The sequence below is a fragment of the Bradyrhizobium sp. CB3481 genome (genome assembly GCF_029714305.1).
Taxonomy (GTDB): Bacteria; Pseudomonadota; Alphaproteobacteria; order Rhizobiales; family Xanthobacteraceae; genus Bradyrhizobium.
Genome location: NZ_CP121647.1, coordinates 3,339,807 through 3,395,480 on the forward strand (window position 1 = coordinate 3,339,807; position 55,674 = coordinate 3,395,480).

Genomic DNA, 55,674 nt, shown 5'->3' on the forward strand with positions numbered 1-55,674 from the left:
CCGAATCGCCGTCCTCTATCAGGACGACGGCATGGGCAAGGAATACCTGAAGGGCCTGAAGGACGGCCTTAGCGGCAAGATTCCGGTCGTGGCCGAGGCGCCCTACAAGGTCACCGACGCCAACATCGACCCGCAGATCGCCAAGCTGAAGGCCTCGAATGCCGACGTCTTCATCCAGTTCACCACGCCCAAATTTGCGACGATGGCAATCCGGCGAAGCGTCGAGCTCGGCTGGCGGCCGAACCAGTTCGTTGCGTCGGTGTCCAATTCCTATTCGGCGGTGATCCAGCCGGCGGGCGCGCAAAACGCGGAAGGCCTGATGTCGGCGGCCTACCGGCTCGAGGGCGAAGACTCGGCCGCGGCCGGCGACGCCGTGTTCCGCGAATGGACCGCCTTCATGCAGCGCTATGTGCCGAGCGTCAGCAAGGTCAACGGCCAGGCCGTTCTCGGCTACCTGGTCGGCCGATCGGTGGTCGAGGTGCTGAAGAACTGCGGCGACGACTTGTCGCGCGAGAACATCATGAAGCAGGCCCGCGGGCTCAAGGGCATCCAGCTTCCGATGATGGTGCAGGGCATCCTGATCAACACCAGCCCATCCGACCATGCCCCGATCGAGCAAATGCGGATGATGCGCTTCACCAACGGCCAGTGGCAGCACTTCGGGCCGGTGCGCAGCGGCATTGATCCGGGCGCGGTCAGCGATTCCTTCAAGACCATCTTCAAGTACGGCACTGCCACCAAGCGCGACCTGGCCAACCAGCTCAACGCCAATACCGTGAGCTTGATGACCGGCTCGTTCGGCTCGACCTATGCGCAGGTCGGCGCCGATCTCGCTTCCGTGCTCGACAATGGCACGGCGCTGCGCATCCTTCCGGTGATGGGCCGGGGCTCGGTGCAGGCGGTCTCGGACATCCTGCTGCTGCGCGGCGTCGACGCTGGCATCGTCCGCAAGGACACGCTGGCCTATCTCGACCGCAAGGATTTTGCCAAGGACATCCGTAACCAGTTCGTCTATGTGGCGAAGATGTTCAATGAGGAGATGCACGTCCTTGCGCCGAGGAGCATCACCAACATGCGCGACCTCGACGGCAAGACCGTGGTGGTCGATCTGCCCGACAGCTCGACCTTCGTCACCGCGATCAACGTGTTCGAGCGTCTCAACATCAGGCCGCATCTGATCTATCAGGAGCCGCGCCTGGCGTTGGACATGCTGCGCAAGGGCGAGGTCGACGCGATCGTGGCGATCGAAGGCAAGCCGCTGCAGTGGCTGAACCAGGTCACCGATCGCAACCTGCATCTGGTTCCGGTCGACTACGCCAAGAACCTGCAGGAAGAGTACCTGCCTTCCAAGCTGTCCTCGCAGGACTATCCGGGCCTCGTGCCTGAGGGCGGCTTTGTCGAGACGATCTCGGCCGAAGCGGTGCTGGCCTCTTACAACTGGGCCCCGAACAGCGACCGTTACCGTCGCCTGGCGCTGCTGGTCGACACCATGTTCGACAAGGTCGCGCAGTTGCAGCGGCCGCCGTTCCATCCGAAGTGGAAGGAAATGGCGCTGCGCGCGACGGTATCCGGCTGGACCCGCTTCAAGGCGGCGCAGGAATGGCTCGACCGCAACATGCCGCTGGCGTCAGGCGCTACCGTCTCGTCGGCATCCGCCGCTGTGCCGCCACCGCCGCCGTCGGCTGCGCCGGCTGCCACCGCGTTCTCTCCGCAGGACCGCGATCCGCTCTATCGCGAATTCCTTGAGTGGCGCGCCAACCGCTCCAAGGCCGGAGCGCCTCGCTAATTGCGGGTAACTAGGTTGCAACGACAAGACGGCCCGCTTCGGCGGGCCGTCGCTTTTTTGGGGGAGGCTGGCGGTCACTGCCTGGAACGCTGCGACCATCGGCTCTCCAGCCTGCGGGTTTCATTCGGCCGGTGAGGCGGCAAAGGCGGCGAATGGATGGCGTTATGCCGACAACGCAGGGCTCAGCCGTATAAAATAGTGTATCGGCAAGCAGCATAGCGCCGGACATGGTCCCGCGCCGCCATACCAAAAGCTTTTCGGAGGAAATTCATGTCGGCTCTGCCACTTTCGGGCATCAAGATTCTCGACCTGACGCGGGTGCTCGCGGGCCCGCTGTCGGCGCAGATGCTCGCCGATCTCGGCGCCGAGGTGATCAAGATCGAGCGCCCCGGCGGCGGTGACGATGCCCGCGCCTTCGGCCCGCCCTACCTGAAAGACCCTGAGGGCAAGGCCAACAACAACAACTCGTTCTACCTCTGCGCCAACCGCAACAAGAAATCCGTCACCGTCAACATCGCGACGGCGGAAGGCCAGGACATCGTCCGCGAGCTCGCCAAGAACTGCGACGTGATGATGGAGAATTACAAGGTCGGCGATCTCAAGCGCTACCGGCTCGATTATGAATCGATCAAGGCGATCAACCCCGGCATCATCTATTGCTCGGTGACCGGCTTCGGCCAGACCGGCCCTTACGCGCCGCGCGCCGGCTATGACGCAATCCTGCAGGCGATGGGCGGCTTAATGAGCGTCACCGGCCATATCGACGGCGAGCCCGGCGCCGGACCGATGAAGGTCGGCCCCTCGATCGTCGATTACATGACCGGCATGAATTCCTCGATCGGCATTCTCGCCGCGCTCTACCACCGCAAGGCCAATGGCGGGGAGGGGCAGCATGTCGACGTCTGCCTGATGGATACAGTGATCGCTTCACTGTCGCATTGGCTGCAGATCTACCTCGTCAACGGCCAGACCCCGCCGCGCCGCGGCACCTGGGGCAATGGCGGCATGCCTGCCGGGGTGTTCCGTTGCACCGATGGCGAGCTGATGCTGGTGGTCGGCAATGACGGCCAGTTCCAGCGCACTTGCGCCGTGCTGGGCGCGCCCGAGCTCGCGACCGATCCGCGCTTCCTCAAGAACAACGACCGCGTCGTGCACGGCAAGGAGATCATGGCGATCTTCGCTGGGCTGTTCCTGAAAAAGCCCGTGGCGTATTGGCTGGAAGAGCTGGAGAAGGCCGGTGTGCCCTCCGGTCCGATCAACAATTTCGAGCAGGTCTTCAACGACCCGCACGTCCAAGCGCGCGGCATGCGAGTCAAGGCCAATCACCCCTTCGAGCCCGATCTGTCGCTGATCCGCAACGCCATCACCTTCTCCGGCACCCCGGTGAAGGAATATCGCGCGCCGCCGCTGCTCGGGGCCGATACGAAAGACGTGCTGGCGACGATCGGCTACGACGCCGCGAAGGTGGAGGCGTTGAAGGAGAAGAAGATCGTCTGATCTTCTCTCCGTCAGCGCAGGCCCTGCTGATTTATCAGGATCCTGTGGATCTGGATGAACTCCGGCAGCTCGATCAGGAATTCCGGATCGCGGTCCAGATGATGCACCTTGGTCGGTTCGCCCTTGGTGAAGGCGGTCATCGATTGAAGGTCGCTCCAGTAGGAGATTGTCGTGAACCAGCTCTCCTGGTCACGGTCCTCCCGGAACAGCTGCACACCCAGCGCCGTCTTCTCCAGTGGCGGAATTCCTTCCGCTCGGATGTAGGCTTCATAAGCGTCGGCGATTTCTGGCTGCGTGCGGCCGCGCCAAATGCGGGCGATGGTCGGCTGGGTCGGCATCGGCTTCTCCGTCCTGAGCTTGGTCCGCCATAACGGCCGAGCCGTCTGGCACGTTCCCGGTCGAAGGAGCCAGGATGCAAGAAGGCCGCCCCAACCGGCGGCCTCCTTAAATCATCGTCCGCACCGGTTAGCGCTTCTGCTGCGCATCCGCGACGGCGCCCCGCATCTGCGTCGCCACCGTCAGGTCACCGATCTTCTTTCCCATATCCCGTCCGGCTTCGGTGGAGAAGCGGTAGTGGAAACCGGCAAAGATGCGGGCGCTGGAAACCTCGTTGCTATAGTCCTGCAGCCGCGTCCATTTGCGCGTGACGCCGGCCGCGGTCGGGCTGGTCAGCGTGATCTCGCCGACCTCGTCGCCCACGATATTCTGCAAAACCGTGGCAACGGTGCTGGAGATGATGCAATGGGCGCAGGGGTATTCCGGGTGCATTGGCGTTGTGCCGAGCGGCTGCCATGAGGCCTCGCGCGGGGTCGCCGGGTTCGACGTGAGGTCAGCATTCCGGATGGCCGTGATGGGACGCCAGAGATTGTAGGCATATTTGGCATCGAACACCGCGATGAAGGCGTCGGCGGTGGCGATCGAGGTCAGTGCGTAGAGGCGGGCACAGTCGACCAGGTCCATCTTCCTGTTGGTAGCGATCTGGCGGACGATCGCATTATAGGTCCGGGGTCCCGTGAACAACCAGAAGCGGGCGATCGTCGTCTGCTCAGGCGAGCGCTTGGCGCTGACGCTGCTGCCGATCTCGCGGATTTCGTTCAGATCTCGCGTCCAGGTTTCCGACGTCAGCGCGGGAGGCGGCGGGGCGCGAAACTGCGACGCGCTGGCCATCACGAACGGCCTGACCTTCGGGCTCGTGGACTCGATCGGTATCGTGGTCGGCACATAGACACCGGCCGTGGTGGCGGGGCGATAATCTTCCGGTGTCTTGCTACCGTCATTTTCCCGCAACGCGATCACTCCGGCGGCGGCCTGTTTGCCGAGTTCGATACCTTTCGATCTCGCCTCATTGTCGGCGATCCCGGCAAGCGAGGCCGCAAGCGCAGCATCGAGATCCGTCTTCTTGTCGGGATGCTGCGCCAGCAGCACGTCATGGGCCGCTGCCGCGGCCGCCGCTTCCCTTGACGTGGCCTTATCGGCGGTGAGGTTGAGCTTATAAGGTGCGTAGCGCCGCTCGATGGCATTGACCGCTTCGAACATCGCGATGTGCAGCATCGCCTGTCCACGGCTATTCGGCGCGTTCAGCAGTTGCTTTTCGGCGGCGAGGGCGTCGGCCTTGGCGTTCCAGTCCATGATGACGTCGCCGCGGGCGACGGTGGCAAACAGCGTGGCGGCGAGCACGCTGCCGACCAGAAGGGCCTGGGGAAATCCTGATCCTGGCTTCATGGGAACTCTCCTGCATGTCGCCCGCGGAAAGTCGGGCTTCTCGGAAAAGTCCCACATTCACGGGCACGGCAGCCGTGAAGATCGGGTGAAATTGTGCTGAAATGCGCTGGACTGCCCGTGAACCCGGGCCTGCCAGCGCATCACAAACATGGCCGATATCAAGAGCTATCGCTTTGGTCCATTCCTGGTCGATCGCCGATCGGCCTGCTTGCGCCGCGAGGGCATCGCCGTCCCGCTGCGGCCAAAATCCTTCGATGTGCTGGTGTATCTCGCGCAGCACCCCGGCCGGCTCGTTGCGAAGGCGGAGTTGATCGACAACGTCTGGCAGAACGTCAACGTCACGTCGAACTCGGTGGTTCAGTGCATCAAGGAGGTCCGCCAGGCGCTGCAGGACGACAGCCAGGCGATCATCGAAACCGTCTCGAAGCGCGGTTATCTGTTTGCGCCACCGGTTATCGCCGTCGACAGCGACGGCGAACATGCTTCGAGCGCAAGCACTACGGCGATCGACACCGATGCAAGCCGCGCGCTGCCGTTACCCGATCGTCCCTCGATCGCGGTGCTGCCGTTCGACAACATGAGCGGCGATCCGGACCAGGAGCACTTCGCCGACGGCATATCGGAAGATCTGATCACCGGGCTGTCGCGCGTCCGCTGGCTATTCGTCATCGCCCGCAACTCGACCTTCGTTTACAAGGGCCGCGCCGTCGATATCAGGGACATCGCGGCGAAGCTCGGCGTCCGCTATGTGCTTGAAGGCAGCGTGCGCCGGGCCGGCCAGCGGCTCCGCGTCAGTGCGCAGCTGATTGATGCGATAACGGGCGGCCATCATTGGGCCGAGCAATACGACCGCGAGCTCGGCGACATCTTCGCGATACAGGACGAGATCACCAGCAGCGTGATCGCCTCGATCCAGCCGCGCCTGCTCGCAGCAGAGGGTGTTCGCGCGTTGTCACGCTCGCCGGGCGATCTTGGCGCATGGGAGCTGGTGGCGCGCGCACAAACCCATGTCTGGCGGCTGACCCGATCGGACAATGAAGCCGCGATCGAAGCGCTCAATCGCGCTGTCGAAGCCTATCCGGACTACGCGCCCGCGCGGAGCCTGCTTGGCTTCTGCCTGGTGTTCTCGGCGCATAATGGCTGGATCGATCGCGACCAGGGCTTGCAGGCCGCCCGTCCGCATATCGTCCGCGCGATTGCGCTCGACGATTGCGACCCCTGGGCGCAGATCGCGCTCGGCTATTGGTCGATGATGGCGTGGCGCACCGAGGAATCGCTCGCCGCGTTCCGGCGGGCCGTCGTCCTCAATCCGAGTTCGGCAGCCGCGCATTGCTATCTCAGTCACGGGCTCGCCTTTTCGGGAAGGTGCGATGAAGCGATTGCGCACGGCAGGGAAGCGATCCGGCTGAGCCCGCTAGACCCGGACACGGCCATGTTTCTCGGCGGCATTACCGTCGCCAATTATCTCGCCGGCCGATATGCCGAGGCCTTTGAGACATCGGAACAGCTGTTGCGGCTGCGCCCGGGCTTTCATGGCGCGCAACGCCTGCGCTGCGCGAGCCTGGCCCAGATGGGGAGGGTGGAGGAGGCCCGGCAATCGCTCGCGGCCCTGCGCCTTGAGCAGCCCCAGCTCTCGATCGACTGGATCAAATCCAGCGTGCCCTATCAGACGCCTGAACTGATGGAACACTTCCTCGCGGGAATGCGCAGGGCCGGGCTGACATGAGGCCGGCGACAAAGTGCGTAGGGTGGGCAAAGAGCGCCAGCGACATGCTCACCATCCACCACCGAGCGTGCTGCTTGAGGGTGGCACGCTTTCCGCCTTCGCTCTCTGAGCTAGGTGAGACAAGGCGCTTTGCCGACCTCTACGATTTTCAATCCTCATGGTGAGCAGGCGCGTCAGCGCCGTCTCGAACCATGTGGCCACAGTCGGGCCTGCATCCTTCGAGACGCGGCGAAGACGCCGCTCCTCAGGATGAGGTCGAACATTTTGCCCGACGGGCAAATAATTTCCGATTTTCGGAAATGGCGTCAAGCTGCAAATTTCCGAGAATCAGAAATATTTCGCTTCCGTTTTCACCCAAATCAGCGGCATAACTGCGCCCGTCTCACCGCGGGATGAGGGGCGTTGGCCATCGTCACTGACGCGCGGGGAGATGCGATGGACGCCGATGCCGTAACTGACGAGTCTGGCTGAGGCGTACGGTGAAGTCGTGTGGTTCTGGCGCCGTGGTGCTGGCGTTAAGCCCGAAGGTAGCGAAAGCCGCTCGCGGGCGACGGAGGCAAAAGAGCCGTTCTCCGGGAAGAGCACGAAGTAAACCGTAAAGCCATTGCGCAGGGAAGGCCGGGATGCTCCCGCCGAACCTGTATGCTCGTGTGCATGCTTTTTGCTATGCGCAACCGCACACGAGACCGCGGGTGCGGCGCGCGCCCGGTCTTCCCTGCGCCCTCACAATGAAGAGGGCGGGAAAGTTTCAGCAAGCCTCGGGCAATCCATGTCGCGAGATTGCCGCCTTATACCCAGTTGTCGTCACCCGCGCAGGCGGGTGATCCAGTATTCCAGAGACACCGATGATAGAACCGAGAAGCCGCGGCGTACTGGATCCCCCGCCTGCGCGGGGGACGACGGCTGTGTGCGCCGCTAGCAGCGTTCGCAATGACGGCTCAGAGGTCCTGCCGTGTCAGCCGTCCTTGCGGCATCGCCGACCGAGCAGGCGCCTTCTTCGCCGTAGCTTCGCCACCCGTCAGCGCCATCACCGAGACCGCGACCACGCGGTCGACGATGGCATCCACGTCATTGAGGTCGCATTGGCCTTCCGACAGCCGGATCAGCCGCTCCTTTTCCCGGATGGTGTGATGCGACATCGCGAGCGCAAAGTGCAGGCCCCAGTAGAGATCGGCGTCATCACGGCCCGGCATCGCCCGGCGCATCGCGGCGATGAATTTCCGCAAGTGATCGACCTCGCGGTTCTTGATGCGACGGATCGGCGGCACCGATTCAATCGAGGCACGGATCATGAAGCGCGCGGCAGTCGAGCCCTCGCGGTCCGGGCCGAGGCAGCCGCGCAGGGTGGGGCCGACCAGCGCGTGCAAAATGGCGTCGATCGGGGCGCGGCCGCCGCCCTTTTCCTCCGCCAGTTTCAACTCGTTGAGCCGCTCGCGGTTGGTGGCAAGGCTGCGGGTGACGAAGAGTTCGGCGATCAGTTCGTCCTTGGAACCGAAATGATAGTTCACCGCGGCCAGGTTGACGTTCGCCTCCGCGACGATGTCGCGCAGCGTCACGTCGCCGAAGCCGCGATCGGCATAAAGCTTTTCCGCGGCGGCAAGGATGGCAGACCGGGTCCGATCGCTGGACATACCTGGCTCCCATTCGGGGAGTTGCAATTCAAACAGTTGTATGAAACTATCGTTTGAAGGACCGGAAATGTCAAGAACGTCTGCAAACGTTTCGCATCTCCGGCAGGCCGACATTGTCAGCGGCATCTGCAAAATGGCTTGCGGGCCATCGGCGGCGGGCGGACAGTTGCGGCGCAACGGTTTCAGAACGAGGACGAGGAGCGCCCCATGAATTTCGACATGTCAGAGAAGCAGAAGGAATGGCTGAACCGCGTGCGCGCGTTCATGAACGCGCATGTTCGTCCCGCGGTGCCGATCTACAAGCAGCAGGACGCCGAGGGCGAGCGCTGGAAGGTGATTCCGGTCCTGGAAGAGCTGAAGAAGAAGGCGCGCGCCGAAGGCCTCTGGAACATGTTCATGCCGCCGAACGCGCATGAGGACGACGAATTCCGCGGTGCGGGATTGACCAACCTGGAATACGCGCCGCTCTCCGAGGAGATGGGTCGCATCTCCTGGGCTTCCGAGGTGTTCAACTGCTCGGCGCCCGATACCGGCAACATGGAAGTGTTCATGCGCTATGGCACCAAGGAGCAGAAGCGCAAATGGCTGCGTCCCCTGATGGACGGCGAAATCCGTTCCGCCTTCCTGATGACCGAGCCCGCGGTTGCCTCCTCTGATGCCACCAACATCGAAACCCGCATCGAGAGCGACGGCGACCATTACGTCATCAATGGCCGCAAATGGTGGTCATCCGGCGTCGGCGATCCCCGCTGCAAGGTCGCGATCCTGATGGGCAAGACCGATCCGAAAGCCGCAAAGCACCAGCAGCAGTCGCAGATCCTGGTGCCGCTCGACACGCCCGGCATCAAGGTCGAAAAAATGCTGCCGGTGTTCGGCTTCGACGATGCGCCGCACGGCCATGCCCAGGTGCTGCTTGAGAACGTTCGCATTCCCAAGGCCAACATCCTGCTCGGCGAGGGCCGTGGTTTCGAGATCGCGCAGGGCCGTCTCGGCCCGGGCCGCATCCATCACTGCATGCGCACCATCGGCAAGGCCGAGGAGGCGCTGGAGAAGATGGTGCGGCGGCTTTCCTCGCGCACCGCGTTCGGCAAGAAGATCATCGAACATTCGGTCTGGGAGCAGCGCATCGCGGAAGCCCGTATCGATATCGAGATGAACCGCTTGCTGTGCCTCAAGGCCGCCGACATGATGGACAAGGTCGGCAACAAGACCGCGCAGCTCGAGATCGCCATGATCAAGGTGGCGGCGCCGAACATGGCGCTCAAGATCATCGATAACGCTATACAGGCGTTCGGCGGCGGCGGCGTCTCCGACGACGCTGGCCTGGCGGTCGAGTACGCCCATGTGCGCACGCTGCGGCTCGCGGACGGTCCTGACGAGGTGCATAACCGCGCCATTGCCAGACTTGAACTTCGGAAGTATGCAAACGCTACGAACCATTAATAAGGGGAGGGCGGACGCAACGCTCTCTCAGCCGTCATTCCGGGATGGTCCGAAGGACCAGACCCGGAATCTCGAGATTCCGGGTTCGATGCTTCGCATCGCCCCGGAATGACGGACAATAAAGTAAGGGAGCGTCATCGTGGCGGACGGCGTCAGGAAAGACGAAGAGTTCTCAGGGACAAAGGAAGTCGAGGAGCGCCATCGCATCAACGAGGCGAACCTCGATGGCTGGATGCGCGAGCATGTCGAAGGCTATCAGGGGCCGTTGAAAGTCCTGCAGTTCAAGGGCGGCCAGTCCAACCCGACCTACAAGCTGGAAACGTCGTCGCGATCCTACGTGATGCGCCGAAAGCCGTTCGGCAAATTGCTGCCGTCGGCGCATGCGGTCGACCGCGAATTCCGTGTCATCGCGGCGCTCGGCAAGCAGGGCTTTCCGGTCGCGAAGGCTTATGCGCTGTGCACCGATGATGCCGTGATCGGCGCGGCCTTCTACATCATGTCGATGGAAGAGGGCCGGGTGTTCTGGGATCCGACGCTGCCGAGCCAGACCCCGGATAACAGGCGAAAGATCTTCACCAGCAAGATCGAAACGCTGGCAAAACTCCACGTCTTCAATCCGGAAGCGATCGGGCTTGGCGACTTCGGCAAGCCCGGCAATTATTTCGCGCGTCAGATCGACCGCTGGACCAAGCAGTACCGCGCCTCCGAGACGCAGCACATTCCGGAATTCGAGAAGGTCGCCGAATGGCTGCCGCGGACGGTGCCGGGGCAGGCGCGGATTTCAATCGTCCACGGCGACTATCGCCTCGACAACATGATTTTCCACGTGACGGAACCGCGCGTGCAGGCGGTGCTGGACTGGGAACTGTCGACGCTCGGCGATCCCATGGCCGACTTCACCTATCTCTTGATGCAGTGGACCATGCCGGGCCTCGCTGGCGCCGATCTCAAGGCGCTCAACATCCCGAGCGTGGAAGAAGCCGCGCAGATCTACTGCGACGTCACCGGCATGGAAGTGCCCGATCTGAACTGGTACTTCGCCTACAACATGTTCCGCCTCGCCGGCATCACGCAGGGTATCGCGGGACGGATCCGCGACGGCACCGCGGCCAATGCCAAGGCGCTGGAGTCGGCGGCGCGCACCGTGCCGCTGTCGAAATCTTCCTGGGAATACGCTCAGAAGGCCGGCGCGACTTAACCCTACTGCGTCATAGCAAAACCTCATCCTGAGGAGCCCGCGAGAAGCGGGCGTCTCGAAGGATGTAGGCCACAGACGGGGCCTCATGGTTCGAGACGCGCGTTCCGCGCTCCTCACCATGAGGGAATCCACTTGGCTCTGTCCCCAAATATTCGCGGCAGCCTGCTTATGGCGGTGTCCATGGCCGCGTTCACCGCGAACGACTCCATCACCAAAGTGGTGTCGTCCGAGATGAACTTCGGCCAGGTGATCCTGGTGCGCGGGCTGTTCGCGATGGTGCTGGTCGCGGCCTTCGCATGGTATCAGGACGCGTTGCGCCCGCTGCGGACGCTGATGATCAAGCCGGTGGTGCTGCGCGTCATCGGCGAGATCGGCGGCACGCTCGCGTTCATGGTCGCGCTGGTGCATCTACCGCTCGCCAACACTTCGGCGATCCTCCAGGCGCTGCCACTTGCGATCACGCTCGGCGCCGCGGTGATTTTCGGCGAGCCGGTCGGCTGGCGGCGCTGGTCGGCGATCGCGGCCGGCTTCATCGGCGTGCTGGTCATCGTGCGGCCGGGGCTTGCCGGCTTCAGCCAGTACTCGCTGTTCGCATTGGTGTCGGTTGCCTTCTGCACGCTGCGTGACCTCGCGACGCGGCGGATCCCCGCGAAGATCCCGTCGCTGTTCATCACCTTGCTGACGACGGTGACGGTAACGAGCGCCGGCGGCGTCATCCTCGTTCCGCTCGGTGGCTGGAGCCCGCCGTCGGCCACCGCGCTCGGCCTGCAGGCGTTAGCCGCGGTGCTGCTCTTGATCGGCTATCAATGCATCATCTCGGCACTGCGCACCGGCGACATCTCGGCGGTGGCGCCGTTCCGCTATTCCGCGCTGCTATGGGCGATGTCGCTCGGTTATCTCGTGTTCGGTGACGTGCCCGACGCGATGATGGTGACGGGCGCCGCGACCATCGTCGCCTCCGGCCTCTACGCCTTCTACCGCGAGCGCATCCGCCACCGCGCGCTGGCGGCGGAATCCTCCGGCTCGCCGCCGGAGGGGGTGTGATCGTGATGGCGTCCGTCATTGCGAGCGAAGCGAAGCAATCCATCGCGCCGCATATGCGGAGAGATGGATTGCTTCGTCGCTTCGCTCCTCGCAATGACGAACTAAACCGGCTTGCCCGTATACGGCATCGACGCAGTAAGGCCGCCGTCGACCGGGATCGCCTGGCCGTTGACGTAGGACGCCTCATCGCTCGCAAGGAACAAACCCATCGCCGCGAGCTCGTGCGGCTGGCCGGCGCGCTTCAAGGGATTGAGCTGGCCGATCTTGTCTTGGGTGCCGCGCTCCTTGGCGCGGTCGAACACCGGCTTGGTCATGCCGGTCTCGATCAGGCCGGGGCAAACCGCGTTGATGCGCACGCCGGTGCCAGACAGCGAGTAGGCGGTTGTCTGCACCAGGCTGATGACGCCGGCCTTGCTGGCGCCATAGGGGTGACCGCTGGCGCCGGCCTTGAGCCCCGCGACCGAGGCGGTGCAGACGATCGAGCCGGACTTCTGCTTGATCATGTGCGGCATCGAATGCTTGATCGCCAGAAACGGCCCGATCAGATTGACGCGCAGCACTTCCTGCCAGTGTTCGACGGTCTGCTCGGCGAGCGGCACCAGCCCGCCGCTGACGCCGGCATTGGCCCAGATCGCATCGAGCCGGCCATAGTTCGCCACCGCCTTGTCGATGAACGCCTTCACGTCCGCTTCCGAGCCGGCATCGGCCATGACGGCCTCGACGGTGCCGCCGGCATCACTGACCAGCTTGGCGGTCTCCTTCACGCCGTCAGTCTTGTCGACGATGATGAGCTTCGCGCCTTCTTTGGAGAACAGCACCGACGCAGCGCGCCCGATGCCGCTTCCAGCACCGGTAATGACGACGGATTTGCCTTCGAGGCGGCCCATGAGTCTCTCCCTGCAGTGTTATGCGCGTCGGCGTCTGCCGCCTTGCGGAATTCAAACAGAATTTCAAACGTCAAGTCACTTGAGGCGATGAGTGCTCTGACGTACAGCGTCAACGAACAGTATTGAAGGGACGTTGCGATGTCCAATGCAGACAGACCGCGGATGACGACGACGCGATGGTGGTGGGTTCGCCACGCGCCGGTGCGCGAAGACAATGGCTGCATCTACGGGCAGAAGGATCTCGGCTGCGACTGTAGCGATCGCATTGTGTTCGAGGCGGTCGGAAAAATCCTGCCGCGTGGCGCGGTCTGGTATGCAAGCAACCTGAAGCGCACGCACCAGACCGCAGCAGCGATCTGGGCCTCGGGCTTTCCGAAGCCGTCGGATATGCCGCATGTGAACGCGTTCGCCGAGCAGCATCTTGGCGAACTGCAGGGCATGAATCGCGCGGCATTTTACGCGAGCCTGCCGGCCGGCCGCCATTGGCTTACCGGTGTTGACGAAGCCGCACCCGGCGGCGAGAGTTTCATGGATCTCTATAACCGCGCCTGCGCCGCCATCGAGCGCATCAACGCCGAGCACGCGGGAAGGGACATCATCGCCGTCGCGCACGGCGGCACGATCCGGGCGGCCATCGGTCTTGCGCTCGGCGGCCAGCCGGAGAAAGGCCTCGCCTTCGATATCGACAATTGCTCGGTCACGCGGCTCGATCATCTCTCGAGCGCCACTTACACCGGCTGGTGGCTGCCGATGGTGAACCAGCAGCCCTGGATCGCCGACGCCTCGCACAACGCGATGCATCAGCCGGCAGGCCCGGAGGTCGCGCCGCCGGAAACGAAGCTCGCTTGAGCCTTGAGTTGTCGCGGGCCGTAAAGGCTGCTTAGTTCGAATTCAAGACCAATCCGGCATCGCGCCGGATCAACATCGGGGAGAGAGACATGAGCTTGTTCGACATGACCGGGAAAGTCGCCGTCATCACCGGCTCCACGCGCGGCATCGGTCGCGCCATTGCCGAACGCATGGCCGAGCACGGCGCCAAGGTCGTAATCTCCTCGCGCAAGCAGGACGTCTGCGATCAGGTCGCCAAGGAGGTCAACGAAAAGTTCGGCAAGGGCACGGCGGTTGCGATCGCCGCCAACATCTCGAACAAGGAAAACCTGCAGAACCTCGTCGACCAATCCAATCGCGCCTTCGGCAAGATCGACGTGCTGGTCTGCAACGCCGCGTCCAATCCCTATTATGGTTCGCTCGCCGGCATCTCCGACGATCAATTCCGAAAAATTCTCGACAACAACATTGTTGCCAACAACTGGCTGATCAACATGGTGGTGCCGCAGATGATCGAGTGCAAGGACGGCTCGATCATCATCGTCTCCTCGATCGGCGGCCTGAAAGGCTCGACCGTGCTCGGCGCCTACGCGATTTCGAAGGCGGCCGACATGCAGCTCGCGCGCAACCTCGCCTGCGAATACGGTAAGCATAACATCCGCGTGAACTGCATCGCGCCGGGCCTGATCAAGACCGATTTCGCCAAGGCGCTGTGGGACAATCCGGAGACGCTGAAGGCATCCACCGCGCGCTCGCCACTGCTGCGCATCGGCGTGCCCGACGAGATCGCGGGCGCTGCAGTGCTGATGGGATCGAAGGCCGGCGACTTCATGACGGGGCAGACCATCGTGATCGACGGCGGCGCGACGATCAGTTGAGGTGAGCGGACACGCCTGCCACGGATTCGGTGTCATCGTCCGCGAAGGCGGACGATCCAGTAAACGCAACCGTCTCGGTTCTCATGACCGTCGCTGCGTACTGGATGCCCCGCCTTCGCGGGGCATGACAGTGGAGGATGCGCCGCGTAGACCTCACTCCACCGCCGCGTACACCAGATCCCGCAGCAGGTTGCGGATATATTCGCGCTGGCCGGGGCCCTGCATCATGAACACCGTGAACAGGTCCTCCGCCGGATCGATGAAGAAGAACGTGCCGGCCATGCCGCTCCAGAAGAACTGACTGAGCGAGCCTGGGAAGGGCGCGACGCCGCGCTGGGTGCGAACGGCGAAGCCGAGGCCGAACCCGTGGCCGGCCGGCATCAGCGGCGAGTCCACCTTCACATTGGGCGCGAGATGATCCGACGCCATCAGCTCCAGCGTCTTGCGGCCGATGATCCTGTTGCCGTCGAGCGTGCCGCCGCTCAGCAGCATCTGGCAGAACCGCGCATAGTCCATCGTGGTCGAGACCAGCCCGCCGCCACCGGATTCCATCGCCGGCTTCTCGAGCATGTTGAAGAGCTGCACCTTGTCGCCGTTCCATGGATCGTTCGCGAACGGTTCGGCAAGACGGGCCGCGTTGGCTTCCGGGGTATGGAACGCGGTCTCGGCCATCTGCAGCGGCGCCAGGATGCGTTCGGTGAGGAACGCGCCGAGCGACTTGCCGGAGACGACCTCGATGATCCGGCCGAGCACGTCGGTCGAGCGGCTGTAGTTCCATTCCGCGCCCGGCTGGCAGATCAGCGGCATGCCGGCGATCATGGTGGCGTGCTCGGCATTGGTGATCTTGCGGCTGCGCAGCCGCGACTGCTGGTAGAGCTGCTGGACCAGGCCGTTGCCGGTGTGATCGTAGGTCAGGCCGGAAGTGTGCCGCAACAGGTCCTGCACGGTCATCTGCCGCTTCGCCGGTACGAGATCGAGCTTGCCATTATTCTCGACGCCGACCTGCTGGTCGGCAAACTCCGGAATGAATTTGGCGACGGGATCGCCGAGGATGAAATGGCCGTCCTCAACCAGCATCATGATGCCGATCGAGACGATCGGTTTGGTCATCGAGAAGATGCGGAAGATGCTGTCATGCGCCATCGGCGCGGAGGCGGCCGGGCTCTGGCGGCCGATGGCATCGAACCAGCCGATCTGGCCGCGCCGCGCCACCATGACCGTGGCACCGGGCAGGGTTCCCTTGTCGACCTCGCGCTTGAAGGCGTCGGACATCCGTTGCAGGCGGGCGGTCGAGAGGCCGATCGTTTCGGGCTTGGCATCGGGGAGAGCAGGGGTCCGGGGGGCGGATGCTTGCCGAGCGGCAGTCTGCGCGTTCATGGTCTCTCCCGTGGCGCTTGTTGTTGTAAGGAGAGCAAAGTCTGGCGCATAAGCCCCGCTTTGGATAGGCGGAAAGCCGCTTCGCCCTTGCATTCGGGGTATGCCCTATGCTTGAAACGGCGCGCGAACCGGCGCACGTCGCCGGTCCCTGCAGGAGTGTAGCTCAATTGGTAGAGCACCGGTCTCCAAAACCGGGGGTCGCAGGTTCGAGCCCTGCCACTCCTGCCAGCTAAATCAAGCACTTAAGCCAGGTTTCATCCACGCGCGGCGAGATTCTGCCAGCGGCAAATCGCGCGCCTAACGGGCACCGACAACTGCCTTTTCAGCCGGCCGGGCAGGCTCGCCCGCAGGCGCCCTGGACTCGCCGAGGGGTGGCTGCCTGTGCGCAGGAGATTGGGCGTGGTGGGCCTTTTCGACCCGCTTCGACCATGACCGGTAATAGGCAACGCCCGTCATGATCGCGATTCCGGCGGTTCCGACCAGGAGTTGAGCGACGATCCCGTCGGACGTCATCTTCAGGAAGAAGTAGCCGATGAATGCCAGGTAGATGCCGACGGCAAACACTTCGAGGGATTGCTGGCCGCATTTGATCATCGGCTTCCAGATGGCAGCCTGAAGTCCCTTCGCATCGATGGCTATCAATCGCGTGCCGAGCACGATCACGATGGCGAGGTGGAGGAAGCGATAGGGCGCCAGATTGGTCTTGTCGTTCGGGTTGAAGGTTTCGAACAGCGCGGGCGGGAACAGTTTCTGCAGGTCCGGTATCAATCCGGCCAGCGTCATGACGGCTGCAAAGACCAGATAGGCGACCCCGATCACCGGGACCAGCCTCGAGCGCACCAGGAAGTGCACCGTCTTGGCCCCGCCCAGCGCCAGCCATGCGCCGAGCACGAACAGAAGCTGCCATGCGAACGGGTTAAAATACCAAACCCCCGCTGGATAGGACGGCAGGTTCCAGCCGAATTGCCTTGCAGCGAAATATAGTAGCACCGATCCGAGCATCACCCAGTCGCGGTGGCGGAGCATCAACCAGAGCACCGGCGGAAAGGCGCCCATCAGGACGACGTAGAGCGGCAGCACGTCGAGGTTCAATGGCTTGTATCGGAGCAGCAGCCCCTGCGTGATGGCTTCGACCGGGGCGTTCAGCAAAGGGGCAACGTTGAAGCGATCAATGAGGTCGGGCGCGTTGAAGCTGTTGGCGAGGAGATGGACGGAAGCCAGGTAGAATACGAACAGCAGCATATGCGCGGTGTAGATCTGCCACACGCGCCGCAATAGCCGGGTCGTCCCGAAGACGAAGCCGCCTTCGAGCATCCGCCTGCCGAAAACGAGCGCCGAAGTGTAACCGGAGATGAATACGAACAGGTCGGCGCCGTCGCTGAAGCCGTAATTTCGGAACGAGAACCAGGCCAGTACGCTGGTAGAAACATGGCCAAGAAACATCAGCCAGTTGGCGAGGCCGCGGAACAGGTCCAGCCGCAAATCCCGCGTCGATGGTGGAAGTGCAAGCTCGACCCGCATTTTCAGTCCACGTCCGAGAGCTCCGAGTTCGAAACACCTCAGCAAATGCTCAAGGTGCAATCTTAGGCGCGCCGTCGAAACGGGTGCTTGAGCCAAGTCAAACTGACGGGCGGGGGCTTGGCGCCCTCTCACAGGCAGCCCATCAATGCCCTGCATCGCTGACACGCTCTCAAAACGATGCTCCCAATCGCGGCGCCGGCCGGCGTCGCCCGCGAGTTTTTGGCGCGGTCAGGAAACCTTCCACGAACTTCGTTCGTTGCATTTTCGCGTGAGGCCTGCCGCGCCAGTTGAGGAGGTGGGAAGGCCAATGGGCGTGCTTTGGCGGATCGTGAAAGCCGCTGTCTCGGGCTATGTGGCAAACGATGCCCTCAGCCGTGGCGCTTCCATCGCCTTCTATGCCGCCACGTCGCTGGCGCCTGTGCTTCTGATCGTCGTTGCGATCGCCGGCCTGGCGTTTGGGCAAGACGCGGCCCGCGCCGCTATCAGTGAAGAGCTCGGCCGATTGCTGGGGCCGTCCGGCGGCGACTTCATCAAATCCATCCTTGCCCGATCGAGCGATCCGACGTCCGGCGCGACCGCGACCATTGTTGGCGTCGTCACGGTGCTGATAACGGCATCCGGCGTCTTCGGCGAGATGCGCACGGCGTTGAACTTAACGTTCAAGGCGAAGCCAGCTGCCGAGCCGATCTTCTCGCTGATCCGCAGCCGGGCCGCCAGCCTTGGTCTCGTGGCTGCGCTCGGCTTCATGCTGATCGTCTCATTGGCGGCGAGCACCGCGCTGTCGGCGCTGGAACAATGGTCTGCCGGCAAGGCGGTGCTCAGTGCGGTGAACACGTTCGTGTCGCTGGCCATCTTCACCCTGCTGTTCGCAGCAATCTACAGGGTGATGCCCGATACGACGATCTCCTGGCGTCACCTGCTGCTGGGCGCATTTGTCACAGCCGTGCTGTTCACCGTCGGTAAATCGCTGATCGGCTGGTACCTGGGTCAAGCGGCGCCCAGCTCGACCTACGGCGCGGCCGGCGCGTTAATCGTCCTGATGTTCTGGGTCTACTACTCCGCACAGATATTCCTGTTCGGTGCAGAACTGACCAAAGCGATCTTTGATGCACGCCATCCGGCGGCGCACGAGGAGGGCGAGGAACAATTCGATATCGCCTGAGTTCGCTTGAAAACGACACGAACCAAGAGGGCGGTGACGATATGACACGATCCGTAGAGGAGCTTCGACGGGATTCCGAGCAGAGCCGCGCAGAGCTTGCGGCAACCGTCGACCGGCTGAGAGAGCAGATCGCGGATACGGCGGAAGACATCCGCTACAAGGTCTCTCCAGAGCACATCAAGGCCGAGGTGAGTGGCTTCATCAGTCATAAGACGCATAGCTGGCTGGATGCGCTGAAGCAGCAGGCCATGGACAACCCGATGCAGGCCGTTGCTGCCGGCACGGCGGTTGCCGTCCCGGTGCTGCGTCTCGCCCGCGGTTTCCCGCTGCCGCTCCTGATGATCGGCGCCGGCCTTGCACTGAGCTCAAAGACCGTTCGCGACCGCGCCGCGGAGGCTGCGGAGCCCGCCCTTGAGAAGGTTAGGGAGGTCTTCGAGGAGACCACCGAACACGCGCAATCGCTCGGCGAGGGGATGAAGAAGGTGATGTCGCACGCCGAGCGTCAGGCCGCCGGCATGGCCGACGAGACTCAATCAACCGCGGACGGAATGGCAGATACGGCGAGCGGAATGGCTGGTGATTTGAGGGATCGCGCGACGCAAGCCGCCGACGCCGTTGCCAGTAAGGTCCGGTCCGGCATGGACGCCGCTTCAGAGATGGCGAAGGAGCGAATGGAGCAGGTTCGCTCGACGGCGACGGCAGCTCCTGAGACGGCCAGCAAGGTGATCCGCGACAACGCAGCCTTGATCGGCGGCCTCGGCGTCGCGATCGGCGCGATCATTGCCGCGTCCCTTCCCAGTACAAGGGCTGAGGCACAGGTCATCGGAAAGGCGAGCGACAACGTCAAGCGTGCTGCGGGCACGGCGGCACAATCCGGTTTCGAAGCTGCCAAAGAAGCCGCGCTTTCTGCTGCCGAGGCTGCGGCCAAAAGCGTTTCCGACGCAGACCTCGGCGGGCACGCCAGCCGTATCACCGAAGGCGTGACTGAAAGACTCAAAGAGGTGGCCGACGATGTCGTGACGACGGCCTTCGATCCTTCCCAAACCCAGAACGAACACAATTAAAGAGGCCGTCATGAGCGATATGGATATTAACACCCGCAACAAGAATTTTACCCAGAACGACCAGGACACCGGCGCGCCGCAGAATCTCAAGGATCAGGTGGCCGATGCGGGCGCCGAGATGAAGCAGCGTGCAGGCGATGCGCTGAGGTCGTCGACCGATACGGCCCGCGAGAAATTCAAGGAAGCAGCGGACGCCGCCAAGGGCGCGGTGGCCGGAGCTGCGGACGGCTTGCAGGATCAGGCGCGCGAACAGCAGCGCTCGGGCGCCGACTTTGTCGGCAAGCTTGCTGGCGACATCAGGGAGGCCGCCCGCGCATTCGAAAACGACGTGCCGTTCGCCGCCCGCGGCATCAATTCGGCCGCCGACTATGTCGACGAAGCCGCGGACAAGATCCGCAACGGGAGCTTCCGGGACATCGTCGATGGCGCGACGGATTTTGCGAAGCGACAGCCGGCGGCGTTTCTGGGTCTGTCGGTGCTGGCCGGTTTCGCGGCGGTGCGCTTCCTGAAGGCATCGGGTGGCGTGAGCTCATCAGATCAGGGCGCGTCGTCTTCGTACACGCCTTCATCGTACAACCCATCCTCATCCTACAGCTCGGGATCCTACAAGAGTGAGGCGTCATGAGCACGAAAACCGATCTTCGGACAATCTCGCATCTCTTCGGCGATGCGCTGTCGCAATTTTCAAAGCTGTTCCAGAATGAGATCGATCTCGCCAAGGCCGAGCTCGGCGAGAAGGTCCAGCAAATCGGTAGCGCCGCCGGCCTTATCGCCGCCGGCGCGGTGCTGGTCATTCCCGCGATCGTCATGGCGCTGTTCGCACTGTCGGCAGCCTTGATCGCCGGCGGATGGTCGCAGCCGGTTGCTTATCTGATCTCCGCGATCGTCGCCGCGGTGCTCGCAGGCATCCTGTTTGCGGTCGGTATGAGCCGGCTCGACGCACGTCATCTGGCGCCGCGAGAGACGCTGCGCCAGCTCGAAAAGGACAGGGAGACGGTGAAGGGAATGGTGCGATGAAGGGCTCACAGGAAAGTTTCATCGATGGTCTGTCCACGGCCGTTCGGGAAAACCCGCTCGCGGCGGCTCTGATTGGCGGTGGCGCGCTGTGGCTGCTGATCGGCAGCGACCGGCTGAAGAACGCCGCCGGCTCGGTGAAGTCGGCGGCTGCGCCGCTCGCCGATCTCGGGGCGCGAACCGGAAGATCGGCTGCATCAAGCTGGGAGGACACTTACGGCTCGATGCGGGATCATGCCTCCCGGATGCAGGATGACGCCTCGCGCGGCCTCAACGAGACGATGCGCCGTGCCCGAACCACCGCTTCCGGGACGATGTCGGGCGCAGCCGAAACGATGAGCGAGCGTTTCGACGACGGCGTGGCCGGCGCACGGGAGATGTTCGATCGGCTGGGCCGGGCGCTGCCGCGGAAGGAGACCTTCATGCAGGCGCAATCCTCGCTTTCCGACCTCCTGGAACGGCAACCACTGGTGCTCGGGGCGGTCGGCCTTGCGATCGGCGCCACCGTGGCGGGCGCGATGGCGAGGTCCCGTATCGAGGACGAGTGGGCCGGGAACCTGAGCGACGATCTGAAGGCGGACCTGAATAAGCGGGCCGGGGCTGTCACGCAAAGTGTCCGGGAGGGTGCCGATACACTCAAAGCGGAGCTTGCGGATGCCGGCGCCGAGTATGCTGACCGGGTCAAACAGGCCGGCCAGGACGCCCTGGATGCTGCCCGGGAAAAGGTCAGCCAGGACAACGGGCCCGCCCCAGTCGTTTAAATAGATAGCCCGGTCAAATACTTGGCCGGGTTATCTACTTCAGAGCCTAGCTGAAGAACGCGGAAAGCACCGCAATGTCCGAATGGGCGGGGATCTCGCCGCGCAGATCGGCATCGATCACGCGCCGGCACGCATCGATTGTGATGGTGTCGCCGAGATCGTTCGCCGCATCGAGAACGGTCCAGGCGGTCTCGCCCGAAAATCTCTCTTGGTCCTGCCCTAACAGCGCCATAGCCATTCCCTCGTTACCCCTCTTATCGATCATGAGGATAATGGACAGGCTTTAAGATCAGGATCGCGCTGTCATGAGGATTTGACGGGAGCCGTTACCCGCGATTAACCAGTGGCTTTCCCCGATCCGGGCCAAATTGGCAGGAAATGGGCCCGCTGCACCCCGTACCTTGACCTTTTGCCCTTCTGCCAGTAGATACCCGCTACCTGCTGCCGGCCCGTTCGACGGATATCCGGCGCGGCTCTGAATTCCCCCGAACAATCGAGCCCGCTTTGCGGCTCATCCTTCGAGAGAGGGCTGGGCGTAATAGGGCTGTTCGGATTCGCGTTAAATCACAATCGTCTCACGAAGGATGCGGTAACTAACGATGGCTTTCAGCCCGTTCAAATTCCTGCAGGAAGTGCGCTCGGAGACCGCCAAGGTCACCTGGCCGACCCGCCGCGAGACGACGATCACCACGATCATGGTGTTCGTGATGGTTGCCTTGGCTTCGATCTTCTTCTTCACCTCGGATTTGATCATCCGCTACGTCGTCACTTTCCTGCTGGGCGTCCACTGATGAGCACCGGAACCCTTACGATGGACAAGCGCTGGTATATCGTTCACGCCTATTCGAATTTTGAGAAGAAGGTGGCGGAATCGATCCGCGAGCAGGCGAAGCAGCGCGGCCTGGAGGAACTGTTCGACCAGATTCTGGTGCCGACCGAAAAGGTTACCGAGGTGCGCCGCGGCCGCAAGATCGACGCCGAGCGCAAGTTCTTCCCGGGCTATGTGCTGGTGAAGATGAAGCTGACCGACGAGGCGTTCCATCTCATCAAGAACACGCCCAAGGTGACCGGCTTCCTCGGCGCCGAAAACAAGCCGATGCCGATCTCGGAGTCCGAGGCGATGCGGATCCTGCACCAGGTGCAGGAAGGCGTCGAACGTCCGAAGGCATCGGTGTCGTTCGAAATCGGCGAGAACGTGCGGGTGGCCGATGGCCCGTTTGCCTCGTTCTCCGGCGTGGTTGAAGAAATTGACGAAGCGCGCTCGCGCGTGAAGGTCGCAGTGTCGATCTTCGGCCGCGCCACGCCCGTCGAACTGGAATTCGGTCAGGTCGAGAAGGTCTGATCGGAAGCGCGAGGCCTGTCCTCGCGTCAATGAGGCCGTGGGAGGAAAGGGCGGTTGCCAGCCGCGCTTGAACCGAACCACGGAACCTGAACCAGCCGGCGACCTGCCGGCGCAACAGGAGTGATACATGGCAAAGAAAGTGACCGGATACCTGAAGCTTCAGGTCCCGGCCGGTGCGGCGAATCCTTCGCCCCCGATCGGTCCCGCGCTTGGTCAGCGCGGTCTCAACATCATGGAATTCTGCAAGGCGTTCAACGCCCAGACGCAGAAGGAAGAAAAGAACACCCCGATTCCGGTGATCATCACCATCTATGCGGACCGTTCCTTCACCTTCGAGATGAAGACGCCGCCGATGTCCCACTTCCTCAAGCAGGCCGCCAAGATCCAGTCCGGTTCGAAAGCCCCGGGCCGCGACAAGGCCGGCAAGGTGACGAAAGCGCAGGTGCGCGAGATCGCCGAGAAGAAGATGAAGGATCTCAATTGCGATACCATCGAATCGGCCATGAAGATGGTCGAGGGCTCCGCCCGTTCGATGGGTCTGGAAGTTGCGGGGTAACGGACCATGGCAATCGGAAAACGTTTGAAGAAGGTCCGCGAAGGCATCGACCGCGAGAAGCTCTACCCGCTCGCGGATGCCATCAAGATGGTCAAGGAACGCGCCACGTCGAAGTTCGACGAGACGATCGAGATCGCGATCAATCTCGGCGTCGACCCGCGTCACGCCGACCAGATGGTCCGCGGCGTCGTCAACCTGCCGAACGGCACCGGCCGCACGTTGCGCGTCGGCGTGTTTGCTCGCGGCGCCAAGGCGGAAGAAGCCAAGGCTGCGGGTGCTGACGTCGTCGGCGCCGAAGACCTGGTCGAGAAGGTGCAGGGCGGCAACATCGATTTCGATCGCTGCATCGCCACCCCCGACATGATGCCGCTGGTCGGCCGCCTCGGTAAGGTGCTCGGTCCGCGCGGCATGATGCCGAATCCGAAGATCGGCACCGTGACGATGGACGTCACCTCGGCCGTGAAGGGCGCCAAGGGCGGCTCGGTCGAATTCCGCGTCGAGAAGGCCGGCATCGTGCAGGCCGGTGTCGGCAAGGCGTCGTTCTCCGAGGAAAAGCTGGTGCAGAACGTCAAGGCGCTGGCGGATGCGGTGTCCAAGGCCAAGCCGGCCGGCGCCAAGGGCACCTACATCCAGCGCGTGGCGGTCTCCTCCACCATGGGCCCGGGCGTCAAGGTCGAGCCCGGCACACTGCTCGGCTAGTTCGTTGGAACTAACGTGAATAGAAAGGGCGGAATCGGATCACCGATTCCGCCCTTTGCGTTTGATGTGGCCTTTGCGTAATCGTCGCAGCGCCGGACTGGTAAGAGCGCCGGACTGGTAAGAAAGAATAACAAATGCCCGAGAAGGTCCTGATCTATTCGCGCTTTCCAAAGGCCCAGATGGAGCGTTTCGGCGAACGGTTTGAACTGCTGAACGCCGCTGGCAAGCCGCCCAATGAAGTGTTCCCGGCCGACCAGCTGGCCGACATTCGCGCGATGATCACCGCGGGCGGTACGCCGCTTCGCGGCGAAGCGATGGACATGCTGCCCAAGCTCGGCGCGATCATTTGCTACGGCACCGGTTATGACGGTGTCGATCTGGCTGCGGCGGCGAAGCGCAACATCGCGGTCGGCCACAGCCCCGGCGCGAATGCAGCCTCGGTCGCCGACATCGCGGTGACGCTGATGCTGGCCACGACGCGAAGGCTGCTGGTGGCTGATGATTACGTGCGCGGCGGGAGCTGGGCGGCGGCGAAACCTTCGCCGATGATGCGCCCGCAGGCCGGGATGCCCGGCCGAAAAATCGGCATCTACGGCATGGGCGAGATCGGCCGCAAGATCGCCGCGCGCGTCGCCGCCTTCGAGACCGAAGTCGGCTATTTCAGCCGCAGCAAGCACGATGTGCCGTATCAATATTTTCCGAGCCTCGATGCGCTGGCCGAATGGTGCAGCGTGCTGATGATCGCGGTGCGGGCGGGCGCGGATACCCATCACGTCGTCAATGCCGATATCCTGCGCAGGCTTGGCAAGGACGGTTACGTCGTCAACATCTCGCGCGGCTCGGTGATCGACCAGGCAGCGCTGGTCGCGGCGCTGACGGATCAGACGATTGCCGGCGCGGGCCTCGACGTCTACGCCAAGGAGCCGCATGCGCCGGATGCGCTGACCGCGCTGCCGAATGTGGTGCTGTCGCCGCATATCGGCGGCCACACGCTGGAATCGCATGTGGCGATGCAGAACTGCGTGCTGGAAAATCTCGAAGCGTTCTTTGCCGGCAAGCCGCTCGCTTACCCCGTGACCAGCTGATCCATGCGGGATTTGCTGATGGGTCGCACTGCGTTCTCAGCGGCGGGCGAGATCTTCAAGGTACGCGCACAGCATGTCGGCCACGGCGTCGGCGTAAGTCTCGATCTCCGCGGAAGTTCGGGGACTTTCCGAAAACTGTTTCCCGACCGCGCTGAGCGTCGTCGTGATCAGCTCGCCGGCCAGTATACGCGTCGCCTCTGAGGCTTCGGGCAGGGCTTCCTGCATGAATGCCTCGACAATGCGGTCGCCTGAGGCCCTCGCTTCGCGGGCTTCCGGGGCATCGCGATAGAGCGGGGCAGCGTCATCGAGTGCGACACGCACCGCGGCCTCATCGCATTCCGAGCGGATGAAGGTGTGAACCAGCGTGCGTAGCCGTTCGAGCGGCGGCCTGCCGGCGTCCTCGAGGATGCCGCGCAGCAATTCGGTCGTCTGCCGCCACTCATCGCTTTGCAGCCGGAACAGGATCGCGGCCTTGTTCGGGAAGTACTGGTACAGCGATCCGACGCTGACGCCGGCCCTCTCGGCGACCCGCGCAGTGGTGAAGCGCTGCGCGCCTTCCTTCGCCAAAACCTGAACAGCAGCATCCAGGATCGCCGCGACGAGCTCGGTCGAGCGGGCCTGTTGCGGCCGTTTTCGCGAGGAAACTGAAGGGCTTCGACGATCGGTCATGGGGCTCTGCGGGAATGCGATTAGAAAATGCGAATGATTAGTCGTATTTCTGGACCGGCGCAAGGACGCGCTCACCCCCTGACTGGAGACCTGCATGACCACCCTGACCACCAGCCCGCTTAAGCCCCTGCTGGATCGCCTGTTCGAGGAGGCCGATGCGGCCTCGGCGGAGACCGAGGCGGCTGTGGCCGATCTCTCGGACGACGCGCGGGCGCGCCTGATGCGGAGCAAGACCGACTACCGCGACCTCTATCGGCGCCTGAAGAATGCGCCGCTTCCGATCTCGCGAGAGACCGGCGCGCTGCTGTATATGCTGGCGCGAAGCAACCGCGCACGGACGATCGTCGAGTTCGGGACCTCGTTCGGGATCTCGACCCTGCATCTTGCCGCAGCGCTCAAGGACAATGGCGGCGGCCGCCTGATCACCACGGAGTTCGAGCCGTCCAAGGTGGCGCGGGCCCGCGATAACCTGATGGCTGGCGGTCTTGTCGATCTCGTTGAGATCCGGGAAGGGGACGCCCTGCAGACGCTCGGCGTCGATCTCCCCGATACGATCGACCTGCTGCTGCTCGACGGTGCCAAGGCGCTCTATCCGGACATCTTGAGCCTGGTCGAGAGCCGCCTCCGGCCCGGCGCATTGATCGTCGCCGACAACGCCGATAACAGCCCAGACTACCTGGCACGCGTGCGCGCGCCAACTGGCGGCTACATGTCCACGCCCTTCGGCGAGGACGTCGAGCTATCCATGCGGATCGGTTCCTGCTGACCGGTCCGGCCTTCAACGCGGCAGATGGCGCAGCTTGTCGGGATTGCGGACGATATAGATCGCGGCAATCTTGTCGCCTGCTATCGCCATGCTCATGGTGTTGTCGAGCTCACCGTCCAGATAGAGCAGGGCGCCGGCGGCGCCGTTGATCATGGCGGGCTCGATGCGCATGTCGTGACCGGCGTTCTTGGCGGCAATGCCGATGAAGAAGCGCGCAATCCTGTCCGGTCCAATGATCGGATTGCGGGCCGCGGTCTTGCGGCCGCCGCCGTCGGTCAGCGCCACCGCATCCTCGCGCAGCAGTGCGGCAAGCTGTGCAACATTGCCGCTGGCGACGGCCTCGCTGAAGGCCTGCAGCAGGCGAGCGTGATTGTCGGGCGCCCGTACCGGCGCGGGACGATTGTCGCGCACGGCACGGCGGGCGCGGGAGGCCAGTTGCCGGCAGGACGCTTCGGTGCGGTCGAGCATCGTGGCGACTTCGGAAAACGGCGTGTCGAACACGTCGTGCAGCAGGAAGGCTGCGCGTTCCATCGGCGACAGCCGGTCGAGTGCCAGCAGCAGCGCGAATGAAAGGTCGTCGGCGAGCTCGGTCGCGGCATCGGCCGACAGGCCCTCCGCATCGAACACCGGCTCGGGCAGCCATGGCCCGACATAGATCTCGCGCTGCGCCTTTGCGCTTTTCAGGCGGTCGAGACAGAGCCGGGTTACCACGGTGACGAGAAAGGCTTCCGGATTGTGGACGTCCTTTGCGCCGGTAAAGCGCAAATAGGCATCCTGCACGACGTCTTCGGCGTCGCTGCGGCTGCCGAGCATGCGATAGGCGAGCCCGAGCAGGCGCCCGCGATGGGGCGCCAGCGGGTCGTTGTCATGCGGCTTGTTTGACGACGTCGACATTATGCCCACTCACGGTGACGCGGCGGCACTCCTTGGCATAGCCGAGCCCTGCCTTCACCATCGGAAACATCCGGCCGAGTTGCAGCCCCATCGTCAAGTCTATTACGCCTTTCTTGCCCCATTGCGCCTTCACGGCATCGCGAAATTCCTCATCATTGGTCGAGCGGCGCACCACCGCGTCGGCAAACCGGAAAGCGAGCGTGGTCGCTTCATTCATCGCCCTGGCGTCGCGGCGGAGCACCGCCTCGATCTGGTCTTTGGCCATGCCGGCTTCCAGCGCCATGTCGACGACGAGTTGCGTGCAGGGGCCGCAATCCTCGGCCATCGCTCCGACGATCTTGGCGGCGAAGCTCGCCTCGACCGGGACCGCCTCGCGATGGGCGGCGGCCTTCATCAGCGGCGCGAATTTGAAGAAGGCGGTGGGGGATTCGTTCAGCAGCGTTTCGAGATAGGTGACGTCGTATCCGTACCGTTTGGCAAAGGCGCGCAGGCTACGGCGCGCGATCCAACTACGCATGATGTTCTCCTTGGTTGGGGAAGGCGGAATAAAGGGCGGCTGCCGACGGCAGCACGATCGCGAGGAGATCGAAGACGGGGTAATGGCTATGGCCGCCCGCCAGGATCGCGATATGCAACAGGGCGTGGACGGCAAGGAACCCGGCACCCGCGACAGCTGCCGGCCAGTACCGCGGACGCCATGCCCGCGCGGCGAGCGCGAAGCCCGCCACAAGGAACGCGGCTCCAATGTCCTGGACGAAATGTGGGTTAAAGGGCCCGGTGTCCGGCACGCCGGGCACGGTCTGGTACCAGAACGGGCCGGCCAAGAGCATGATGAGCCCGTTCAGGACCGTGGGAATTGCGAGAATGGCCGCGAGCTGACGCCGCATAGGAACCTCCTGCGGCCAAGACGAGCCAGGCAGGGCGAGTGTGACAGGGCGCATTACAAAAATGCGGGTTCCAGACCGATTTTTTTCTCGGGCCGGCCGGCAAACTGGTGTGAAATTTGCCCTTGGCAAGCCGGTCAAGACTCGTTAAACAATGGGCTTCCGGGCGTGCTGGCTGTTGCTGGCACGTCCGTGCTCGCATTCCGAAAACTCGTTACGGTAGGAGATCATTCCTTTCAGGACATCCGCATGGATTGCTCGAAAGGAAGGAAAATCCATCGTTTCGGTGGTGTGCGGCAGGGGTTTTTCGGCATGCCGAAGTGCCTCGATCCTGTCCGAGACTGCAGGCGCCCCAAGGGAAATTTTGCATGGAAATGCAAGTTTCTTCAACGGCTTAATTTTACGGCCTGCATAGACGGGTGAAGACCGGATTTCGCCTGACGCCGCCTTCCGCGGCGCGCTGGCTGATTTTTGGTTCGAACCTCGACACACCGCGCCATCTGGTTCGGGAGGGCAGGCTTTAAAGATGTCGTCTGCCCGGCGTGTCCTGAGGACTGGTGTCTTGAGGTCAGGTTTTGGGTGAGACGATGGGTGCAACCCGGTGGTCTCGCTCGCGCGAAGGCCGCCAACCGGAGAGAGCTTGCTGTGGAAAGAGCGGCAAAAAAGGACGCGGTCGATCAGCTCAACGGGGTCTTTAAGACCACGAGCGTCGCGATCGTCGCCCACTATTCCGGCCTCACCGTGGCCCAGATGCAGAAGCTGCGCATGCAGATGAAGCAGGCGGGTGCGTCGGTGAAGGTCTCGAAAAACCGTCTCGCCAAAATTGCTCTTGAAGGCACTGACGTCGTTGCCATCGGCTCCCTTCTGAAGGGGCCGACCGTGATCGCCACTTCGAACGATCCGGTAGCGGCGCCGAAGGTTGCCGTCGAATTCGCCAAGACGAACGGGCGGTTCGTCATTCTCGGCGGCTCGATGGGTAAAACCGTCCTGGATGTGAACGGCGTGAAGGCGCTTGCCTCGCTGCCGTCGCTGGACGAACTGCGCGGCAAGCTTGTCGGCCTCCTGGTGGCGCCGGCGACCAAGCTCGCTCAGCTCTCCAATGCGCCCGCAGCCAAGCTCGCGCGCGTCATTCAGGCTCATGCCTCAAAGGGCGAAGCGGCCTGACCCTTCGCTAATCTCAAACCTGGTTCGAAACCAAACGTTTAAGGAAAAAGATCAATGGCTGACTTGCAGAAAATCGTCGACGACCTCTCGAGCCTCACCGTGCTCGAAGCCGCCGAGCTCGCGAAGCTCCTCGAAGAAAAGTGGGGCGTTTCCGCCGCTGCCGCTGTTGCCGTTGCCGCCCCGGGCGGCGGTGGCGCTGCTGCTGCTCCGGCTGAAGAGAAGACCGACTTCACGGTCGTGCTGGCTGCCGCTGGCGACAAGAAGATCGAGGTCATCAAGGAAGTCCGCGCCATCACCGGTCTCGGCCTGAAGGAAGCCAAGGACCTCGTCGAAGGCGCTCCGAAGCCGCTGAAGGAAGGCGTGAACAAGGAAGAAGCCGACAAGATCAAGGCCCAGCTCGAAAAGGCTGGCGCGAAGGTTGAGCTGAAGTAACGCAAGTTACTTCGGCGAAATCCCGGGCAAGCGTCAGCGAGACCCGGGATCTGTCCAAAGTTGGTGCGATGGGGTAACCCAAAGCTCGGCGTACACAGAAAAGTGTGGGGATTCGCGGGGTTAGCCCCTCGAATCTCCACGATTCCGCCCCATATCGGGGAGGCAGCAGGAAAAATACGGCAGGCGGCGGGGACGGCAGGGTGTTCCTGATGTAAGCCGTTGGGAGACAGTCAGATTTCGGGCTTTTTCAGTCCGTGAAGCGACCAGTTAGGACGGGCGGGTGCAGTCATGTGCCCCGCGCGTCGTTTTGCGTTTTGAAGGTCTAAAGCGCGGGTTCAGGATTAAATTCCTGAAATTGGGCTTTGTTCCTTTAGGCGATTCGACAATTCAACCCGGGGGCGATGGCAGTCGCGCTTCGGAAGGTTCGCCCCAAAGGGCGACGAAAATGAGAGGCCACGATGGCGCAGCAGACATTCACCGGTCGCAAACGCGTTCGCAAGTTCTTCGGACACATCAAGGAAGTAGCCGAGATGCCGAACCTCATCGAGGTTCAGAAGGCGTCGTATGACCAGTTCCTGATGGTCGACGAACCGCAGGGCGGCCGGCTGGACGAGGGCTTGCAGGCGGTGTTCCGCTCGGTGTTCCCGATCTCGGATTTCTCCGGCACCTCGATGCTCGAATTCGTCCGCTACGAGTTCGAGCCGCCGAAATATGACGTCGACGAGTGCCGCCAGCGCGGTATGACCTATGCTGCGCCGCTCAAGGTGACGCTGCGCCTGATCGTGTTCGATATCGACGAGGAAACCGGCGCCAAATCGGTCAAGGACATCAAGGAGCAGGACGTCTACATGGGCGACATTCCGCTCATGACGATGAACGGCACCTTCGTCGTCAACGGCACCGAGCGCGTCATCGTCTCGCAGATGCACCGTTCGCCCGGCGTGTTCTTCGACCACGATAAGGGCAAGACCCATTCGTCCGGCAAGCTGTTGTTTGCCGCGCGCGTGATTCCGTATCGCGGTTCCTGGCTCGACATCGAGTTCGACGCCAAGGACATCGTGTTCGCGCGCATCGACCGCCGCCGCAAGATTCCCGTGACCTCGCTGATGTACGCGCTCGGTCTCGACGGCGAGCAGATCCTTTCGACCTTCTACAAGAAGATCAGCTACAAGCGCGCCAAGGACGGCTGGCGCGTGCCGTTCGACGCCAACCGTTTCCGCGGCTATTCCACGGTCAACGACCTGATCGACGCGGATAGCGGCAAGGTCGTGCTCGAGGCTGGCAAGAAGCTCACCGTGCGCGCTGCCCGCCAGCTCCAGGAGAAGGGGCTGAAGGCGCTGCGCATGTCGGATGAGGAGCTGGTCGGCAACTACGTCGCCGAGGACCTCGTCAATCCGAAGACTGGCGAAATCCACGCGGAAGCCGGTGAAGAGATCACCGACAAGCTGCTGAAGGCGCTCAACGAGCAGGGCTACAAGGAGCTGCCGCTGCTCGACATCGACCACGTCAATGTCGGCGCCTACATCCGCAACACGCTGAATGCCGACAAGAACATGACGCGTGAGGACGCGCTGTTCGACATCTACCGGGTGATGCGTCCGGGCGAGCCGCCGACGCTCGATTCGGCGCAGGCCATGTTCCAGTCGCTGTTCTTCGACGCCGAGCGTTACGACCTGTCCGCGGTCGGCCGCGTCAAGATGAACATGCGCCTCGAGCTCGACGCGCCCGACACGCACCGCACGCTGCGAAAGGAAGACATTCTGGCCGTCATCAAGACGCTGGTCGACCTGCGCGACGGCAAGGGCGAGATCGACGACATCGACCACCTCGGCAACCGCCGTGTGCGCTCGGTCGGCGAGCTGATGGAGAACCAGTACCGCATCGGTCTCTTGCGCATGGAGCGCGCCATCAAGGAGCGCATGTCGAGCGTCGACATCGATACCGTGATGCCGCAGGACCTGATCAACGCGAAACCCGCCGCGGCGGCCGTGCGCGAGTTCTTCGGCTCCTCGCAGCTCTCGCAGTTCATGGACCAGACCAACCCGCTGTCGGAGATCACCCACAAGCGGCGCCTGTCGGCGCTTGGCCCGGGCGGTCTGACCCGCGAGCGCGCCGGCTTCGAGGTGCGCGACGTGCATCCGACGCATTACGGCCGCATCTGCCCGATCGAGACGCCGGAAGGTCCGAACATCGGCCTGATCAACTCGCTGGCGACGTTCGCGCGCGTCAACAAGTACGGTTTCGTCGAGACTCCCTATCGCAAGGTGAAGGACGGCCGCGTCACCGACGAGGTCGTGTATCTCTCGGCGATGGAGGAGGGCCGTTATCGCGTCGCGCAGGCCAACGTGCCGCTCGACGCCAAGGGCCGCTTCACCGAAGACCTGATCGTCTGCCGTCACGCCGGCGAAGTGCTGCCGATCACGCCCGACAAGGTCGACTACATGGACGTGTCGCCGAAGCAGCTCGTTTCGGTCGCCGCGGCGCTAATCCCGTTCCTCGAGAATGACGACGCCAACCGCGCGCTGATGGGCTCGAACATGCAGCGCCAGGCGGTGCCGCTGGTTCGCGCCGAGGCGCCGTTCGTCGGCACCGGCATGGAAGGCGTGGTGGCGAGGGACTCCGGCGCTGCGATCGCCGCACGGCGCTCGGGCGTGATCGACCAGATCGACGCCACCCGCGTCGTTATCCGCGCTACCGAAGATCTCGATCCCACCAAGTCGGGCGTCGATATCTATCGTCTGATGAAGTACCAGCGCTCCAACCAGTCGACCTGCATCAACCAGCGTCCGCTGGTGAAGGTCGGCGACATCGTCAAGAAGGGCGACATCATCGCCGACGGTCCCTCGACCGATCTCGGCGAGCTCGCGCTCGGCCGCAACGTGCTGGTCGCGTTCATGCCGTGGAACGGCTACAACTTCGAAGACTCGATCCTGCTCTCCGAAAGAATCGTGAAGGACGACGTCTTCACCTCGATCCACATCGAGGAGTTCGAGGTGATGGCCCGCGACACCAAGCTCGGACCTGAGGAAATCACCCGCGACATTCCGAACGTTTCGGAAGAAGCGCTGAAGAACCTCGACGAAGCCGGCATCGTCTATATCGGCGCGGAAGTGCGCGCCGGCGACATCCTGGTCGGCAAGATCACGCCGAAGGGCGAAAGCCCGATGACGCCGGAGGAAAAGCTCCTGCGCGCCATCTTCGGCGAAAAGGCCTCCGACGTCCGCGATACCTCGCTCCGCGTGCCTCCGGGCGTGCAGGGCACGATCGTGGAAGTGCGCGTGTTCAACCGTCACGGCGTCGACAAGGACGAGCGTGCGCTGGCGATCGAGCGCGAAGAGATCGAGCGTCTGGCCAAGGACCGCGACGACGAGCAGGCGATTCTCGACCGTAACGTCTACGGCCGCCTCGCCGACCTCCTGGAAAACCGCCAGGGCATCGCAGGTCCGAAGGGCTTCAAGAAGGACACCAAGATCACGCGCGCCGTGCTCGAGGAGTACCCGAAGTCGCAGTGGTGGATGTTCGCCTCGCCGAACGACAAGCTGATGGCCGAAATCGAGGCGATGCGTAAGCAGTACGACGAGTCGAAGAAGGGCCTCGAACAGCGCTTCCTCGACAAGGTCGAAAAGCTGCAGCGCGGCGACGAGCTGCCGCCCGGCGTGATGAAGATGGTCAAGGTCTTCGTCGCGGTGAAGCGCAAGATCCAGCCCGGCGACAAGATGGCCGGCCGTCACGGCAACAAGGGCGTGGTGTCCAAGATCGTGCCGATCGAGGACATGCCGTTCCTCGAGGACGGCACGCACGCGGACATCGTGCTCAATCCGCTCGGCGTGCCCTCGCGCATGAACGTCGGCCAGATTCTGGAGACGCATCTCGGCTGGGCATGTGCCGGTCTCGGCAAGCGTATCGGCCAGACCATCGACGGCTATTATCAGAAGCAGGATCTCAAGCCGCTGCGCGAGACCCTGAAGAAGATCTATGGCGACGATGAAACCATCAAGTCGTTGAACGACAACGAGCTGATGGAGCTTGGCAAGAACCTGAGCCACGGCGTGCCGATCGCCACCCCGGTGTTCGACGGCGCCAAGGAAGCCGACATCGAGGAGATGCTCAAGCTCGCGGGCTTCGACGCCTCCGGCCAGTCGACCGTCTATGACGGCCGCACCGGCGATGCCTTCGATCGCAAGGTGACAGTCGGCTACATCTACATGCTCAAGCTGCACCATCTGGTTGACGACAAGATCCACGCGCGTTCGATCGGTCCGTACTCGCTCGTCACCCAGCAGCCGCTGGGCGGCAAGGCGCAGTTCGGCGGCCAGCGCTTCGGCGAAATGGAGGTGTGGGCGCTGGAAGCTTACGGCGCGGCCTACACGCTGCAGGAAATGCTGACCGTGAAGTCGGACGACGTCGCCGGCCGTACCAAGGTGTACGAGGCGATCGTGCGTGGCGACGACACGTTCGAGGCGGGTATTCCGGAATCGTTCAACGTGCTGGTCAAGGAAATGCGCTCGCTCGGCCTCAACGTCGACCTGCACAACTCCAAGATGGGACCGGCACCGACATCAGAGGCGGCCGAGTAACGCAGAAGATTCCATGTCCGGCCCGGGCGCGAGGAACGCTTCGCACAAGGGCCGGACATTCGCGCTCCGCTCGGACGTTGAGCGGGTCGCGCCTGAGAAGAATTTCGAATTTGCTGCCGGTGACGATCGGCACGCGAGGAGAAGACGATGAACCAAGAAATTATGAATCTCTTCAATCCGACGACCCCGGCCCAGGTCTTCGACCAGATCCGGATCTCGATTGCGTCCCCGGAGAAGATTCTGTCCTGGTCCTACGGCGAGATCAAAAAGCCGGAGACCATCAACTACCGGACCTTCAAGCCGGAGCGCGACGGCCTGTTCTGCGCCCGCATCTTCGGGCCGATCAAGGACTACGAGTGCTTGTGCGGCAAGTACAAGCGGATGAAGTACAAGGGCATCATCTGCGAAAAGTGCTCGGTCGAGGTGACGCTGTCGCGCGTCCGTCGCGAGCGCATGGGTCACATCGAGCTGGCTGCGCCGGTCGCCCACATCTGGTTCCTGAAGTCGCTGCCGTCCCGCATCGGCCTTCTGCTCGACATGACGCTGAAGGATCTCGAGCGCATCCTGTACTTCGAATATTACGTCGTGCTGGAGCCGGGCCTGACCGCGCTCAAGGACCGTCAGCTGCTGTCGGAAGACGAGTACCTGAAGGCGCAGGACGAATACGGCCAGGATTCGTTCACCGCCATGATCGGCGCCGAAGCGATCCGCGAGCTTTTGAAGGGGCTTGAGCTCGAAAAGCTCGAGCAGTCGCTGCGCGCGGAGATGCAGGAGACCGAGTCCGACATCAAGCACAAGAAGCTCGCCAAGCGGCTGAAGATCGTCGAGGCGTTCCGCTATTCCGGCAACAAGCCGGAATGGATGATCCTGACCGTGGTGCCGGTGATTCCGCCGGATCTGCGTCCGTTGGTGCCGCTCGACGGCGGCCGCTTTGCGACGTCTGATCTCAACGACCTCTATCGCCGCGTCATCAACCGCAACAACCGCTTGAAGCGGCTGATGGAGCTGCGCGCGCCCGACATCATCATCCGCAACGAAAAGCGCATGCTGCAGGAGGCCGTCGACGCGCTGTTCGACAACGGCCGCCGCGGCCGCGTCATCACCGGCGCCAACAAGCGTCCGCTGAAGTCGCTGGCCGACATGCTCAAGGGCAAGCAGGGCCGCTTCCGCCAGAACCTGCTCGGCAAGCGCGTCGACTATTCCGGACGTTCGGTGATCGTGGTCGGTCCCGAGCTGCGTCTGCATCAGTGCGGCCTGCCGAAGAAGATGGCGCTCGAACTGTTCAAGCCGTTCATCTATTCGCGGCTCGACGCCAAGGGCCTGTCCACCACCGTGAAGCAGGCCAAGAAGCTGGTCGAGAAGGAGCGTCCGGAGGTCTGGGATATCCTCGACGAGGTGATCCGCGAGCATCCGGTGCTGCTCAACCGCGCGCCGACGCTGCATCGCCTCGGCATCCAGGCGTTCGAGCCGGTCTTGATCGAGGGCAAGGCCATCCAGCTCCACCCGCTGGTCTGCGCCGCGTTCAACGCCGACTTCGACGGCGACCAGATGGCCGTGCACGTTCCGCTGTCGCTCGAAGCGCAGCTCGAAGCGCGCGTCCTGATGATGTCGACCAACAACATCCTGCATCCCGCGAACGGTCAGCCGATCATCGTGCCGTCGCAGGACATCGTGCTCGGCCTCTATTATCTCTCGATCATGCGTGAAGGCCTGCCCGGCGAGGGCAAGATCTTCGGCGACATGGCCGATCTCGAGCACGCCCTGCACTCGAAGGTCATCCACCTCCACACCAAGATCAAATTCCGGTGGGAGGGCACCGACGAGGAAGGCAAGCCGGCCAAGCGCTGGATCGAGACCACGGCTGGCCGCGTCATGCTCGGCAACGTGCTGCCGAAGCATCCGCGGATTTCGTACGACATCATCAACAAGCTGATGACCAAGCGCGAAATCTCCGGCGTGATCGATCAAGTCTATCGTCACTGCGGCCAGAAGGAGACGGTGATCTTCTGCGACCGCATCATGGCGCTCGGCTTCTACAATGCGTTCAAGGCCGGCATCTCGTTCGGCAAGGACGACATGGTGGTGCCGCAAGGCAAGTGGAAGATCGTCGACGCCACCCGTACGCTCGCCAAGGATTTCGAGCAGCAGTACAACGACGGTCTGATCACCCATGGTGAGAAGTACAACAAGGTCGTGGACGCCTGGTCGAAGGCGAGCGAAGAGATCGCGAAAGCGATGATGAAGGAGATTTCCGTCACCAAGAAGAATGCCCAGGGTGCGGATGCCGACATCAACTCGATCTACATGATGGCGCATTCGGGCGCGCGCGGTTCGCCGGCCCAGATGCGTCAGCTCGCCGGCATGCGCGGCCTGATGGCGAAACCGTCGGGCGAGATCATCGAGACGCCGATCATTTCCAACTTCAAGGAAGGCCTCTCGGTGCTCGAGTACTTCAACTCGACCCACGGCGCCCGCAAGGGCCTCGCGGACACCGCGTTGAAGACCGCGAACTCCGGCTACCTGACCCGCCGTCTGGTCGACGTCGCGCAGGACTGCATCATCACGCAGGACGATTGCGGCACCAAGCTCGGCATCAAGATGCGCGCCATCGTTGACGCCGGCACGGTTGTCGCTTCGCTGGCCTCGCGCATTCTCGGCCGCACTGCCGGAGAGGACCTGCGCGATCCCGCGACCAACAAGGTCGTGGTCAAGCGCGGCACGCTGATGGAGGAGTCGCATGTCGACGCCATCCAGCAGGCCGGCATCCAGGAGGTGAAGATCCGCTCGGCGCTGACCTGCGAGCTCGTCAACGGCATCTGCGGCAAGTGTTATGGCCGCGATCTGGCCCGCGGCACGCCGGTCAACCACGGCGAGGCGGTCGGTGTCATCGCCGCGCAGTCGATCGGCGAGCCCGGCACGCAGCTGACGATGCGTACGTTCCACATCGGCGGCGCGGCGCAGATCAACGAGCAGTCGTTCGTCGAGTCGAACTTCGAGGGCAAGGTCACCATCAAGAACAAGGCTATCGCCCGCAACAGCGAAGGTCACTTGATCGCGATGGTGCGCAACATGGTCGTTGCCATCGTCGACGGTGACGGGACCGAACGTGCGACCCACCGCATCCAGTACGGCGCGCGTATGCACGTCGACGACGGCGACATGGTCAAGCGCGGCCAGCGCATCGCGGAATGGGATCCGTACACCCGTCCGATCCTCACCGAAGTCGAGGGCACCATCGCCTTCGAGGACCTGGTGGAAGGACAGTCGATCTCGGAAACGCTCGACGAATCCACCGGTATCGCCAAGCGCGTCGTCATCGACTGGCGTGCGTCGCGCGGCGGCTCGGATCTGCGTCCGGCGATCGTCGTCAAGGGCAAGGACGGCAAGGTGCTCAAGCTGGCGCGTGGCGGCGACGCCCGCTACATGCTGTCGGTCGACGCCATCCTGTCGGTGGACCTCAACGCCAAGGTCAAGGCAGGCGACATCCTGGCGCGTATCTCCACCGAGAGCGCCAAGACGCGTGACATCACCGGCGGTCTGCCGCGGGTGGCCGAACTGTTCGAGGCCCGCAAGCCGAAGGACGCGGCGATCATCGCGGAAATCGCCGGCACCATCCGCTTCGGCCGCGACTACAAGAACAAGCGTCGCATCTCGATCGAGCCGATGGACAAGACCGAGGAGACGCGCGAGTACCTGATCCCGAAGGGCAAGCACATCCATCTGCAGGACGGCGACATCGTCGAAAAGGGCGATTTCATCGTCGAAGGCAATCCGGCGCCGCACGACATCCTGGCGATCAAGGGCATCGAGGAACTCGCTGCCTATCTGGTCAACGAAATACAGGAGGTCTACCGGCTGCAGGGCGTGCTCATCAACGACAAGCACATCGAGGTGATTGTCCGTCAGATGCTGCAGAAGGTCGAGATCACCGACCAGGGCGACACCGACATGATCTCGGGCGAGCAGGTCGACAAGATCGAGTTCGATGCGCTCAACCTGAAGGCCAAGGAAGAGGGCAAGAAGCCCGCCACGGGAACGCCGGTTCTGCTCGGCATCACCAAGGCGAGCCTGCAGACCCGCTCGTTCTTCTCGGCGGCCTCGTTCCAGGAGACCACCCGCGTGCTCACCGAAGCCGCCGTCAACGGCAAGGTGGACCCGCTGGAAGGCCTCAAGGAGAACGTCATTGTCGGCCGGCTGATCCCGGCGGGCACCGGCGCCTCGATGGCCAAGATCCGCGAAGTCGCGATGAAGCGCGATCGCCTGATCCTCGACGAGCGCGAGAAGCAGGCCGCGATCGTGCCGACGGCTCCGGAAGCGGAACCGCTGGCGCTGCCGCCGGCGGAATAAAAGTTCCGTCCAATCAACAAGAAAGCCGGCCGCGAGGCCGGCTTTTTCTTTTGCCGGGCATGGGTGGCGGGCTTCACCCGGTCGGGTGACGCCTGCTATCAAGTGAGCGAACGGCGTCCTGCCCGTAATGGTAATGTTTGCAAGTGCCCATCAGCGACTCGGCTCATCGTGAAGCTCTGATCGACCGCATCTACGAGGCGGGTCTCATTCCCTCCCTCTGGCCGGCCCTGCTCGGCGAGCTCGGCGCGGCGGTCGGCGGCAACGGCGGTTTTCTGTTCGGCGTGCGTGACGGATATGTCAGCGCGGTCAACTCAGTCGAATACGATCATATGATGCCGATCTTCCTGAAGGAGGGATGGAGCGAGCGCGATCCGCTTCTGCCGCGCGCCATCGCCGTCAACCGTGCCGGCTTCGTCACGGATTATGATCTTCTCTCGGAAGAGGAAATCGCGACCAACGAGGTCTATTGCAATTTCTATCGCAAGCACGGCATCGGCTACCGGGCCGGGACGCTCATTCCGATGCCGATAGGCGATTCGATCGCGATCGTGCTGCCCCGGCATCAGGATAAAGGCCCCGTGCCGCAGGAAGTCGTCAATCTGCTGGATGGCTTGCGGCCGCATCTGGCCCGCGCCTCGCTTGCCGCAAACCGCTTCGGCTTCGAGCGCGCGCGGGCGCAGGTCGACGCATTGCAGGCACTGGGCCTGCCGGGCGCGGTGCTGCGCGGCCCGGGGCGGCTGTTTGCCGCGAACGGCCTGTTCGATGCGCTGATTCCTTCGCTGTTTCAGGATCGCGCCCAGCGCGTGACGATCGCGGATGCCGCGGCCGATGCGCTGCTCGCCGAAGCGCTCGATACGCTGTCCCTTGCCGGCAGCCGCGCCGTGAAGTCGATCGCGGTCGCCGCCACAGCGGCGCACGTGCCGATGGTGCTGCATGTCGTTCCCGTACGCGGCTCGGCGCGGGATATCTTCACGCAGGCCAGCGCGTTGTTGGTGGTGACGCCGGTCGACCGTGCTGCGGTGCCGACCGCGGAAGTCCTGCAAGGCCTGTTCGACCTGACGCCGGCGGAAGCGCGGGTGGCCCGGGGCATCGGCCAGGCCGCAACCATCGATGCGCTCGCCGACGCAACCGGCGTCAATCGGGAAACGGTGCGCAGCCAGCTCAAGGCCGTGCTGTCGAAGACCGGCCTGTCGCGCCAGCAGGAACTGGTCAGCCTGCTTGCCGGCAAGGCGTTACCGGGCGGCTAAATGGCCCGCGCTTCGGTCGCGGCTGGCCAGTTCCTCGTGGGCGCATAAGGCTTCCGCAAGAATACGGTGGGAAGACAAATCGCTGGCACAAGCCGGCCTTTTTGCTGCTTTGTTTCATTGCTGCGTTGCGGGGGGCCTGCTTTGTTCATCTTCCCTTCAGGGTGAAAAGCGCTTTTGCTAATGCGGTTTAGACCGGCTGATTTCCCATAGGCAGGGGGGCCGGAGGGCGACGGAAACGACATGTTGGACCTTGCAATTGTAGGCGGCGGCCCGGGCGGGCTGATGAGCGCTTGGTATTTGAAGAAAAAGCTCGGCGATCTCTGCCGCGTCACCATCTACGAGGCATCCGACCGGCTCGGGGGCAAGATCGTCTCGCGCAAGTTCGATTCCGCGCCGGCGATGTATGAGGCCGGCGTCGCCGAAATCTACGATTATTCGATGACCGGGCCGGATCCCCTGCGGGAACTGATCCAGCATTTCGGCCTGCAGACCATCCCGATGGACGCCGAGCAGGTGCATCTCGACGGGGAGCTGCTCGGCGACGTGCCGGGCATGCGCCGCAAATATGGCGAGAAGACCGCGGCGGCGATCGAGGCGTTCCGCAAGCGCTGCACCGAGATGGTGTCGCCGGTTGAATATTACGAGGGCGTCGGTGCCCACGACAACGAGCACCCCTGGGCCTACATGACCTGCGAGGAGGTGCTGGACAAGGAAGTCGCTGATCCGACCGCCAAGCGCTTCTTCAAGGTGATGGCGCGCTCCGATATCGCGACCGAGAGCCACAATACCAATGGCCTGAATGCGCTGAAGAACTTCGTGATGGATATCGACGGCTATATCGGCCTGTACTCGATCCAGAACGGCAATGAGCAGTTGATCGACTGCCTGCGCTCGGAAGTCGATGCTGACATTCAGCTCAATCACCGCGTGCTCAAGGTCGGCAAGACTTCTGCCGGCCGCTATCAGCTCAGCATGATGAACGGGAAGGGGCCGGAGGTCAGGGATTTCGACCTCGTGCTGATGTGCCTGCCGCATTCCTGGCTCGCCACCATGCGCTGGGATGGCGAAGATCTGCGCAAGTCGATGGTCAAGCACGTCGCCTATTTCGACCGTCCGGCGCACTATCTGCGAGTTTCGATCCTGTTCGACGAACCGTTCTGGGGCGAGAAGATCCCCGGCGCCTGGTTCATGTCGGAAGCGTTCGGCGGCTGCTGCGTCTACAATGAGGGCGCCCGCCACGACGTCGGCAAGCACGGCGTGCTGAACTGGCTGATCGCGGGCTCGGACGCGCTCGCCTTTGCCAATCTCAGCGACCAGGAACTGATCGACGCTGCGTTGAAGTCGCTGCCGCCCTCGCTCGGCAATGCGCGCGATCATTTCATGGAAGGCAAGATCCACCGCTGGCTGTCGTCGGTGAACGCGCTGCCCGGCGGCCTGCCGGTGCGCGACGTCATGACCAACCACCGGCCCGAGCCGAAGGAGCATCCCGGGATCGTCGTGGTCGGCGACTATCTGTTCGATTCGACGCTGAACGGCCTGCTCGATTCCTCCGATGCCGCCACCGACATCATCCTGACTGAGATGATGCGACTGCGCCGCGCCCGCGCGCAGCGGGGCGAGCCGTCGTCCGACAAGATCGACCGCGACTATTTCGAGAATTACCGAGGCGTCGGGCCCTACAGTGAGGTCTGGAGCCGGTTCACCGATCCGGACTATCTGACTGATTTGATCAAGATCGTCTGGAACAGGGCCAAGGGTTACAAGCTGCTCGTGGCCGGCTCCGCCAGCGGCGAACTGGTCGGTGCGCTGCGCGAACGCGGCATCGATGCCTGGGGTATCGAGAACAACAAGGCGATCCACGCCAAAACGCCGAAGGCGCTCAAAAAGTTCAACAAGCTCGGCTCGATCGTCGACATGCCGTTCAAGGACGATTCGTTCGATTTCGTTTTCGAGACCAGCCTGTGCCACGTGTCGGAGAAGCAGGTCCCGCGGGCGGTGCGCGAGCTCAACCGCGTCGTCAAGACCGGGCTGGTGTTCGGCTCGGTGACCTCGGACATGGCTCCCGCGCTGATCGACCGCTACGACCTGCTGCGCGGCGTCAAGAAGCTCGGTACCTGGTGGGAATGGTCCGAACTGTTCTTCGGCAACGGGTTCGACCTTGCGATGCACCGCCGCGACTGCACCGACGCGGTGTGGGCGGCGACGCTGGCGGCCAACAAGGGGCCGGGGCAGTGGTACGCCGACGCCGACAGCCTGCGCTATTCGTTCTTCGACAAGGTCGAATCCGAGGAAGATTAAGCGGCTCGGCCGGTTCTGATCGGACCGGCCGTTCCATTTGTTTTGCCGAATTCATTCTGATCGCATAGAATCGGCGCGGTAGCGTTTTGCGCTGCCGCGTTCGATTTGCGGTCATGCCGGCCGTGCAGCATCGGTTGGTTTCATGGCGCCCAAGCCTCCTTCCTCGGATGATCGGAATCCCGTTCCCGCGGACGATCCTGAACTTGCGAAGAAACTTGCTGCCGAGGCGGCTGCCGCCCCCATTGCCGCCGGCAAGACGGCCGGCGCGCCTCCCGACGATGACAAGGACGAGGAAGACGACAAGCTGGAGCTCGACGACGATGATGATGACGAGGACCTCGTCGTCTTCACCGCCAAGGAAGCCGCCGGCGCAATGGCGACCATCGTCGGCTTTGTCAGGCCATATCTCGGCAACTATCGGAGGCTGTTCGCGTTCGTGACTTTCGGCGTCCTCGTCGAGACGCTGTTCAACGTCATCATGCCGCTGAGCCTGAAATTTCTGATCGACGACGCGCTCGGCGAAGAGGATTTTCAGGCGCTTTACAAGATTCTCGGCGTGCTCGCGGTTGCCGGCATCATCACCTCGATCATTGCGGTCTGGTACGAGCGCTGGGATGCGCGGCTCGCCGCCTGCATCATTGCCGACGTGCGGACGCGGCTGTTCGAGCACGTCCAGAACCTGCCGTCGTCGTACTTTGCCCGCACCAAGCGCGGCGAGATTCTCTCGCGCTTCTCGATCGACCTGGCCGCCTTTGAAGGCTCGGTCAAGAGCTTCGCCAACAGCGCCGCTTTGCCGTTCTTCGAGCTGATCGCCGGCATCGTCCTGATGCTGTTCCTGAACTGGCAGCTCGCGGCAGTGGCGCTCCTGGTGTTTCCGATCACGCTGATCGGGCCACGGATCCTCACGCCGAAAGCGGTGCAGGCGAATTACGAGCAGAAGCTGAACGAGGCGGCGCTGCTCGCCACGGTGCAGGAAAACGTGGCGGCGCAGGCGGTGGTCAAGGCATTCAGCCTGCAGCGCCGCACGCTCGGCTGGTTCACCATGCGCAACCAGGATGTGCGCATCAAGACGGCGTCCGCCGTGTTCCTGTCGACCATGGTGGAGCGAACCGTCACGATTTCCGTGTTGTTGCTGCACCTCGTGGTGCTGGCGATCGGCGCCTATCTCGCCACCAAGGGCCAGATCACCATCGGCACCTTCGTCACCTTCGAGAGCGCGTTCTGGGAGGTGTCCTACAACATCGCCCACCTGATGCATTTCATACCGGTGTCGATCCAGTCGGCGGCGGCCGTGCGGCATATCCAGGAACTGCTGGACGAGCCGACCCGCGGCGCCGATCGCCCGGGCGCGCCCGATTTGCCGCCGCTCACCAACGACATCTCCTTCGAGCGCGTCACCTTTGCCTATGAAGGCAGCGATACGCCGGTGCTCGACAATTTCAGCCTCAAGCTCAATGTCGGCAAGCGCATCGCAATCGTCGGTCCGAGCGGTTCCGGCAAGAGCACGCTGCTCAACCTGATCCTGCGCCTTTACACGCCGGACGAGGGCAGGGTAGCGATCGACGGCGTCGACATCCGCCGCGTCACCCGCGAATCGCTGCGCCGGGGCATGGCGATCGTTTTCCAGGAGAACATGCTGTTCAACATGTCGCTCCGCGAAAACATCCGGCTCGGCAAGGAAGGCGCGACCGACGAAGAGGTCGAGGAAGCCGCGCGCAAGGCCGAGATCCACCGCTACATCATGAGCCTGCCGCAGAAATACGACACGCCGGTCGGCGAGCGCGGCGACACGCTGTCGGGCGGCCAGCGCCAACGCATCGCGATCGCGCGCGCCATCATCCGCAATCCCTCGCTGCTGCTGCTGGATGAGGCGACCTCGGCGCTGGACCAGACCACGGAAGCCGCGATCAACCGCACGCTTCTGAACGTGGCGGAGGGGCGCACCATGATCTGGTCGACCCACCGCCTGACCTCGGTGGTCGAGATGGACGAGATCATCGTGATCTCAGGCGGCAAGGCGATCGAGCGCGGCTCGCATGCCCAGTTGCTGGCGGCGGGCGGCGTCTATCGCAAGCTCTGGGATGACCAGGGCCACACCCCGCACAACGCCGCGTCTCACGCCGACGACGACAATGGGGATGATGACGACGAGGATGATGACGAGGAGTAGTCCAGGCTGCCGCGACCAGGAAATGTCAGGCGAGAATCGTAATGAAGGTTGTGGGGCAGATTGAGAGCGTTTGGCGCTACCCGGTAAAGAGCATGCCGGGCGAATCGCTGACCGAGGCTTATGTCAGCTTTGCCGGCGTGCTCGGCGATCGGCTCTACGCTGTCCATCACGCGACCGCGCCCGAGGCTTTTCCATTCCTCACCGCACGCAGCAGGAAGGAGATGCTGCGCTTTCGCCCGAAGTTTCGCCATCCCGAGCGGACGCTTGCACCGGGCAATCTGACCGCCGCGGAAACCCGTGGTCCCGGCCTGACACCGCTATTTCCTTCCAGTGACGATCTGGCGCTCGAGATCGAAGCGCCGAACGGAAAGACCCTGTCAGCGTCCGATCCGGCGCTGCCGGGTCTGATCGGCGGCGATCAACTCAACGCTTCCGACCTGACCGTCATACGCTCGGACCGCGCTATAACGGACTGTCGCCCGCTGTCGCTACTTGCGACCCAGACAATTGATGGAATAGGCCGAGCGGTGGGCCTGACGCTCGACAAGCGCCGCTTCCGCGAAAACCTCTATGTCGATCTCATTTCCGGTGAAAGCTTTGGCGAAGACGAATTCGTCGGCCGGCAACTGCGGATCGGTCCGAAACTGACGGTCCACATTCTGGAGCGCGATATCCGCTGTCGCATGATCAGCATTGATCCTGACACGCTCGACGAGAACCCCGATATTTTGCGCCATGTCGCAAAGCATCATGACGGGACCGCCGGCGTCTACGCCGCCGTGCTGGTGGAGGGGCTCGTTCGTCCGGGTGACGAGATCGTCCTTCTGGACTAGCTCGGCATCTGCGACACGCGCAACGGCATGTGCTGCACGCCGCAGCCGGTCAGGCCGACGACGACAATGAGGACGAGGAGGAGTGAGCAGGGCGGTTTGAGCCCGTGCTGATCCTGCTACGCATCCGCCGAAGAGCGCCTTCGCCGAACCAGGCCAGGAAACGCGCCCAGCGCTGCGCCTGCCAGTACAGCCCGTTCTCGACCGTGACCTTGCGGAAGCTGATCGCTTTTCCCATCGACCAGGCATCGCAGGCCTGCTTGACCGGATCGTCGTAATAGGAGGCGATCTTGTCCTCGCCCATGCCCTCGCTCGCAAGCCAGGCCGGGATGTGGACGTTGCAGAGCTGCGCGACGTCGGTGAATACCTTGTCGGTGCCGGTGCCGGTTACCGGGCAGGTCGCCGCAAAGGCGTCGCCGACCAGGACGATCCCGGGCCGGCGGTAGCCGGTGGATACATAGAGGTCGGCCGGCCGGATCTTGACGTCGCCCGCAACGGCATATTCGCCGGTGATCCGCCGCAGCCGGGGCAGCGCGGCGTTCATCGTCTCGACCGGACGACGCCGCATCTCGCGCAGCCAGGGATCGTCGACCTCGCGGTAGACGAACAGGTTGGCCCGCATCCGGTTCTCAATAGGGAACAGCGTCACATAGGCGACGCGCCTCTTTGCCCGTTCGGAAAAGTAGGTCAGGGCGGGAAACGCGAAGGCCGGCCGGCCGACTGGCACGACATCAAACCCGACCGAGATGGAATGGCTGGCGCTGATCACCTGGCGCTCGATGCCGAGATTGCGGCGCAGCCCGATACTGAGCCCGTTGGCCAGCACCACCAGCCGCGCCGAGATCACCTCGCCGGTGGACAACGTCACCTTCTGGCGCTCGGCGCTGGTCGAGACGTCGACCGCCTTGGCGAAAATGAGCTCGGCGGGAGGGGGGATTTCGGCCCTGATCGCGGCGATCAGCGCATCGTACATGATGCCGTATTGGCGGCTCGGCTTCTTGTCGAGCAGGTAGCCGAATCGCGCGATCCAGTTTTCGCCGTCATGGGTGGCCGAGCGCAGCACCGAATCGGCGATTCCGGTCGCATAGAAGCGGTCGACCTGCTCCTCGCCGCTGATTTTTTCGACGCGAAAGTCAAAGGGATAGGTCTGGTGCGGGTCGATCAGAACCGTCGCAATTCCCGCGCGTCCGAGCATGGCGGCGGCGGTCGAGCCGGCGAGGCCGCCCCCGATGATCGCAATGTCGGTGTATCTCATCTGGAATCTCACCCGGGTGCGACACTTTTGCACCCGGAAAGGCAAACAAATGCTTAGCTGGGAAAAACTGGAACCAATATTGCCGGTTTGGACGTATATTTATCCGGGTAAAATAACTTGATCCGGGGTGCTGCGGTGGGTGGCACGATGTTGTTTCGGACTTTCCGAATTTGCGGCAAGCACTGAATCCGCAGGCGGCATAGGCATTTCCAGCGTTCTCCTTTTGCTTGACTTAGCTATCCACCGCTTATAGAAGACGGCCACTTAACGACAGGCGGTGAGCAACGCCAGCGTCGGAACGGAACACCCATCAAATCCTTATTGGACTGAGACGGGCACCAACCTCGACGAATGCCGCTCAAACGCTGTCGATCATACTGCTAGGCAATGCCAGGACGATTTTAGTTCTCTTGAGCACGTCCTCTTGAGAGTGAACTCGGATGCATGATCTCGATGGCGGGCCGGACAGCGAAAGCTGATCGGCCTTCAATTGCGGTCCTCTGTGGCGTCGAAGCGCTTTCCGCTCAGCAAATGGGTGGTTGGCGCGATTTCGTTTTGCGTGAATGTTTTTTCGCGCGAGGCGGGCCGAACGGAACGGCTAGTTCCGAGAAGAATTTGCGAAAGCCATTCAAGGTTTCGCGTGAACTAAAGGGTGAAGGCTACATGCCGACGATCAACCAGCTGATCGCAAATCCGCGTACGGTACAGAAGTCGCGCAAGAAGGTGCCGGCGCTGCAGCAGTCGCCGCAAAAGCGCGGCGTTTGCACGCGCGTCTACACCACGACCCCGAAGAAGCCGAACTCGGCGCTTCGTAAGGTCGCCAAGGTGCGCCTGACCAACGGCTTCGAGGTGATCGGCTACATCCCGGGTGAAGGCCATAACCTGCAGGAGCACTCGGTGGTCATGATCCGCGGCGGCCGCGTCAAGGACTTGCCGGGCGTGCGCTACCACATCCTCCGCGGCGTCCTCGATACCCAGGGCGTCAAGAACCGTAAGCAGCGCCGTTCGAAGTACGGCGCGAAGCGTCCGAAGTAAGCGGGAACTGACCAGATGTCTCGTCGCCATTCTGCCGAAAAGCGTGAAGTCAACCCGGATCCGAAGTTCGGGAACATCATCATTACGAAGTTCATGAACTCGATCATGTACGACGGCAAGAAGTCCGCCGCCGAAAACATCGTCTACGGCGCGCTTGCCATGATCGAGGCCAAGACCAAGCAGGGGCCGCTCACCGTGTTCGAGCAGGCGCTGGAAAACGTCATGCCGACCATCGAGGTGCGGTCGCGTCGTGTCGGTGGCGCCACCTACCAGGTGCCGGTCGAGGTGCGCTCGGTTCGCCGCCAGGCGTTGGGCATTCGCTGGCTGATCACTGCAGCGCGTGAGCGCAACGAAAAGACGATGACGGAGCGGCTCTCGGCCGAGTTGCTCGACGCATCGAACAACCGGGGGAACGCCGTCAAGAAGCGTGAAGACGTGCACCGGATGGCGGAAGCCAACCGTGCGTTCTCGCATTATCGCTGGTAACGGCGAAGACCGGATTTAAGGAACAACCCATGCCCCGCCAACATGCCATCGAGGACTACCGCAACTTCGGTATCATGGCGCATATCGACGCCGGCAAGACCACGACCACCGAACGCATCCTCTATTACACCGGCAAGAGCCACAAGATCGGCGAAGTGCACGAAGGTGCCGCGACGATGGACTGGATGGAGCAGGAGCAGGAGCGTGGCATCACGATCACCTCGGCTGCGACCACCGCGTTCTGGAACGGCAAGCGTCTGAACATCATCGACACTCCCGGCCACGTCGACTTCACCATCGAAGTCGAACGTTCGCTGCGCGTGCTCGACGGCGCCGTATGCGTGCTCGATAGCAACCAGGGCGTCGAGCCGCAGACCGAAACGGTCTGGCGCCAGGGCGACAAGTACAAGGTTCCGCGCATCGTCTTCGCCAACAAGATGGACAAGACCGGTGCCGACTTCTTCAAATGTCTCGCCGACATCGTCGACCGCCTCGGCGCCAAGCCGATCGCGATCCAGCTCCCGATCGGTGCCGAGAACAACTTCAAGGGTCTCGTCGACCTCGTGAAGATGCAGGGCATCATCTGGAACGATGAATCGCTCGGTGCCAAGTTCGACTATGTCGACATCCCGGCCGACCTCGTCGACCAGGCCAAGGAATACCGCGAGAAGATGGTGGAAGCCGCCGTCGAGCTCGACGACGATGCCATGGCCGCCTATCTCGACGGCAAGGAGCCGGATGAGGCGACGCTGAAGCGCCTGATCCGCAAGGCGGTGCTGACCGGCGCGTTCTATCCCGTGCTGTGCGGCTCGGCCTTCAAGAACAAGGGCGTGCAGCCGCTGCTCGACGCCGTCGTCGACTATCTGCCGTCGCCGCTCGACGTGCCCGCGATCAAGGGCACCGACGACAAGGGCAACGAGGTCGTGCGCAAGGCGGACGACAAGGAGCCGCTGTCGCTGCTCGCGTTCAAGATCATGGACGACCCGTTCGTCGGCACCATCACCTTCTGCCGCATCTACTCCGGCATCCTGCAGTCGGGCACTGGCGTCGTGAACTCGACCCGCGAGAAGAAGGAACGTATCGGCCGCATGCTGTTGATGCATGCGAACAACCGTGAAGACATCAAGGAAGCCTATGCCGGCGACATCGTCGCGCTGGCCGGCCTGAAGGAAGCGCGCACCGGCGATACGCTGTGCGATCCGACCCATCAGGTCATCCTTGAAAAGATGGAATTCCCGGAGCCGGTGATCGAGATCGCGATCGAGCCGAAGTCGAAGGCCGACCAGGAAAAGCTGGGCGTGGCGCTGGCCAAGCTCGCCGCGGAGGATCCGTCCTTCCGCGTGTCGACCGATCACGAGTCCGGCCAGACCATCCTCAAGGGCATGGGCGAACTGCATCTCGACATCAAGGTCGACATCCTCAAGCGCACCTACAAGGTCGACGCCAATATCGGCGCGCCGCAGGTGGCGTTCCGTGAGCGTGTTACCAAGCGCGTCGAGCACAGCTACACCCACAAGAAGCAGACCGGCGGTACCGGTCAGTTCGCGGCCGTGACGATCATCGTCGAGCCGAACGAGCCCGGTAAGGGTTACGAGTTCGAGTCGAAGATCGTCGGCGGCGCGGTGCCGAAGGAATACATCCCCGGCGTCGAAAAGGGGCTGGAAAGCGTGCTTTCGTCCGGCGTGGTCGCGGGCTTCCCCGTGGTCGACGTCAAGGTGCAGCTGATCGACGGCAAGTATCACGACGTCGACTCGTCGGCACTGGCCTTCGAAATTGCCACGCGGGCCTGCTTCCGCGAGGCGCTGCAGATGGGCAAGTCCGTTCTGCTCGAGCCGATCATGAAGGTCGAGGTGGTGACCCCGGAAGACTATACCGGTTCGGTCATCGGCGACCTGAATTCCCGGCGCGGTCAGATCCAGGGCCAGGACATGCGTGGCAACGCCAACGTCATCAACGCGATGGTGCCGCTCATGAACATGTTCGGGTACGTGAATAACCTGCGCTCGATGAGCCAGGGACGCGCGACCTTCACGATGCAATTCGATCACTACGCCGAAGCACCGGCGAACGTGTCGGCAGAAGTCCAGAAGAAGTTTGCCTGATTGTCGTTGGTTGCAACTAACGACTGAACGGAGAGTCAAATGGCCAAAGCAAAGTTTGAACGTACTAAACCGCACTGCAACATCGGAACCATCGGTCACGTCGACCATGGCAAGACCTCGCTGACCGCAGCGATCACCAAGGTGCTGGCTGAAACCGGCGGTGCGACGTTCACGGCGTACGACCAGATCGACAAGGCGCCGGAAGAGAAGGCGCGCGGCATCACGATCTCGACCGCTCACGTCGAGTACGAGACCACCAACCGCCACTATGCGCACGTCGACTGCCCCGGCCATGCCGACTACGTGAAGAACATGATCACCGGTGCGGCGCAGATGGACGGCGCCATCCTGGTTGTGTCGGCCGCTGACGGCCCGATGCCGCAGACCCGCGAGCACATCCTGCTCGCCCGTCAGGTCGGCGTGCCCGCGCTCGTCGTGTTCCTCAACAAGTGCGACATGGTCGACGATCCGGAACTTCTCGAGCTCGTCGAGCTCGAAGTCCGCGAGCTGCTCTCGAAGTACGAATTCCCGGGCGACAAGATCCCGATCATCAAGGGCTCGGCGCTCGCCGCTCTCGAAGACAAGGACAAGAAGCTCGGCCACGACGCCATCCTTGAGCTGATGCGCAATGTCGACGAATACATCCCGCAGCCGGAGCGTCCGATCGACCAGCCGTTCCTGATGCCGGTGGAAGACGTGTTCTCGATCTCGGGCCGCGGCACCGTCGTCACCGGCCGTGTCGAGCGCGGCGTGATCAAGGTCGGCGAGGAAATCGAAATCGTCGGTCTGCGCGACACCCAGAAGACCATCGTCACGGGCGTCGAAATGTTCCGCAAGCTGCTCGATCAGGGCCAGGCCGGCGACAACATCGGCGCGCTGCTCCGCGGCACCAAGCGCGAGGAAGTCGAGCGTGGCCAGGTGCTGGCGAAGCCGGGTTCGGTCAAGCCGCACACCAAGTTCAAGGCTGAGGCCTACATCCTGACCAAGGAAGAGGGCGGTCGTCACACCCCGTTCTTCACCAACTACCGGCCCCAGTTCTACTTCCGCACCACCGACGTGACCGGCGTTGTGCACCTGCCCGAAGGCACCGAGATGGTGATGCCGGGCGACAACATCGCGATGGAAGTGCACCTGATCGTGCCGATCGCGATGGAAGAAAAGCTGCGCTTCGCGATCCGCGAGGGCGGCCGCACCGTCGGCGCCGGCGTCGTCGCCGCCATCATTGAGTAAAAGCGAATAGGGAATAGCGAGTAGCGAGTGGACCTGATCCATTCGCTGCTTGCCGCTCACCACTCGCACTACGCGACAAAGAAAGACAAACGGCAATGAACGGCCAAAATATTCGCATCCGTCTCAAGGCGTTCGACCATCGTATCCTCGATACGTCGACCCGCGAGATCGTGAACACGGCGAAACGTACCGGTGCCCAGGTTCGCGGACCGATTCCGCTGCCCACCCGCATCGAGAAGTTCACCGTCAACCGTTCGCCGCACGTCGACAAGAAGAGCCGTGAGCAATTCGAGATGCGCACCCACAAGCGCCTGCTCGACATTGTCGACCCGACCCCGCAGACCGTCGATGCGCTGATGAAGCTCGACCTGGCCGCCGGTGTCGACGTCGAGATCAAGCTCTAATTTTCAGAAGCGTCCGACGTTAGCGGACAGAAAGAACAGGAAGCACGCCGATGCGCTCCGGAGTGATCGCACAAAAGGTCGGGATGACGCGGGTCTTTACGGAGACCGGCGAACATATCCCCGTGACCGTGCTCAAGCTGGGCAATTGCCAGGTGCTGGGCCACCGCACGACCGAGAAGAACGGTTACGTTGCGCTGCAGCTCGGTGCGGGTACCCGCAAGACCGTCTATTTGCCGAAGGCAGAACGCGGCCAGTTCGCGGTCGCCAAGGTCGAGCCGAAGCGGAAGGTCACCGAGTTTCGCGTGTCGGAAGACGCGCTGATCCCGGTCGGCGCCGAGATTCAGGCCGACCATTTCGTCGTCGGCCAGTTCGTCGACGTCACCGGCACCTCGGTCGGTAAGGGATTTGCCGGCGGCATGAAGCGCTGGAATTTCGGCGGTCTGCGCGCCACCCACGGCGTCTCGATCTCGCACCGTTCGATCGGTTCGACCGGCGGCCGTCAGGATCCCGGCAAGACCTTCAAGAACAAGAAGATGCCCGGTCATATGGGCGTCGACCGCATCACCACGCTGAACCTGCGCGTGGTGCAGACCGATGTCGAGCGCGGCCTGATCCTCGTCGAAGGCGCCGTTCCCGGCTCCAAGGGCGGCTGGATCGCGGTGCGCGACGCCATCAAGAAGCCGTTGCCGAAGGACGCTCCGAAGCCCGGCAAGTTCAAGGTCGCCGGCGGCGAGCAGGCTCAGGCTCCGGCCGAGCAGGAGGGCGCGTGAGATGGAACTGAAAGTCACGACCCTTGAAGGCAAGGAAGCCGGATCGGTCCAGCTCTCGGACGCGATCTTCGGTCTTGAGCCGCGCGCCGACATCATCCAGCGTTGCGTGCAGTGGCAGCTCAACAAGCGCCAGGCCGGAACGCACAAGGCGCAGGGCCGCGCCGACGTCTGGCGCACCGGCAAGAAGATGTACAAGCAGAAGGGCACCGGCGGTGCCCGTCACGGCTCGGCCCGCGTGCCGCAGTTCCGCGGCGGTGGCCGTGCGTTCGGTCCCGTCGTTCGCTCGCACGCGACCGACCTGCCGAAGAAGGTGCGGGCGCTCGCGCTCAAGCACGCTTTGTCGGCAAAGGCCAAGGACGGCGGGCTGATCGTGATCGACAACGCCCAGGTCAAGGAAGCCAAGACCAAGGCTTTGGTCGGCCACTTCTCCGGCCTCGGCCTGACCAATGCGCTGATCATCGACGGCGCCGAGCTGAACGCCGGTTTCGCGACCGCGGCCCGCAACATTCCGAATATCGACGTGCTGCCGATCCAGGGCATCAACGTCTATGACATTCTGCGTCGTCAGAAGCTGGTGCTGACGAAGGCGGCAGTCGATGCGCTGGAGGCGCGCTTCAAATGAAGAATATCGATCCGCGCCATTACGACGTGATCGTCGCACCCGTCATCACCGAAAAGGCGACGGTGGCGTCCGAGCACAACAAGGTCGTGTTCAAGGTCGCCAACAAGGCGACCAAGCCGCAAATCAAGGAAGCCGTCGAGAAGCTGTTCGACGTCAAGGTGAAGAGCGTGAACACGCTGGTCCGCAAGGGCAAGACCAAGGTGTTCCGCGGCAATTTCGGTTCGCAGTCGGACGTGAAGCGGGCGGTCGTCACCCTCGAAGAGGGCCACCGCATCGATGTCACCACCGGACTATAAGGCGACTTAGCGATGGCATTGAAAACATACAATCCGACGACGCCGGGCCAGCGCCAGCTGGTGATGGTCGACCGTTCGGCCCTCTACAAGGGCAAGCCGGTGAAGGCGCTGACCGAGGGCAAGCTCGGCAATGGCGGCCGCAACAACACCGGCCGCATCACCGTGCGCTTCCGCGGCGGCGGCCACAAGAAGGCCTATCGCCTGGTCGACTTCAAGCGCGACAAGGTCGATGTCCCCGCCGTCGTCGAGCGGCTGGAGTACGATCCGAACCGCACCGCGTTCATCGCGCTGATCAAGTATCAGGACGGCGAGCAGGCCTATATCCTCGCGCCGCAGCGGCTCGCTGCGGGCGATACCGTCGTCGCCGGCAACCATGTCGACGTGAAGCCGGGCAATGTCATGCCGCTCGGCAACATGCCGGTCGGCACCATCGTCCACAACATCGAGATGAAGATCGGCAAGGGCGGCCAGATCGCGCGTTCGGCCGGTACTTACGCCCAGATCGTCGGCCGCGACCAGGACTACGTCATTCTGCGCCTGAACTCGGGCGAGCAGCGCCTGGTGCACGGCCGCTGCCGCGGCACCATCGGCGCGGTGTCGAACCCCGATCACATGAACATCTCGATCGGCAAGGCCGGCCGCACCCGCTGGCTCGGCTGGCGTCCGCATAACCGCGGCGTCGTCATGAACCCGATCGATCACCCGCATGGCGGCGGCGAAGGCCGCACCTCGGGCGGCCGTCACCCGGTCACCCCGTGGGGCAAGCCGACCAAGGGCAAGAAGACGCGGTCGAACAAGTCGACCAACCGATTCATCCTCCTAAGCCGCCACAAGCGGAAGAAGTAAGGAACGCCGGACATGGTTCGTTCAGTCTGGAAAGGCCCGTTCGTGGAAGCCTCTGTGCTCAAGAAGGCAGATGCTGCACGCGCGTCCGGCCGTCACGACGTCATCAAGATCTGGAGCCGCCGCTCGACCATCCTGCCGCAGTTCGTCGGCCTGACGTTCGGCGTCTACAACGGCCAGAAGCACGTGCCGGTCTCGGTCAACGAGGAAATGGTGGGTCACAAGTTCGGCGAGTTCTCGCCGACCCGTACCTTCCATGGCCACTCGGGCGACAAGAAAGCCAAGAAGGCTTGAGGAATAGACGATGAGCAAACCAAAGCGCGAACGTAGCCTCGCGGACAACGAGGCCAAGGCGGTTGCCCGGATGCTGCGCGTCAGCCCGCAGAAGCTCAATCTTGTCGCGCAGCTGATCCGCGGCCGGAAGGCGTCGGCGGCGCTGGCCGACCTGCAGTTCTCGCGCAAGCGGATCGCGGTCGACGTCAAGAAGTGCCTGGAATCGGCGATCGCGAACGCCGAGAACAACCATGACCTCGAGGTCGACGATCTCGTCGTCGCCGAGGCCCATGTCGGCAACGGCATCGTCATGAAGCGCTTTTCGCCGCGCGGCCGTGGCCGCTCGGGCCGTATCTATAAACCGTTCTCGCACCTGACCATCGTGGTTCGTCAGGTCGAGGCCGAGGCAAGCGCTTAAAGCGCGCAGGAGAAAACGATGGGTCAAAAGATCAATCCAATCGGGCTGCGTCTCGGCATCAACCGCACCTGGGATTCGCGCTGGTTCGCCGGCAAGAGCGAGTACGGCAAGCTGCTGCATGAGGACGTCAAGATCCGCGAGATCCTGCACAAGGAGCTCAAGCAGGCGGCCGTCGCCCGCATCGTGATCGAGCGCCCGCACAAGAAGTGCCGCGTGACGATCCACTCGGCGCGTCCCGGCGTCGTGATCGGCAAGAAGGGCGCAGACATCGACAAGCTGCGCAAGCGCGTTGCCGACATCACGGCTTCCGACGTCGTCATCAACATCGTCGAAATCCGCAAGCCGGAGCTCGACGCCACGCTGGTCGCCGAATCGATCGCCCAGCAGCTCGAGCGCCGCGTCGCGTTCCGCCGCGCCATGAAGCGGGCGGTGCAGTCGGCG

The 55,674-nt window shown here is 63.0% G+C and carries 51 protein-coding genes and 1 tRNA gene (2 of these 52 running past the window's edge); 40 read left to right on the forward strand and 12 right to left on the reverse strand.

The features are described 5' to 3' along the window. Positions 1 to 1,786 carry the 3' portion of an ABC transporter substrate-binding protein gene (locus QA643_RS16060; protein WP_349253274.1) on the forward strand. It extends 494 nt beyond the left edge of the window, so the window shows 1,786 of its 2,280 coding nt (coding positions 495-2,280); its start codon lies off the left edge, out of view; it ends in the stop codon at positions 1,784 to 1,786. A gap of 270 nt (positions 1,787 to 2,056) precedes the next feature. Continuing rightward, positions 2,057 to 3,283, forward strand: a complete 1,227-nt coding sequence (locus QA643_RS16065; protein ID WP_283034086.1) for a CaiB/BaiF CoA-transferase family protein — start codon at positions 2,057 to 2,059, stop codon at positions 3,281 to 3,283. Positions 3,284 to 3,294: 11 nt separating this feature from the next. On the opposite strand, the gene QA643_RS16070 is transcribed toward QA643_RS16065, so the two are convergent. Together QA643_RS16070 and QA643_RS16075 are read right to left on the reverse strand one after the other, a co-directional pair. Beyond that, positions 3,295 to 3,621 (reverse strand): hypothetical protein, encoded by a 327-nt coding sequence (locus QA643_RS16070; protein WP_283034087.1) that lies wholly within the window; start codon positions 3,619 to 3,621, stop codon positions 3,295 to 3,297. 127 nt (positions 3,622 to 3,748) lie between these two features. Further along, positions 3,749 to 5,005 carry a vanadium-dependent haloperoxidase gene (locus tag QA643_RS16075; RefSeq protein ID WP_283034088.1) on the reverse strand — a complete coding sequence of 419 codons (1,257 nt, stop codon included), beginning with the start codon at positions 5,003 to 5,005 and terminating at the stop codon, positions 3,749 to 3,751. A 148-nt stretch (positions 5,006 to 5,153) separates the two neighbouring features. Between QA643_RS16075 and QA643_RS16080 the strand changes: the two genes are divergently transcribed. Continuing rightward, the gene (locus QA643_RS16080; RefSeq protein ID WP_283034089.1) at positions 5,154 to 6,731 is read left to right on the forward strand and encodes a winged helix-turn-helix domain-containing protein; all 1,578 of its coding nucleotides are present in this window, start codon (positions 5,154 to 5,156) and stop codon (positions 6,729 to 6,731) included. Between the two features lie 938 nt (positions 6,732 to 7,669). On the opposite strand, the gene QA643_RS16085 is transcribed toward QA643_RS16080, so the two are convergent. Further along, positions 7,670 to 8,362: a TetR/AcrR family transcriptional regulator gene (locus tag QA643_RS16085; RefSeq protein WP_283034090.1), complete on the reverse strand. Its 693-nt coding sequence runs from the start codon at positions 8,360 to 8,362 to the stop codon at positions 7,670 to 7,672. A gap of 207 nt (positions 8,363 to 8,569) precedes the next feature. On the opposite strand from QA643_RS16085, the gene QA643_RS16090 reads away from it, so the two are divergent. From QA643_RS16090 to QA643_RS16100, 3 genes are all read left to right on the forward strand, one after another. After that, positions 8,570 to 9,805: an acyl-CoA dehydrogenase family protein gene (locus QA643_RS16090; RefSeq protein ID WP_283034091.1), complete on the forward strand. Its 1,236-nt coding sequence runs from the start codon at positions 8,570 to 8,572 to the stop codon at positions 9,803 to 9,805. Positions 9,806 to 9,944: 139 nt separating this feature from the next. Further along, positions 9,945 to 11,003 carry a phosphotransferase family protein gene (locus QA643_RS16095; protein ID WP_283034092.1) on the forward strand — a complete coding sequence of 353 codons (1,059 nt, stop codon included), beginning with the start codon at positions 9,945 to 9,947 and terminating at the stop codon, positions 11,001 to 11,003. 180 nt (positions 11,004 to 11,183) lie between these two features. After that, a complete protein-coding gene (locus tag QA643_RS16100; protein WP_349253275.1) occupies positions 11,184 to 12,047 on the forward strand; it encodes a DMT family transporter in 864 nt (287 codons plus the stop codon). 101 nt (positions 12,048 to 12,148) lie between these two features. Here QA643_RS16100 and QA643_RS16105 read toward each other — a convergent pair whose 3' ends face one another. Then, positions 12,149 to 12,934 (reverse strand): SDR family oxidoreductase, encoded by a 786-nt coding sequence (locus QA643_RS16105; protein WP_283034094.1) that lies wholly within the window; start codon positions 12,932 to 12,934, stop codon positions 12,149 to 12,151. 138 nt (positions 12,935 to 13,072) lie between these two features. Between QA643_RS16105 and QA643_RS16110 the strand changes: the two genes are divergently transcribed. Further along, on the forward strand, positions 13,073 to 13,783 hold the full coding sequence (locus tag QA643_RS16110; RefSeq protein WP_283034095.1) for a histidine phosphatase family protein: 711 nt from the start codon (positions 13,073 to 13,075) through the stop codon (positions 13,781 to 13,783). Between the two features lie 89 nt (positions 13,784 to 13,872). Further along, complete coding sequence (locus tag QA643_RS16115) at positions 13,873 to 14,640, forward strand: SDR family oxidoreductase (protein WP_283034096.1); 768 nt, start codon at positions 13,873 to 13,875, stop codon at positions 14,638 to 14,640. Positions 14,641 to 14,793: 153 nt separating this feature from the next. Here the strand turns inward: QA643_RS16115 and QA643_RS16120 are convergent, their stop codons facing one another. Further along, positions 14,794 to 16,017: a serine hydrolase domain-containing protein gene (locus QA643_RS16120; RefSeq protein ID WP_283034097.1), complete on the reverse strand. Its 1,224-nt coding sequence runs from the start codon at positions 16,015 to 16,017 to the stop codon at positions 14,794 to 14,796. A 152-nt stretch (positions 16,018 to 16,169) separates the two neighbouring features. On the opposite strand from QA643_RS16120, the gene QA643_RS16125 reads away from it, so the two are divergent. Beyond that, positions 16,170 to 16,245: transfer RNA gene (locus QA643_RS16125), tRNA-Trp, on the forward strand. A 69-nt stretch (positions 16,246 to 16,314) separates the two neighbouring features. Here the strand turns inward: QA643_RS16125 and QA643_RS16130 are convergent. Further along, positions 16,315 to 17,538 carry an OpgC domain-containing protein gene (locus tag QA643_RS16130; RefSeq protein ID WP_283034098.1) on the reverse strand — a complete coding sequence of 408 codons (1,224 nt, stop codon included), beginning with the start codon at positions 17,536 to 17,538 and terminating at the stop codon, positions 16,315 to 16,317. Positions 17,539 to 17,845: 307 nt separating this feature from the next. On the opposite strand from QA643_RS16130, the gene QA643_RS16135 reads away from it, so the two are divergent. The 5 genes from QA643_RS16135 (at position 17,846) to QA643_RS16155 (ending at position 21,539) form a co-directional block, all read left to right on the forward strand. Beyond that, positions 17,846 to 18,700 (forward strand): YihY/virulence factor BrkB family protein, encoded by an 855-nt coding sequence (locus QA643_RS16135; RefSeq protein ID WP_283034099.1) that lies wholly within the window; start codon positions 17,846 to 17,848, stop codon positions 18,698 to 18,700. A 188-nt stretch (positions 18,701 to 18,888) separates the two neighbouring features. After that, on the forward strand, positions 18,889 to 19,764 hold the full coding sequence (locus QA643_RS16140; RefSeq protein WP_349253276.1) for a DUF3618 domain-containing protein: 876 nt from the start codon (positions 18,889 to 18,891) through the stop codon (positions 19,762 to 19,764). A gap of 10 nt (positions 19,765 to 19,774) precedes the next feature. Continuing rightward, the gene (locus tag QA643_RS16145) at positions 19,775 to 20,389 is read left to right on the forward strand and encodes a hypothetical protein (protein ID WP_283034101.1); all 615 of its coding nucleotides are present in this window, start codon (positions 19,775 to 19,777) and stop codon (positions 20,387 to 20,389) included. After that, positions 20,386 to 20,781, forward strand: a complete 396-nt coding sequence (locus tag QA643_RS16150; protein ID WP_283034102.1) for a phage holin family protein — start codon at positions 20,386 to 20,388, stop codon at positions 20,779 to 20,781. Before QA643_RS16145 ends, QA643_RS16150 begins: the two co-directional genes overlap by 4 nt. Beyond that, positions 20,778 to 21,539: a hypothetical protein gene (locus QA643_RS16155; protein ID WP_283034103.1), complete on the forward strand. Its 762-nt coding sequence runs from the start codon at positions 20,778 to 20,780 to the stop codon at positions 21,537 to 21,539. The genes QA643_RS16150 and QA643_RS16155 overlap by 4 nt, the downstream gene beginning before the upstream one ends. A 46-nt stretch (positions 21,540 to 21,585) precedes the next feature. On the opposite strand, the gene QA643_RS16160 is transcribed toward QA643_RS16155, so the two are convergent. Beyond that, a complete protein-coding gene (locus tag QA643_RS16160; RefSeq protein ID WP_283034104.1) occupies positions 21,586 to 21,771 on the reverse strand; it encodes a hypothetical protein in 186 nt (61 codons plus the stop codon). Between the two features lie 367 nt (positions 21,772 to 22,138). On the opposite strand from QA643_RS16160, the gene secE reads away from it, so the two are divergent. The 5 genes from secE (at position 22,139) to QA643_RS16185 (ending at position 25,221) form a co-directional block, all read left to right on the forward strand. After that, positions 22,139 to 22,330 carry a preprotein translocase subunit SecE gene (gene secE / locus QA643_RS16165; RefSeq protein WP_283034105.1) on the forward strand — a complete coding sequence of 64 codons (192 nt, stop codon included), beginning with the start codon at positions 22,139 to 22,141 and terminating at the stop codon, positions 22,328 to 22,330. Between the two features lie 20 nt (positions 22,331 to 22,350). Further along, positions 22,351 to 22,881: a transcription termination/antitermination protein NusG gene (gene nusG, locus QA643_RS16170; protein WP_283034823.1), complete on the forward strand. Its 531-nt coding sequence runs from the start codon at positions 22,351 to 22,353 to the stop codon at positions 22,879 to 22,881. 127 nt (positions 22,882 to 23,008) lie between these two features. After that, entirely contained in the window at positions 23,009 to 23,437 is a 429-nt protein-coding gene (rplK, locus tag QA643_RS16175; RefSeq protein ID WP_057834228.1) for a 50S ribosomal protein L11, read from the forward strand. 6 nt (positions 23,438 to 23,443) lie between these two features. After that, entirely contained in the window at positions 23,444 to 24,136 is a 693-nt protein-coding gene (gene rplA, locus QA643_RS16180; protein ID WP_057849146.1) for a 50S ribosomal protein L1, read from the forward strand. 134 nt (positions 24,137 to 24,270) lie between these two features. Beyond that, entirely contained in the window at positions 24,271 to 25,221 is a 951-nt protein-coding gene (locus tag QA643_RS16185; RefSeq protein WP_283034106.1) for a 2-hydroxyacid dehydrogenase, read from the forward strand. Positions 25,222 to 25,257: 36 nt separating this feature from the next. On the opposite strand, the gene QA643_RS16190 is transcribed toward QA643_RS16185, so the two are convergent. After that, complete coding sequence (locus tag QA643_RS16190; protein ID WP_283034107.1) at positions 25,258 to 25,890, reverse strand: TetR family transcriptional regulator; 633 nt, start codon at positions 25,888 to 25,890, stop codon at positions 25,258 to 25,260. 94 nt (positions 25,891 to 25,984) lie between these two features. Between QA643_RS16190 and QA643_RS16195 the strand changes: the two genes are divergently transcribed. Then, positions 25,985 to 26,656, forward strand: coding sequence for a class I SAM-dependent methyltransferase (locus QA643_RS16195; protein ID WP_283034108.1), 672 nt, complete (start codon positions 25,985 to 25,987; stop codon positions 26,654 to 26,656). A gap of 12 nt (positions 26,657 to 26,668) precedes the next feature. Here the strand turns inward: QA643_RS16195 and QA643_RS16200 are convergent, their stop codons facing one another. From QA643_RS16200 to QA643_RS16210, 3 genes are read right to left on the reverse strand one after another with little or no spacing between them, the layout of a single operon-like run. Further along, the gene (locus QA643_RS16200) at positions 26,669 to 27,550 is read right to left on the reverse strand and encodes a sigma-70 family RNA polymerase sigma factor (RefSeq protein ID WP_283034109.1); all 882 of its coding nucleotides are present in this window, start codon (positions 27,548 to 27,550) and stop codon (positions 26,669 to 26,671) included. Then, the gene (locus QA643_RS16205; RefSeq protein WP_283034110.1) at positions 27,522 to 28,067 is read right to left on the reverse strand and encodes a hypothetical protein; all 546 of its coding nucleotides are present in this window, start codon (positions 28,065 to 28,067) and stop codon (positions 27,522 to 27,524) included. The genes QA643_RS16200 and QA643_RS16205 overlap by 29 nt, the downstream gene beginning before the upstream one ends. Then, a complete protein-coding gene (locus QA643_RS16210) occupies positions 28,060 to 28,437 on the reverse strand; it encodes a hypothetical protein (protein ID WP_283034111.1) in 378 nt (125 codons plus the stop codon). Before QA643_RS16210 ends, QA643_RS16205 begins: the two co-directional genes overlap by 8 nt. Before the next feature lie 642 nt (positions 28,438 to 29,079). Between QA643_RS16210 and rplJ the strand changes: the two genes are divergently transcribed. The 8 genes from rplJ (at position 29,080) to QA643_RS16250 (ending at position 45,502) form a co-directional block, all read left to right on the forward strand. Then, a complete protein-coding gene (gene rplJ / locus QA643_RS16215) occupies positions 29,080 to 29,598 on the forward strand; it encodes a 50S ribosomal protein L10 (RefSeq protein WP_283034824.1) in 519 nt (172 codons plus the stop codon). A gap of 54 nt (positions 29,599 to 29,652) precedes the next feature. After that, positions 29,653 to 30,030: a 50S ribosomal protein L7/L12 gene (gene rplL / locus QA643_RS16220; protein WP_283034112.1), complete on the forward strand. Its 378-nt coding sequence runs from the start codon at positions 29,653 to 29,655 to the stop codon at positions 30,028 to 30,030. 458 nt (positions 30,031 to 30,488) lie between these two features. Further along, positions 30,489 to 34,607 carry a DNA-directed RNA polymerase subunit beta gene (gene rpoB / locus QA643_RS16225; protein WP_283034113.1) on the forward strand — a complete coding sequence of 1,373 codons (4,119 nt, stop codon included), beginning with the start codon at positions 30,489 to 30,491 and terminating at the stop codon, positions 34,605 to 34,607. A 147-nt stretch (positions 34,608 to 34,754) separates the two neighbouring features. After that, positions 34,755 to 38,954: a DNA-directed RNA polymerase subunit beta' gene (gene rpoC / locus QA643_RS16230; RefSeq protein WP_283034114.1), complete on the forward strand. Its 4,200-nt coding sequence runs from the start codon at positions 34,755 to 34,757 to the stop codon at positions 38,952 to 38,954. A 143-nt stretch (positions 38,955 to 39,097) separates the two neighbouring features. Further along, complete coding sequence (locus QA643_RS16235) at positions 39,098 to 40,201, forward strand: helix-turn-helix transcriptional regulator (RefSeq protein WP_283034115.1); 1,104 nt, start codon at positions 39,098 to 39,100, stop codon at positions 40,199 to 40,201. Between the two features lie 240 nt (positions 40,202 to 40,441). Then, positions 40,442 to 42,499 carry an FAD-dependent oxidoreductase gene (locus QA643_RS16240; protein ID WP_283034116.1) on the forward strand — a complete coding sequence of 686 codons (2,058 nt, stop codon included), beginning with the start codon at positions 40,442 to 40,444 and terminating at the stop codon, positions 42,497 to 42,499. 142 nt (positions 42,500 to 42,641) lie between these two features. Next, on the forward strand, positions 42,642 to 44,669 hold the full coding sequence (locus tag QA643_RS16245; RefSeq protein ID WP_283034117.1) for an ABC transporter ATP-binding protein: 2,028 nt from the start codon (positions 42,642 to 42,644) through the stop codon (positions 44,667 to 44,669). Between the two features lie 41 nt (positions 44,670 to 44,710). After that, positions 44,711 to 45,502: an MOSC N-terminal beta barrel domain-containing protein gene (locus QA643_RS16250; protein WP_283034118.1), complete on the forward strand. Its 792-nt coding sequence runs from the start codon at positions 44,711 to 44,713 to the stop codon at positions 45,500 to 45,502. Between the two features lie 49 nt (positions 45,503 to 45,551). On the opposite strand, the gene QA643_RS16255 is transcribed toward QA643_RS16250, so the two are convergent. Further along, positions 45,552 to 46,754: an NAD(P)/FAD-dependent oxidoreductase gene (locus tag QA643_RS16255; protein WP_283034119.1), complete on the reverse strand. Its 1,203-nt coding sequence runs from the start codon at positions 46,752 to 46,754 to the stop codon at positions 45,552 to 45,554. A gap of 663 nt (positions 46,755 to 47,417) precedes the next feature. Here QA643_RS16255 and rpsL point away from each other — a divergent pair. The 12 genes from rpsL to rpsC form a co-directional block, all read left to right on the forward strand. After that, the gene (rpsL, locus tag QA643_RS16260) at positions 47,418 to 47,789 is read left to right on the forward strand and encodes a 30S ribosomal protein S12 (protein WP_027536823.1); all 372 of its coding nucleotides are present in this window, start codon (positions 47,418 to 47,420) and stop codon (positions 47,787 to 47,789) included. Between the two features lie 15 nt (positions 47,790 to 47,804). Then, positions 47,805 to 48,275 carry a 30S ribosomal protein S7 gene (gene rpsG / locus QA643_RS16265; RefSeq protein ID WP_028349061.1) on the forward strand — a complete coding sequence of 157 codons (471 nt, stop codon included), beginning with the start codon at positions 47,805 to 47,807 and terminating at the stop codon, positions 48,273 to 48,275. 29 nt (positions 48,276 to 48,304) lie between these two features. Beyond that, positions 48,305 to 50,377, forward strand: a complete 2,073-nt coding sequence (gene fusA / locus QA643_RS16270; protein ID WP_283034120.1) for an elongation factor G — start codon at positions 48,305 to 48,307, stop codon at positions 50,375 to 50,377. 39 nt (positions 50,378 to 50,416) lie between these two features. Then, entirely contained in the window at positions 50,417 to 51,607 is a 1,191-nt protein-coding gene (gene tuf, locus QA643_RS16275) for an elongation factor Tu (RefSeq protein WP_171712160.1), read from the forward strand. A 95-nt stretch (positions 51,608 to 51,702) separates the two neighbouring features. Continuing rightward, the gene (rpsJ, locus tag QA643_RS16280) at positions 51,703 to 52,011 is read left to right on the forward strand and encodes a 30S ribosomal protein S10 (RefSeq protein ID WP_002712302.1); all 309 of its coding nucleotides are present in this window, start codon (positions 51,703 to 51,705) and stop codon (positions 52,009 to 52,011) included. A gap of 50 nt (positions 52,012 to 52,061) precedes the next feature. After that, complete coding sequence (gene rplC / locus QA643_RS16285) at positions 52,062 to 52,781, forward strand: 50S ribosomal protein L3 (protein ID WP_283034121.1); 720 nt, start codon at positions 52,062 to 52,064, stop codon at positions 52,779 to 52,781. 1 nt (position 52,782) lies between these two features. Beyond that, positions 52,783 to 53,403 (forward strand): 50S ribosomal protein L4, encoded by a 621-nt coding sequence (rplD, locus tag QA643_RS16290; RefSeq protein ID WP_283034122.1) that lies wholly within the window; start codon positions 52,783 to 52,785, stop codon positions 53,401 to 53,403. Continuing rightward, on the forward strand, positions 53,400 to 53,699 hold the full coding sequence (locus tag QA643_RS16295) for a 50S ribosomal protein L23 (RefSeq protein ID WP_225673655.1): 300 nt from the start codon (positions 53,400 to 53,402) through the stop codon (positions 53,697 to 53,699). The genes rplD and QA643_RS16295 overlap by 4 nt, the downstream gene beginning before the upstream one ends. A gap of 12 nt (positions 53,700 to 53,711) precedes the next feature. After that, positions 53,712 to 54,545 carry a 50S ribosomal protein L2 gene (rplB, locus tag QA643_RS16300; RefSeq protein WP_283034123.1) on the forward strand — a complete coding sequence of 278 codons (834 nt, stop codon included), beginning with the start codon at positions 53,712 to 53,714 and terminating at the stop codon, positions 54,543 to 54,545. Between the two features lie 12 nt (positions 54,546 to 54,557). Then, positions 54,558 to 54,836: a 30S ribosomal protein S19 gene (rpsS, locus tag QA643_RS16305; RefSeq protein ID WP_283034124.1), complete on the forward strand. Its 279-nt coding sequence runs from the start codon at positions 54,558 to 54,560 to the stop codon at positions 54,834 to 54,836. A 10-nt stretch (positions 54,837 to 54,846) separates the two neighbouring features. Further along, entirely contained in the window at positions 54,847 to 55,233 is a 387-nt protein-coding gene (gene rplV, locus QA643_RS16310; protein ID WP_028349054.1) for a 50S ribosomal protein L22, read from the forward strand. An 18-nt stretch (positions 55,234 to 55,251) separates the two neighbouring features. After that, positions 55,252 to 55,674: the 5' portion of a 30S ribosomal protein S3 gene (gene rpsC / locus QA643_RS16315; protein ID WP_283034125.1), read on the forward strand. 288 nt of this gene lie beyond the right edge of the window; 423 of the gene's 711 nt are visible here — the first part of the coding sequence; it begins with the start codon at positions 55,252 to 55,254; its stop codon lies beyond the right edge, outside the window.

What these genes read in the sequence shown, in the direction of transcription:
- QA643_RS16065 (WP_283034086.1), top strand. Translation starts at nt 2,057, where the DNA reads ATGTCGGCTCTGCCACTTTCGGGCATCAAGATTCTCGACCTGACGCGG.
- QA643_RS16070 (WP_283034087.1), bottom strand. Translation starts at nt 3,621, where the DNA reads ATGCCGACCCAGCCGACCATCGCCCGCATTTGGCGCGGCCGCACGCAG.
- QA643_RS16075 (WP_283034088.1), bottom strand. Translation starts at nt 5,005, where the DNA reads ATGAAGCCAGGATCAGGATTTCCCCAGGCCCTTCTGGTCGGCAGCGTG.
- QA643_RS16080 (WP_283034089.1), top strand. Translation starts at nt 5,154, where the DNA reads ATGGCCGATATCAAGAGCTATCGCTTTGGTCCATTCCTGGTCGATCGC.
- QA643_RS16085 (WP_283034090.1), bottom strand. Translation starts at nt 8,362, where the DNA reads ATGTCCAGCGATCGGACCCGGTCTGCCATCCTTGCCGCCGCGGAAAAG.
- QA643_RS16090 (WP_283034091.1), top strand. Translation starts at nt 8,570, where the DNA reads ATGAATTTCGACATGTCAGAGAAGCAGAAGGAATGGCTGAACCGCGTG.
- QA643_RS16100 (WP_349253275.1), top strand. Translation starts at nt 11,184, where the DNA reads ATGGCCGCGTTCACCGCGAACGACTCCATCACCAAAGTGGTGTCGTCC.
- QA643_RS16105 (WP_283034094.1), bottom strand. Translation starts at nt 12,934, where the DNA reads ATGGGCCGCCTCGAAGGCAAATCCGTCGTCATTACCGGTGCTGGAAGC.
- QA643_RS16110 (WP_283034095.1), top strand. Translation starts at nt 13,073, where the DNA reads ATGTCCAATGCAGACAGACCGCGGATGACGACGACGCGATGGTGGTGG.
- QA643_RS16115 (WP_283034096.1), top strand. Translation starts at nt 13,873, where the DNA reads ATGAGCTTGTTCGACATGACCGGGAAAGTCGCCGTCATCACCGGCTCC.
- QA643_RS16120 (WP_283034097.1), bottom strand. Translation starts at nt 16,017, where the DNA reads ATGAACGCGCAGACTGCCGCTCGGCAAGCATCCGCCCCCCGGACCCCT.
- QA643_RS16130 (WP_283034098.1), bottom strand. Translation starts at nt 17,538, where the DNA reads ATGCGGGTCGAGCTTGCACTTCCACCATCGACGCGGGATTTGCGGCTG.
- QA643_RS16135 (WP_283034099.1), top strand. Translation starts at nt 17,846, where the DNA reads ATGGGCGTGCTTTGGCGGATCGTGAAAGCCGCTGTCTCGGGCTATGTG.
- QA643_RS16145 (WP_283034101.1), top strand. Translation starts at nt 19,775, where the DNA reads ATGAGCGATATGGATATTAACACCCGCAACAAGAATTTTACCCAGAAC.
- QA643_RS16150 (WP_283034102.1), top strand. Translation starts at nt 20,386, where the DNA reads ATGAGCACGAAAACCGATCTTCGGACAATCTCGCATCTCTTCGGCGAT.
- QA643_RS16155 (WP_283034103.1), top strand. Translation starts at nt 20,778, where the DNA reads ATGAAGGGCTCACAGGAAAGTTTCATCGATGGTCTGTCCACGGCCGTT.
- QA643_RS16160 (WP_283034104.1), bottom strand. Translation starts at nt 21,771, where the DNA reads ATGGCGCTGTTAGGGCAGGACCAAGAGAGATTTTCGGGCGAGACCGCC.
- secE (WP_283034105.1), top strand. Translation starts at nt 22,139, where the DNA reads ATGGCTTTCAGCCCGTTCAAATTCCTGCAGGAAGTGCGCTCGGAGACC.
- nusG (WP_283034823.1), top strand. Translation starts at nt 22,351, where the DNA reads ATGGACAAGCGCTGGTATATCGTTCACGCCTATTCGAATTTTGAGAAG.
- rplK (WP_057834228.1), top strand. Translation starts at nt 23,009, where the DNA reads ATGGCAAAGAAAGTGACCGGATACCTGAAGCTTCAGGTCCCGGCCGGT.
- rplA (WP_057849146.1), top strand. Translation starts at nt 23,444, where the DNA reads ATGGCAATCGGAAAACGTTTGAAGAAGGTCCGCGAAGGCATCGACCGC.
- QA643_RS16185 (WP_283034106.1), top strand. Translation starts at nt 24,271, where the DNA reads ATGCCCGAGAAGGTCCTGATCTATTCGCGCTTTCCAAAGGCCCAGATG.
- QA643_RS16190 (WP_283034107.1), bottom strand. Translation starts at nt 25,890, where the DNA reads ATGACCGATCGTCGAAGCCCTTCAGTTTCCTCGCGAAAACGGCCGCAA.
- QA643_RS16195 (WP_283034108.1), top strand. Translation starts at nt 25,985, where the DNA reads ATGACCACCCTGACCACCAGCCCGCTTAAGCCCCTGCTGGATCGCCTG.
- QA643_RS16200 (WP_283034109.1), bottom strand. Translation starts at nt 27,550, where the DNA reads ATGTCGACGTCGTCAAACAAGCCGCATGACAACGACCCGCTGGCGCCC.
- QA643_RS16205 (WP_283034110.1), bottom strand. Translation starts at nt 28,067, where the DNA reads ATGCGTAGTTGGATCGCGCGCCGTAGCCTGCGCGCCTTTGCCAAACGG.
- QA643_RS16210 (WP_283034111.1), bottom strand. Translation starts at nt 28,437, where the DNA reads ATGCGGCGTCAGCTCGCGGCCATTCTCGCAATTCCCACGGTCCTGAAC.
- rplL (WP_283034112.1), top strand. Translation starts at nt 29,653, where the DNA reads ATGGCTGACTTGCAGAAAATCGTCGACGACCTCTCGAGCCTCACCGTG.
- rpoB (WP_283034113.1), top strand. Translation starts at nt 30,489, where the DNA reads ATGGCGCAGCAGACATTCACCGGTCGCAAACGCGTTCGCAAGTTCTTC.
- rpoC (WP_283034114.1), top strand. Translation starts at nt 34,755, where the DNA reads ATGAACCAAGAAATTATGAATCTCTTCAATCCGACGACCCCGGCCCAG.
- QA643_RS16240 (WP_283034116.1), top strand. Translation starts at nt 40,442, where the DNA reads ATGTTGGACCTTGCAATTGTAGGCGGCGGCCCGGGCGGGCTGATGAGC.
- QA643_RS16245 (WP_283034117.1), top strand. Translation starts at nt 42,642, where the DNA reads ATGGCGCCCAAGCCTCCTTCCTCGGATGATCGGAATCCCGTTCCCGCG.
- QA643_RS16250 (WP_283034118.1), top strand. Translation starts at nt 44,711, where the DNA reads ATGAAGGTTGTGGGGCAGATTGAGAGCGTTTGGCGCTACCCGGTAAAG.
- QA643_RS16255 (WP_283034119.1), bottom strand. Translation starts at nt 46,754, where the DNA reads ATGAGATACACCGACATTGCGATCATCGGGGGCGGCCTCGCCGGCTCG.
- rpsL (WP_027536823.1), top strand. Translation starts at nt 47,418, where the DNA reads ATGCCGACGATCAACCAGCTGATCGCAAATCCGCGTACGGTACAGAAG.
- rpsG (WP_028349061.1), top strand. Translation starts at nt 47,805, where the DNA reads ATGTCTCGTCGCCATTCTGCCGAAAAGCGTGAAGTCAACCCGGATCCG.
- fusA (WP_283034120.1), top strand. Translation starts at nt 48,305, where the DNA reads ATGCCCCGCCAACATGCCATCGAGGACTACCGCAACTTCGGTATCATG.
- tuf (WP_171712160.1), top strand. Translation starts at nt 50,417, where the DNA reads ATGGCCAAAGCAAAGTTTGAACGTACTAAACCGCACTGCAACATCGGA.
- rpsJ (WP_002712302.1), top strand. Translation starts at nt 51,703, where the DNA reads ATGAACGGCCAAAATATTCGCATCCGTCTCAAGGCGTTCGACCATCGT.
- rplC (WP_283034121.1), top strand. Translation starts at nt 52,062, where the DNA reads ATGCGCTCCGGAGTGATCGCACAAAAGGTCGGGATGACGCGGGTCTTT.
- rplD (WP_283034122.1), top strand. Translation starts at nt 52,783, where the DNA reads ATGGAACTGAAAGTCACGACCCTTGAAGGCAAGGAAGCCGGATCGGTC.
- QA643_RS16295 (WP_225673655.1), top strand. Translation starts at nt 53,400, where the DNA reads ATGAAGAATATCGATCCGCGCCATTACGACGTGATCGTCGCACCCGTC.
- rplB (WP_283034123.1), top strand. Translation starts at nt 53,712, where the DNA reads ATGGCATTGAAAACATACAATCCGACGACGCCGGGCCAGCGCCAGCTG.
- rpsS (WP_283034124.1), top strand. Translation starts at nt 54,558, where the DNA reads ATGGTTCGTTCAGTCTGGAAAGGCCCGTTCGTGGAAGCCTCTGTGCTC.
- rplV (WP_028349054.1), top strand. Translation starts at nt 54,847, where the DNA reads ATGAGCAAACCAAAGCGCGAACGTAGCCTCGCGGACAACGAGGCCAAG.